This window comes from Pelomonas candidula, from assembly GCF_043555985.1.
GTDB classification, from domain to species: domain Bacteria; phylum Pseudomonadota; class Gammaproteobacteria; order Burkholderiales; family Burkholderiaceae_C; genus Pelomonas; species Pelomonas candidula.
In genome coordinates this window covers 170607-227312 of sequence record NZ_JBIGIC010000010.1, presented here as the reverse complement: position 1 = coordinate 227312, position 56706 = coordinate 170607, and the positions used below count along the sequence as shown (strand labels likewise).

Below are 56706 nucleotides of genomic sequence, written 5' to 3'. Positions count from 1 at the left end.
CCCCGCCAAAGTCGAAGACGATCTTCATGCCGTTCTCATGCCGCCGTCAGGCGGGTCAGCAGGCCGGCAGTGGAGCCGTCCAGGCCCGACGTGTCGCCGCTGTCCAGGCGCGGCAGCAGCTGGTTGCACAGCGCCTTGCCGAGTTCCACACCCCACTGGTCGAAGCTGTTGATACCCCACAGCGCGCCGGTGACGAAGACGCGATGCTCGTAGAGCGCAATCAGAGCGCCCAGCGAGCGCGGCGTCAACGCATCCAGCACCAGCGTCGTGCTCGGCCGGTTGCCGGGGAAGCTGCGGTGGCGGGACAGCACGTCGCGGTCCAGCGTGGCGGAGGCCGTCGGCGCCTTCTCGGTCAGCGCTTCGGCAGCGGTCTTGCCCTGCATCAGCGCCTGGCTCTGGGCCAGGCAGTTGGCCAGCAGCTTGCGATGCTGGTCGGCGAGCTTGGTCGCAAGTTCGCCGGTCACGCCATGGTTGGGGCGCTTCACGGCGATGAACTCGACCGGGATGACGTCCGTGCCCTGGTGCAGCATCTGGAAATAGGCGTGCTGACCATTCGTGCCGGCCTCGCCCCAGACGACCGGCGACGTGCCGAGGGCCAGCGCATTGCCGTCGAGGTCCACGCCCTTGCCATTGCTCTCCATCTCCAGCTGCTGCAGATAGGCCGGCAGACGGCGCAGTCCCTGGTGATAAGGCGCGACGCTTCGGCTCGTGAAGCCGTGGAAATTGCGGTACCAGACATCGATCAGGCCCAGCAGCACGGGCAGATTCCGGGCCAGCGGCGTGGACGCGAAGTGCTGGTCCATCGCATGCGCACCGGCCAGCAGCGCACGGAAGTTGTCGACGCCAACGGCGATGGCGATGGGCAGGCCGATCACCGACCACAGCGAGTAGCGTCCGCCGACCCAGTCCCAGAAGCCGAAGGCGGTATCGATGCCGAAGGCCGCGGCGGCAGCGGTGTTGCTGCTGGTGGCGACGAAGTGACGCGCCACGTCCGTGCCGCCCTGGCTCAGGAACCAGGCCTTGGCGGCTTGCGCGTTGGCCAGCGTTTCCTGCGTGGTGAAGGTCTTGGACGCGATGACGAACAGCGTGTGCTTCACGTCGAGGCCAGCAAGCACGGGTGCCAGGTCATGGCCGTCGACGTTGGAGACGAAGTGCAGCTTCAGGTCGCGGCGACCGAAGGCCTGCAGCGCCTGCACGACCATGGCGGGGCCGAGGTCGCTGCCGCCGATACCGATGTGGACGACGTCTGTGATCTCACCGCGCTCGCCGCGACGTACGCTCTCGGCGAAGGCCAGCATCGCATCCAGCGACGCCTGCACGTCGGTGTTGAACGGCGCATCGCTGCCAGCCGGCGCGCGCAGCGCCGTGTGCAGCACGGCGCGGCCTTCGGTGTGGTTGACCGGGTCGCCGCGCAGCAATGCATCGCGTCGTGCCTCCAGACCGCAGTCGGCCGCCAGCTTCAGCAGCAGCGTCAGCGTCGGCGCGTCGATACGGTTCTTGGACAGGTCGGCAAAGACCTCGGGCGCCTCGAAAGACAGCGCGCCGAAGCGACCTGCATCGGCCTTGAAGGCGTTGCGGATGTCGAAGCCGCGACCGCTCGCGGCGTAGTGGGCTTGCAGTTCGGCCCAGACGGGAGAGAGGTCGCAGCGTGCCGTCATGTCAGGCTGCCTCGATGAGCTTGTCGAGCTTGCCGGCGTCGACGGCGAACAGGCGGATGCCTTCGGCCAGCTTCTCGGTGGCCATCGCGTCCTCGTTCAGCGCAAAGCGGAAGGCGGCTTCGTCCAGATGGATGGCAGGCATCGCGGCCGACTTGGCCGGGTCCAGCGCACGCTCCAGCTTGGCATCCGTCGCCTGCAGTTGCGCGAGCAGGTCGGGGCTGATGGTCAGCAGGTCGCAGCCGGCCAGCGCCTGGATCTGCCCGATGTTGCGGAAGCTCGCGCCCATGACCTCGGTCTTGATGCCATGCTGCTTGAAGTAGCCGTAGATCTGCGTCACGGACTTCACGCCGGGATCGTTGACGCCGGCCATCGCGGCCTCGTCCCAGGCCGGGCCGGCGGCCTTCTTGTACCAGTCGTAGATACGGCCCACGAACGGCGAGATCAGCTGCACCTTGGCCTCACCGCAGGCCACAGCCTGCGCGAACGCGAACAGCAGGGTCAGGTTGCAGCGGATGCCTTCACGCTCCAGCTCGGCGGCGGCCTGGATGCCTTCCCACGTCGACGCCAGCTTGATCAGCACACGCTCGCGCGAAATGCCGGCGGCTTCGTAGAGGCCGATGATGCGGCGCGCACGGAACAGGCTGGCGGTCTTGTCGAACGACAGGCGCGCGTCGACCTCGGTGGACACGCGGCCCGGCACGACCTTGAGGATCTCCAGGCCGAAGCGCACGAGCACGTGGTCGACGATCTCGTCCAGCGGCTTGCCCCGGTGGGCCTCGACCGTTTCCTTCAGCAACGGCGCGTAGTCGGGCGACTGCACGGCCTTCAGGATCAGCGAAGGATTGGTCGTCGCGTCACGCGGCGCGAACTGCGCGAGCTGCAGGAAGTTGCCGGTGTCGGCAACGACGGTGGTGAGGGCTTTGAGCTGATCGAGCTGGTTCATGGACTGCCTTTGTTCGGATCACCTGGATTGACCCGGCGAAGAAACTGCTGCATAGTATTTCACGAAACTTAGTTACACAACGGTTAGCGCCCCCTGCGTGGGCGTCGACCTGGAGACGCTTCCGATGTCCTTCGATCTCGTGTTCTTTGGTGGTACCGGCGACCTGACGTGGCGCAAGCTGATGCCCGCACTGTTCCAGGCCTTCCGGCACGGCAAGCTGCCCGAGGGCGGCCGCATTCTCGCCGTCGCTCGTGACGAACAGACCGACGAGCGCTACCGTGAGTGGCTGAAGGAGCGCTTCCGCGAGGTGGACGCCGGCAAGCGCCCGAGCGACGAGGAATTCGAGCGTTTCGCCGCGCTGGTGCACTACCGCCGCATGGACCTCTCCCAGCCGGACCATTACGCCGGGCTGAAGGACTGGCTGGATGCCCGCAACGCCGACACCGTCGTGCTGTACCTGGCGACCAGCCCGCACCTGTTCACCGGCATCTGCCAGCAGCTGGGCGCCGTGGGCCTGAACCATCCCAAGGTGCGCGTCGTGCTGGAGAAGCCGCTGGGCCATGATCTGGCCAGCGCGCAGGAGATCAACCGCGCGGTGCGCTGCGTGTTCGCCGAAAGCCAGGCTTTCCGCATCGACCACTACCTCGGCAAGCCGTCGGTGCAGAACCTGATGGCGCTGCGCTTCGGCAATGCGCTGTTCGAACCGCTGTGGCGCCGCGAGAGCATCGCCAACATCCAGATCACGCTGGCGGAGCGCCTGGGCGTGGGCACGCGCGGCGCCTTCTACGACGGCACCGGCGCGCTGCGCGACATGATCCAGAACCATGCGCTGCAGCTGCTGACGATGATCGCGATGGAGCCGCCGTCCACCAACGACGCCGACGCCATCCGCGACGAGAAGCTCAAGGTGCTGCGCTCGCTGAAGCCCTTCACGACCGAGAGCGTCGCCCGCGACGTCGTGCGTGGCCAGTACCGCGCCGGCAGCATCGAAGGCAAGGCCGTGCCGGGCTATCTGGAAGAGGTCAAGGTGCCGCCGGACAGCCAGTGCGAAACCTTCGTCGCGCTGCGCACCGAGGTCAACAACTGGCGCTGGGCCGGCGTGCCCTTCTACCTGCGCACCGGCAAGCGCCTGGCGGAGCGCGACGCAGAGATCGTCGTCAACTTCCGCCCCGTGCCGCACAAGATCTTCCCCGGCGCCAGCCAGCCGAACCGCCTCGTCATCAAGCTGCAGCCCGACGACGGCCTGGAGCTGCAACTGCTGGCCCAGAAGGGCACGGGCCACGGCGAACAGCTGACGCCGGTGTCACTGGACCTGGACTTCGACAAGGCCTTCGCGACGCAGCGCGTCGGCGCCTACGAGCGCCTGCTGCTGGACGCCATCGCCGGCCGCCTGAACCTGTTCGTGCGCAGCGACGAGCAGGAGCAGGCCTGGCGCTGGGTCGAACCCATCCTGGACGCCTGGGAAGCCGACACCAGCGGCCCGCGCCCCTACTCGGCCGGTTCGTGGGGCCCGGCCGCCGCGAGCGCACTGGTGGCTCGCGACGGGTTCAGCTGGGCGGAAGAGCAATGACGGCCGCCGCGCTGGGCCGCCCCGAGCAAGGCCGCCCCCTCTTTGAGGGGCGCGCAACGTACCCATTGAGCGGGGAGCTGACATGAGCATCCTGGAGCGGGTCAAGGCCGCCCTCCCCGCCTTGCCGCCAGCCGAGCAGCGCGTCGCCAAGCTGCTGCTGGCCGACGCGCGCAGCTTCGCCAGCCTGCCCGTCAGCGAGCTGGCCGACCGCTCGCACGTGTCCAAGCCGACCGTCGTGCGCTTCTGCCGCAGCGTGGGCTACGACGGCCTGGCCGACTTCAAGCTCAAGCTGGCCGGCAGCGTCAACGAGGGCGTGCCCTTCGTGCACCGCGCGGTGGACGAGGACGACAAGCCGGGCGACATCATCGTCAAGGTGGTCGACAACGCCGTCGCGGCGCTGCTTCACTACCGCAACGATGCCGCCAGCCATGCCTTCGAGCGCGCCATCGAGGCGCTGGCCGACTCGGCCCGCCACAACAAGCGCATCGAGTTCTACGGCGTCGGCAACTCGGGCATCGTGGCCCAGGACGCGCAGCACAAGTTCTTCCGCCTCGGCGTGAACACCGTTGCGACGAGTGACGGCCACGTGCAGCTGATGAGCGCCACCATGCTGCAGCCCGGCGACTGCGCCGTCATCATCAGCAACTCGGGCCGCAGCCGCGACCTGCTGGATGCGGCCGACATCGCGCGCAAGAAGGGCGCGACCATCATCATCATCACGGCCAGCGCCTCGCCGCTGGCGCAGCTGGCACTGGGGCCCAACCAGATCCTGCTGGCGGTGGACCACCCCGAGGATTTCGACCGCTACAGCCCGATGGTGTCGCGGCTGCTGCACCTGATCGCCGTGGACATCCTGACGACGGGTGTGGCGCTGAAGCTGGGCCAGCACCTCCGACCCGTGCTGCAGGAGATCAAGAAGAACCTGCGCGCCAAGCGGTACGCAGGCTAACTGGACAGCCCCTTGTCCGGTCTCGCCCCGCTGAACGCGGGCGTGCCCAACCGGTCCCCCGAGGGGACGGCGATGCTCGCCGCTTCGAGCAGCAAGCACATCGCCAGACGGGCCGGCTTGGGGCGGCCCGGCGCTCGGCCCGCAAACGTCAGACGCTTTGGGCGCTCGTCGGCCAGAGCAACTCGGCCACGCCGTAGACGCGGGCCAGTTCGAGCAGTTTCTCGGGCGCGTCGTCGAGCTTGAGCGTCGCGCCCTGCTCGGTGCACTGGCGGCCCGCGGACAGCAGCAGGCTGAGCGCGGACGAATCGAAATCCGTCAGCGCCGATGCCGACAGCCGCACCTCGCGGCCGGCCGCAGCCAGCACCTGGGCCGCCTCGGCCCGCAGCGCAGGCGACATCTGGGCCCAGGCGGCGCGGGCGCCGTCCATGCGCAGCCGCGCGGGCAGCTTCAACCCGCTCAAGATCAGCTCTTGGCCGCCGGCGCGCCGGCGGCCTTGGCGTTCTTGTCGGCCAGGCTCTTGATCAGGCCATCGATGCCGTTGGCGCCAATCTCCTGGGCGAAGCTGTTGCGGTACTGGTCCGCCAGCCAGATGCCCAGCACGTTGACGTCGTAGATCTTCCACTCGGCGCCGGTCTTCTCCAGGCGGTAGTCGAGCTGGATGGCGTCGCCCTTGCCGCGGATCTCGGTACGCACGACGACCTCGGTGTCGCTCGGCTGGGCCCGCAGCGGCTTCATGCCGATCTGCTGGTCCTTCACCTGCGTCAGAGCGCCGGCATACGTGCGCACCAGCAGCGTCTTGAACTCGGCCTGCAGCCTGGTTTGCTGCTCGGGCGTGGCCTGGCGCCAGAAGCGACCGACGGCGGACGCCGTCATGCGCTGGAAGTTGACGTGGGGCATCACCTTGGCATCGACCAGGGAGATGATCTTGTTGATGTTGCCGGCCTGGATGTCCTTGTCGGACTTGACCGTCTCGAGCACGTCGATCGACAGCCCGCGGATGAGCTGGTCGGGTGCGCTGGCGTCGGCAGCATGCGCGGCATGCACGAAACCCAGGCTCAGCGTGGCGAGGGTGGCCACGGCGAACAGGCGGCGGCGCAGGGAAGTCAGCAGGGTCATGATGTGGCTTTCTCTGAACAGGGACAGTCGCTCAACGCGCCAGCCCCGGATTTGGTTCACCGCGAGGCGGCCGAAGCCGGTTCGGCAGGCTTCTGCACAGCTTCAGGTGCGGACGCAGCCGATGCAGCAGTCGCAGGCGCCGATGCAGCGCTGCCGGGCACCAGTACCTCGACCTCTTCATCATCGTCGAAGCTGCCCCGACGCTGCAGGTAGGCGTCGCGGTAGAAGGTGTACTTGTCCAACGCGATGCCCTCCAGCATCTCGCCGGCACGCAGGAAATTGGCCCGCGTGTTGACGAGGCTCAGCGCCGTGATGCCAACCTTCTTGCGGCCGTCGTCGAAGATGACGCCGGGCGAGGCCTGCCAGTCGACCGGCAGCGCGAGCGAGTCCCGCACAGACGACGGGCCGAACAGCGGCCAGACGACGTAGGCACCGGTGCCCATGCCCCACTTGCCCAGCGTCTTGCCGAAGTCCTGGCTGTTCTTCTCCAGCCCCGCCTCGGTAGCGATATCCAACACGCCGGCGAGACCCAGCGTCGAGTTGACCGCGAAGCGCATGCCCTGCTCGACACCGGCCTTGAAGCGGCCCTGCAGCATCAGGTTCACGGCCGACCAAGCGTCGCCGATGTTGCCGAAGAAGTGGTCAATGCCGGTGCGGATGGGCGACGGCACCAGCTCCGAATAGGCGGTCGCGACCGGCTTCAGCACGTTCTCGTCCAGCTTCTCGTTGAAGGCGAAGACCTTGCGGTTCCACTCCTCCCACGGGTCCAGGCGCTGGCCCTTGGAGCCCATGACCTTGTCCAGCGCGCGGTCGATGCGCGTGCCCATGCCCTTGACCGTCTGGCAGCCAGCCAGGCCCAGCGCCAGCGCCAGCAGCGCGAACCAGCGAACCCAGCGGCTCACGGCTTGCCCCCGGAAGCCGTCGGCGCGGCGGCAGGGGCGCTGCCCATGTCGGACGCCTTGCTGTTGATGAACTGGCCGATCAGGTTCTCCAGCACGACGGCGCTCTGCGTCTGCTTGATGAGGTCGCCGGCGACGAGGTTCTTCTCATCGGCACCGGGCTCGAGGCCGATGTACTGCTCGCCGAGCAGGCCCGAGGTCAGGATCTTGGCCGAGCTGTCCTTGGGAAATTGCGTGGCCTTGTTCAGGTTGATGACCACCTTGGCCTGGAAGGTCTTGTCGTCGAAGGCAATGGACTCGACACGGCCGACGACGACACCGGCGCTCTTGACCGCCGCGTTGGGCTTCAAGCCGCCGATGTTGTCGAAACGGGCCGACACCTCGTAGGTGGCGTCGAAGTTGAGGCTGAGCAGATTGCCGGCCTTCAGCGCGAGGAAGAGCAACGCCGCGCCGCCCAGCAGCACGAAGAGGCCCACCCAGGCGTCATGTCGAGAGGCTTGCATGTGGTGTCCCTGACTCCAATCAAATCGAAAACATCATCGCGGTCAGCATGAAGTCCAGCGCCAGCACGGCGAGAGACGACAGCACGACGGTGCGTGTGGTAGCAGCCGACACCCCCTCAGGCGTGGGCCGGCAGGCATAGCCCTGCAGCAGCGAAACGAAGGTGACGGTCACGCCGAACACCAGGCTCTTGACGACGCCGTTGCCGACATCCTTGAACACATCCACGCCGCCCTGCATCTGCGACCAGAACGCACCGGCATCGATGCCGATCAACGGCACCGCCACCAGCCAGCCGCCGATGATGCCGACGGCCGAGAAGACTGCCGCAAGTAAGGGCATGGCAATAAAACCGGCCCAGAAGCGTGGCGCCAGCACGCGCTGCACGGGGTCGACAGCCATCATCTCCATGGCCGTCAGTTGCTCACCCGCCTTCATGAGGCCGATCTCGGCGGTCAGCGACGTGCCGGCACGACCGGCGAACAGCAGCGCCGTGACGACCGGACCCAGCTCGCGCACGAGGCTCAGCGCGACCAGCAGGCCCACGGCCTCGGCCGAGCCGTAGCGCTGCAGCGTGTAGTAGCCCTGCAGCGCCAGCACGAAGCCGACGAACAGGCCCGACACGCCGATGATGGACAGCGACTTGTTGCCCAGGTGGAAGACCTGCTCGCGCACCAGGACGAAACGCGCCAGCGCCTTGGGTGAGCGCCCCAGCAGGCTGAAGAACAAACGCGCCGACACACCGACGTCGACCAGCTTGAGGCGCACGCCGGCGCCAATGCGGGTGGCCAGGGCCATCATCTTGCGGTCATCCCGAAGTCTTCGGCCACAGGTTTGGCCGGCTGATGGAAGCGCACCGGCCCGTCGGCCTCGGCGCCGACGAATTGACGCACAAGCGGGTCATCGCTGTGGCGCAGCTCGTCTGGCGTGCCCTGGGCCACGACACGGCCGTTGGCGACCATGGCCACCTGGTCGGCGATGCCGAAGGTCTCGTGCAGATCGTGCGAGACGATGATGCTGGTCAGGCCCAGCGCGTCGTTCAGGTCACGGATGAGGCGCGCGGCGACACCCAGCGAGATCGGGTCCAGCCCGGCGAAGGGCTCGTCGTACAGCACGAGATCGGGGTCGAGCGAGATCGCCCGCGCCAGCGCCACCCGGCGGGCCATGCCGCCGGAGATCTCGCTGGGCAGCAGATCGCGCGCACCGCGCAGGCCCACGGCGTTGAGCTTCATCAGCACGAGGTCGCGGATCATGGCCTCGGGCAGGTCCGTGTGCTCGCGCAGCGGGAAGGCGACGTTCTCGAACACGCTGAGGTCGGTGAACAGCGCGCCGAACTGGAACAGCATGCCCATGCGCCGGCGCACGGCGTAAAGCTGATCCAGGTTGAGCGGCGCCAGGTCCTGGCCGTCGAACAGCACCTGGCCCGAGAGCGGGCGCAATTGCCGGCCCAGCAGGCGCAGCACGGTGGTCTTGCCGCCGCCCGAGGTGCCAATCAGCGCCAACACCTTGCCCCGTTCGAGCTTGAGGTTGACGCCGTCCAGGATCACGCGGTCGCCATAGCCGACGCTGACGTTGCGCAGTTCGATCAGGGGAGCGGTTGCCAAGGGAGTCACGCGGTCGGGCCGGAGCCAGGCGGGGTAAAGGGCGCCATGATAGGGGAAACACCAAGGGGGTCTGGATTGCTGTCGAGCAAAGCCACAAGATGCCTGCGTCTGCCGCTTTGCAGCCCGTCGGCGTTACGTCTGCTTGCGTTCGTCAACCCCGCGGTCACCGGTCGCAGACCGAGAAAACGTGTGTCAGTTCACAAATCGCGTCCGGCCAGCGACCAGCGTTCGTCGCGCCGCGACGAGCGGTAGGCTGCAATGGCGGCCCGATACCAAAATGGATGCCACCGCCATGAAAGCCTTCTCCATGCACTGCCACCGCCGCTCCGCTTTCAACCGTGGCTTCACGCTGATTGAAGTGCTGATCACGGTGGCCATCGTCGCCATCCTGGCGGCGGTGGCGATCCCGCAGTACAGCAGCTACGTGCGCCGTGGCCAGCAGCCGGAGGCATTCAACTCGCTGTCCGACTTCCGGACCAAGATGGAGCAGTACTACCAGGACAACCGCAACTACGGCAGCTCGGGCTGCGCCGATGCCACGTCGGCGGGCAGCTGGAGCAGCTTTGCGTCCACCAAATACTTCTCCTTTGCCTGCACGCTGAACAACTCGGGGCAGGGCTACTCGATCACCGCCACCGGCATCGCCGGCTCGGTCTCGGGCGATAAATACCTCATCAACCAGAACGGCGACCGCACCACTACGGTCTTCAAGGGCGCCTCCGTCAACGCCGCCTGCTGGCTGACCTCCAGCACCACCTGCTGAGCGGAACGGAGCTCCCCATGCAAGGTGCGACCCAACAGCGCGGCTTCGGTCTGATCGAACTGATCGTCACGCTCGTCGTCCTGGCGCTGATGATGGCCGCCGCCATGCCCAGCATCGGAAACTGGATGGACAACACCCGCATCCGTAACGCGGCCGAGTCGCTCTCCACCGGCATCCAGACGGCGCGCGCCGAGGCGGTGAAGCGCAACGAGCGCGTGTCGTTCTGGCTCGTGCAGCTCACCGACCCGGCCGTGCTCGGCAACAGCTGTTCGCAGTCCGCCACCTCGGGCTCGTGGATCGTCAGCGTCAGCGGCCCGGACGGTCACTGCGCGGACGACCCCACGGCCTCCGGCGACGACAACAGCGCGGGCATCATCACCGGCCGGGCCATCGGCAGCGGCGGCACACACGTCAATGTCAGCGCGGACAGTACCTACATCACCTTCAACGGTTTCGGCCGCGTCGCCGATAGCGGCAGCATCAGCACGATCAAGATCAAAGGCAACGGCACCGACACCCGGGAGCTGCACGTCGTCGTCTCGACGACCGGCGCGGTGCGCATGTGCGACGCTGCCGTCACCGACAGCGGCGACCCGCGCAAATGCTGACGAGGCCTCCCATGAAGCACTCCGCTCACCCCCGCCACGCCCGCGGCTTCGTGCTGATCGAAGTCATGGTCGCATTGCTGATCTTCATGCTCGGTGTACTGGGCATGATCGGCCTGCAGGCCGCACTGACGCGGGCCGCCAGTGACTCCAAGGTGCGCGCCGACGCTTCTTATCTCGCCAGCGAGATGGTCGGCCGCCTCTGGTCGGACATGAAGAATCTGTCCGCCTACAACAGCTGCGCCTCGACCGCGCTGTGCAAGGAATGGCAGTCCAAGGTCGCCGCCAGCCTGCCCAACGGCACGGGCGATGTCAGCGTCACGATCAACGGCAGCGATGCCGCCGTCACCATCACCATCGGCTGGACCGGGCCGGACCAGCAGCCCCACCAGTACGTCACCAGCACGAACATCGTGCCCAATTCATGAGGCTGCCGATGAAGCCCCGGATGCAAGACCCGCGCAGGCGGGCGAACCTGCAGGCAGGTTTCACGCTGATCGAGCTGATGGTCGGCATGGTCGTGGGCCTGCTCGCGGTGCTGGTCATCACCCAGGTGCTGGCACTGGCCGAAGGCAAGAAGCGCACCGTCAGCATGGGCAGCGATGCGCAGATCAACGGCGCTCTGGCGCTGTTCACGTTGCAGCGCGATATCGCTCAGGCCGGCTATGGCGCCGCCGCCATCCCCGAAGCGCTCGGCTGCACGGCCAAATACCAGGCGGGCACCTCCGGCACGTTCACGCTGGCGCCGGTCATCATCAACCAGAACGGCCAAGCCAACGGATCGGACACGCTCACCATCCTGCAAGCCAACACCACCAACTTCTCGGCACCGATGGCCCTGACGGAGGACACCGCCAACCCTCCAACGAGCGCCACCCCCTTCAAGGTGACGTCCTCGCTCGGTGCGGCGGCGGGCAACCTCATGGTGCTCGTGCCGCTGACCCGCGTGCCCAACAGCGCCCAGGGCGTGCTCACGCCTGCCTGGACGATGGACGGCACCGTGCCGTGCAGCGTCTTCAGCGTCACCGACGACGCGGCGGTCACCACCACCGCGCTGACCGCCACCCAGGTGCCGCATGTGAACGGCGCCGGCATGCGCGCGTGGAACCAGGACAGTGTCTTCCCCGCCATCAAGGTCGAGGGCAACCCCAGCGTGCTCAAGAGCGTGCTGCTAAACATGGGCTCGATGGTGCTGCGCACCTACTCCGTCAGCGCCGCAGGCAACCTGCAGGGCACGGACCTTTCTCTGACCGACGGCAGCATGCTCCCCGCCGCTGACCTCTACCCGCAGATCGTCAAGATGCAGGCCTTCTATGGCAAGGACACCGACGGCGATGGCAAGGTCGATGCCTACAACAAGACGGCTCCCACCAGCAACGCCGAGTGGAAGCAGGTGAAGACGCTGCGCATCGCCATCGTGGCGCGCAGCGGGCAGTTCGAGAAAGAGGAAGTGACGGCCACCGCGCCGCAGTGGGACCTCGGTTCCACCATCGCCGTGACCGGCACGGCGACCTGCAACGGCAGCAGCGCGTGCCTGTCGCTGGATGTGAGCGCATTGGCCGACTGGAAGCACTACCGCTACAAGGTCTACGACACCATCGTGCCGCTGCGCAACGTGTTGTGGCACAGCTGAGCCGACGCGCATGACCATGACGACGCCCGCCCTCCCCCACCACCCACGACGCCTTCGCCATGCGGTGCGCCGCCAGGCGCAGCGCGGCGTCACGCTGCTGTTCGCGCTCATCGCGCTGGTCGTGCTGCTGCTCGCCACGCTGGCGCTCATCCGCTCGGTGGACACCAGCACCCTGCTGATGGGCAACCTCGGCTTCAAGCAGGACGCCACCGTCAGCGCCGACCAGGCCACCAAGGTTGCGCTGGCCTGGATATCCAGCCACGGCACCGTGCTCAACAGCGATTCGCTGACGACCGGCCAGGGCCAGGGTTACTACGCCAGCACCAAGGAATACAAGACGGACAACACCCTCCTCGGCAAGCCCGTGGACGCCACCGGCCAGCAGGTCAGCGACACCTTGAACCGCCAGCTCGTGGACTGGACGGCAGACGACTGCGACAGCGGCACCGACTACCCCGCCAAGCTGTGCAGCCGCAAGGTGGACGCCGCCAACATCACCGGCCCGAACAGCGCCCGCTACATCATCTTCCGACTGTGCTCGCAGCCGGGCGACTACGCCGGCAGCGGCTACACCGGCACCTGCGCCAAGTGGACCGCCAGCGGCAGCACCGTGGATGGCGGCAAGGGCGCTGCGAACTACGCCAACGGCGGTGGCTCGGCGATGGCCTCTGCCAGCCCGTACTACCGCATCGTGGTCCGTGTGCAAGGCGCACGCAACACCACGAGCTTCACCGAAACCATCGTCCACTATTGACGGAGCTTCGTCATGGCCGCCTTCTTCTCCCCCAGGGTCTCGCGCCTGCCGTGGCTCGCAGCGCTGCTGTCGATTGCTTCTGCCGCCTGGGCCGGCACCACGAACATCTCGAACCAGCCGCTGGCCTCGCTGCCCAGCGTCTCGGCGTCACCCAATCTGCTGCTGCTGCTGGACTCGTCGGGCTCGATGAACTGGAGCTACATGCCCGATGACCTGGGCACCAGCACCAGCACCACCGACGTACCCAACATCACCTGGTATGGCTACTACTCGCCGCAGTGCAACGGCGTGGCCTACGACCCGAACAACACCTACAAGCCACCAGTGAAGGCCGACGGGACTTCCTACAGCGACGCCAGCTTCACGGCGGCCTGGAAGGACGGCTACAGCCAGGGCTCCACCACCGATCTGAGCACCAAGTTCTACGCCGTCTACAACAGCAGCGGCACACAGCCGGCGATGGGCTGGATCTACACCTCCGCCGGGGTGACCAAGAACACCTTCTACAACGAATGTGCCAGCACGGTCCGCGCCACGACCACGACGACGCGGACCTGCAGCACCAACCGGTTCGGCACGACGACCTGCTCCAACTCGACGTCGACAGTGCCTGACTTCACCACGGCGCTCGGCACGACCAACGCGAGCTGCCTCACCGGGACCACCAGCTGCACGTCCACGACCACGACGGACGCGACCTCCCCCGGCTCCAGCGTGTTCACGCTGGTGCAGACGAGCAGCCTGACCGCGGCGCAGAAGACCAACTACGCCAACTGGTATTCCTATTACAGCCATCGCTACCTGCTGATGCGCACGGCGATGGGTCAGGCCATGCAGACGCTCAACCCCGGGGGCGCCAGCACCAACCCGGGCTACCGTGTCGGTTTCAGCAACATTTACGACACTGCCGCCACGGACGGCACCAACAACTTCGTCAGCGTCAACGATTTCACGGCGGCTCAGATGACGAAGTTCTACAGCAGCCTCTACACGGTCGCGCCCAACGGCGGCACCCCCTTGCCGGATGCGCTGTCCCAGGCCGGACGCTACTTCGCCAACAAGATTACCGGGCAAAGCGCCGACCCGATGCAGTACGCCTGCCAGCGCAACTACACGCTGCTGACGACGGACGGCTACTGGAACAGCAACAGCAAGGCCTACCAGCTGAATGGCACGTCGACAGTCGACAACCAGGACGGTAGCGAAGTCACCCCCATGTGGGACGGCACCACCACCACCGTGACCACGACCACCGTCTGGAGTGCGCCGGCGACACGAACCTCGACGGCGGCGGGACAGACCGCAACGAAGACATGGACGGTGAATGGAACGAAAACCGTGGTGTCGAACGCGACCGTGACCACGTACACGCGCTCAAGCAGCAAACCTTACGTCTACACGAAAAAGGTGCAGCCGGTCCTGGTGACGACGACGACGCCGACGACGCAAACCTACGTGGAAACGCTGACCCAGTCGACGACGACACCGCAGACCGGGACGGCGAAATACACCGAGACCGTGATCGCCGTGAACGGCGTGCAGCAATCCGACACCAACGGGGCGACTTCATATTCGACGTGGCAGAGCGGGCCCCCCACGTCAACGCAAACCGGGGATACCGGCGCGCCGTCATCATTGCCGTCCGCGAGCACGACCTACGCCACCCAGTGGGTGGGCTCGGGCACGGGGTGGACACCGGACGGCTCGGCGACGAATTCGACTTCAACAAGCAACACCAGCAACAACGGCACCGCCGTCACGACGACTTCGTCGACGGCGCCATCAGGGACCTGCACCTACACGAACTCCCCTTCAGATCCTTCTTGTACCGTTGCTGGATCGACTGTGTCCACGAAGTGGACGTATGCGGTGTCGGGGCCTTCCCAAAGCAGTTGGTCCGCCGGGACGACCACCACGTCGGACCCTGCGGTGGGCACCTACGCCGCAGGCTCGCCGAGCTCGGCCACGACGGTCACGGGCGGCTCGTCCAACACGCTGTCCGACGTCGCCGAGTACTACTACAAGACCGACCTGCGCAACACGGCGCAGGGCAACTGCTCGTCCACCAGCTCTGGCGGCACGCAGGATGTCTGCGCCGACATCGTGCCCACGACCTCTGACGACCCGGCCAAGTATCAGCACATGAACACCTTCACCATCGGCCTGGGGGTGAACGGAACCTTGCCGAAGACGGCCGACACGCTGGCAGGCCTCAAGGCCGGCACGATCACCTGGCCCACGCCTGCGACCAGCGGCAACGCCACCAACATCGACGACCTCTGGCACGCCGCCCTGAACGGCCGCGGCCAGTACTACTCGGCGCTCAGCGCCGCCCAGCTGAGCAGCGCCATCTCCAGCGTCGTCAACAGCATCACGGCGGTCAAGGGCGCCGGTTCGGGCTCCTCGACAAGCTCCCTGGCCCTGGTCAAGGGCGACAACAACCAGATCTACACGGCCAGCTACACCACCAGCGAATGGACGGGCGAACTGCTCGCCCAGACGCTGAACGGCGATGGCACGATCAAGGGTACGGTCTGGTCTGCGCAGAGCCTGCTCGACAGCCAGGCGGCCTCTTCGCGCACGATCTACTTCAACAACAGTGGCGCGCTGGCGGCGTTCACCTACGCCAACCTCTCGGCCGGCCTGAAGGCGAACTTCGACAGCCTGTGCTCGAAGACCGTGGTGGCCTCGCAGTGCGCCACGCTCACTTCGGCCAACCTGACGATCGCCAACAGCGGCACCAACCTCGTGAACTATCTGCGCGGCGATCGCACCAACGAAGGCACGGCGTACCGCACCAGGAAACACGTGCTGGGCGACATCATCAACGGCGCGCCGGTCTATGTCGGCAAGCCGCCGTTCAACTACGCGGACTCCGGCTACAGCGATTTCGTGACCAACCACGCCAGCCGCACGCCGGTGGTCTATACCGCCGGCAACGACGGCATGCTGCACGCCTTCAACGCGACCACCGGTGCCGAGATGTGGGCCTATGTGCCGACTGCAGTGATGCCCAACCTCTACCAGCTCGCCAACAACAACTACTCCGTCAACCACCAGTTCTTCGTCGACGGCGCACCGGTGGAGGCCGACGTGATGTGGGGCGGCACCTGGAAGACCATCCTGGTGGGTGGCTTCAACGCAGGTGGCAAGGGCTATTACGCACTGGACATCACCAACCCCAGCAGCCCGGCGCTGCTGTGGGAGTTCACCGACGCGAATCTGGGCCTGAGCTACGGCAACCCGGTCATCACGAAGAACAAGGCCGGCACGTGGGTGGTGGCGTTCGGCTCGGGCTACAACAACACCGACGGCGACGGCAACGGCCACCTGTTCGTCGTCAATGCGCAGACGGGCGCCAAGATCCTGGACATCCCCACCAACACCAGCGGCACGACCGCTGCCGGCAGCACGACGACACCGAGCGGTCTGGCCAAGATCAATGCCTGGATCGACACCTCTACCGACAACACCTCGCTGCGCTTCTACGGCGGTGACTTGCTGGGCAATGTGTGGCGCTTCGACACCGACAACCTGGTGTCGCCCAACCAGAAGGCGCTGCTGCTCGCCACGCTCAAGGACAAGAGCGGCAACGCTCAGCCCATCACGACGCGGCCCGAAACCGTGTCCATCAAGGGGCGCCCGGCCGTGGCCATCGCCACCGGGCGCTACCTGGGTTCCACCGACATCTCGGACACGACCCAACAGACCCTGTACGTGATTGCCGACAACCTGGACACGGTCAGCGGCTGGGCCGGCTGGAACTCGCCGAACCCACGCACCAACACGACAGCGTTCGTGGAAGGCGTCGCAACGCTCAGCGGCTCCACCTATACCGTCACCCCGAAGAGCAGCACGACGGCGATCGACTTCACCAACACCGCCTTCGGCGGGTGGTATATGGATCTGCCGCATTCGGGCGAACGCGTGTTCACCGACATGGTGCTGCACGGCCTGACGCTGACGATGACGACGGCCGTTCCCAGCGGCGACGCCTGCAAGTCGGGCGGATCGAGCTGGATTTACTACATCAACCTGGGCACCCTCACCGGCAATGCGACCCTGTGGAGCCTGACCTCCTTGGTCGTCGGCGTGAGTGAGATCACGAATGCGAACGGCGACGTGATGGACATCTTCAACGGCAGCGACGGCACGGTCGGGGTACAGACCCCGCCGATTTCGCCGAACACGCTTTCGGGTGTCACGACCCGCACCTCCTGGCGCGAGTTGAGCAACTGAAGAGGCCCGGAATGCTGCCCTGGTGTGCGGCCCTGGCGGTGGCGGGGCATGCGCTGCTGCTGGCAGCGCTGACCTCGCCCTCGCCCCGGCTGGCAGGCGCTCAACACGCCACGGGCGCGGAACCCGTGATCACCGCCCGCGTGCGCTGGGTCGCACCGACAACCCCGCCGGCAGCGGACGCGGACGAGGCCCTGCCTGCCGAGACGGCAGCAGCCCCTGTGGAAGAAGCCACGGCCGCCAGCGCGCCTCAGGTCGCCGCGTCGGCTGCGCCGCCGACAGCGGTAGCGGCAAGCGTGGGCGGAGAAGCTGGCGAGGCATCCGCCGAGGGCTACCTGCCAAGGCCGCTGCTGACCATCGCGCCGCAACCGCTGCACCCCGTCGTCGTCGCGCCACCGCCCACGCCCTCCAACGCGAGCCGACTCATCGGCCGCTACGTTGGCGTGCTGGCGCTCTACATCGATGAGCAGGGCATCGTGCGCAGCATCGAAGCCGAGCAGCCGGCCCTGCCCGAAGCAATGGAGCGCGCCGCCCGCGAGGCGTTCCAGGGCGCGCGCTTCACGCCGGGTCAGGTGGACGGACGCGCGGTCAAATCCCGCATCCGGGTGGAGGTGGCCTTCGATGACGGGCCGGCGCCGGCGGCAGCCGCCGCGTCAGCGGCCTCCGCCACGAGCCAAGGTGAGCCAGCCGCTTCGGATACGCAGCCTGGGCGGCTGCGCCGGTAAATTCGGCGCCCGCATCAACCGGACGCCGAGTACCAGCACCCTTCAGTCGCCACCGGCTCGTGCATCCAAGTTCAGCAGAACCGCCACGCGCGATGGCAACGCCACGACAGCAGCCGGATCGCCTTGTTGACGGCCTGATCCAGGCGACGGATACGCCTGGTGTCTGCCGGGCCCGGCACCGTTGCGGCCACCGGGCACGGCAGGCGTGAACCTCAACGCGGCAGCGTCGTTGCCCCCATCAGGAACTCATCCACGGCACGAGCCGCCTGCCGGCCTTCACGGATGGCCCAGACCACCAGGCTCTGGCCGCGGCGCATGTCGCCGGCGGAGAAGACCTTGTCGACGTTGGTCTTGTAGGCATTGGCGCCTTCGGTCGATGCCTTGCCGTTGCCGCGCGCATCCTTGTCGACACCGAAGGCCTCGAGGATGGTCGCGACAGGCGACACGAAGCCCATCGCGAGGAAGGCCAGGTCGGCCTTCAGGATCTGCTCGCTGCCTTCGACCTCGGTCATCTTGCCGCCCTGCCACTGCAGGCGCACGGTCTTGACGCCGGTCAGCTTGCCCTTCTCGCCGATGAATTCCTTCGTGGCGATCGCGAACTCGCGCTCGCAGCCTTCCTCATGGCTGGACGAGGTGCGCAGCTTGATCGGCCAGTAGGGCCAGGTCAGCGGGCCGTCTTCCTTCTCGGGCGGCTGGGGAAGCAGCTCGAACTGGGTGACGCTCTTGGCGCCGTGACGGTTGCTGGTGCCGACACAGTCGGAACCGGTGTCGCCGCCACCGATCACGATGACGTGCTTGCCGTCGGCGCGGATCTGGTTCTTCAGCTTGTCGCCTGCGTTGACCTTGTTCTGCTGCGGCAGGAACTCCATCGCGAAATGCACGCCGGCCAGGTCACGGCCCGGCACGGGCAGGTCCCGCGACTGCTCGGCGCCGCCGGTCAGCAGCACGGCGTCGAACTGGCTCTTCAGGTCGTCGGCCGAGATGGTTTCCTTGGCCCAGTTGGTGACCTTGGACCCTTCGGGCAGCGAGGCGACCATCACGCCAGTGCGGAACTCGACGCCTTCGGCCTTCATCTGCTCGACGCGGCGGTCGATGTGGGACTTCTCCATCTTGAAGTCCGGGATGCCGTAGCGCAGCAGGCCGCCGACACGGTCGTTCTTCTCGAACACCGTGACGCTGTGACCCGCACGAGCCAGCTGCTGGGCCGCCGCCAGGCCGGCAGGGCCGGCACCGACGATGGCAACCTTCTTGCCGGTCTTGACCTTGGGCAACTGCGGCTGCACCCAGCCCTCGGCCCAGGCGCGATCGATGATGGCGTGCTCGATGGACTTGATGCCCACCGCGTCGTCATTGACGTTCAGCGTGCAGGCCGCCTCGCAGGGCGCGGGGCAGATGCGACCGGTGAACTCAGGGAAGTTGTTGGTGCTGTGCAGCACCGTGATCGCGTGCTTCCAGTCTTCAGGACGGCCCTTGTAGACCAGGTCGTTGAAGTCCGGGATGACGTTGTTGACCGGGCAGCCGCTGTTGCAGAACGGCGTGCCGCAGTCCATGCAGCGGGCACCCTGCTGCTTGGCCTGGTCAACGTTCAACGCGATGACGAATTCCTTGTAATTCTTGACTCGAGCGGTGACGGGCTCATAGCCCTCTTCCAGACGCTCGTACTCCATGAAGCCGGTGACTTTTCCCACGATTTTTCCTTAATCAGTTGGGGACAGAGCTACTCGCTGCGCTCGATCGGTCTGTCCCGCAAATTCATCGACTTCAGACCTTGGCTGCTGCAGGCGCCTTGGCCTGAGCGATGGTGGTGGCGGCTTCCTTGGCGGCGTTCAGCTCGCCCAGGGCGCGGCGGTATTCGTTCGGGAACACCTTGACGAACTTGGTGCGCGCCTCGGCCCAATGGTCGAGGATGTCGCGCGCACGCTGGCTGCCGGTCCAGCGGTGGTGATCTTCCAGCAGCTTGCGCAGGATGGCCTCGTCGGTCTGGGCCTCGCGGTCCACGCCGTCGACACCCTTGGTGCGGTGCCAGATGGCCTTGTCGACGCCGGCTTCCTGCTCCTGTGCCGTCATCAGCTTCTCGAGCGTGACCATGCTGGTGTTGCAGCGCTTGGCGAAGTGGCCATCCTCGTCGTAGACGTAGGCGATGCCGCCGCTCATGCCGGCGGCGAAGTTGCGGCCGGTCTTGCCCAGCACGGCGACGGTGCCGCCGGTCATGTACTCGCAGCCGTGGTCACCCGTGCCTTCGACGACCGCCGTGGCGCCCGACAGGCGCACCGCGAAGCGCTCGCCCGCCACGCCGCGGAAGAAGGCCTCGCCGCGCGTCGCACCGATGAGCGCGGTGTTGCCGACGATGATGTTCTTCGTCGCGTCACCGCGGAAGTCGATGCTGGGGCGCACGACGACGCGGCCGCCGGACAGGCCCTTGCCGGTGTAGTCGTTGGCGTCACCGATCAGGTAGAAGCTGATGCCCTGTGCCAGGAAGGCGCCAAAGCTCTGTCCGCCCGTGCCTTCCATCTGGATGAAGATGGTGTGGTCGGGCAGGCCTTCGGGCTTGCGGCGGATCAGCTCGCCGGACAGGCGCGCACCGACCGAGCGGCGCACGTTGGTCACCTCCTGCATGAACTGCACCTTCTCGCCCTTCTCGAAGGCGGGCAGGCACTTCTCGATGAGCTTCACGTCGAGCGCGCGGTCCAGGCCGTGGTCCTGCACGTCGTTGTGGATGCGGGCCACGTCGGCCGGCACGTTCGGGCGGTGGAAGATGCGGGCGAAATCCAGGCCCTTGGCCTTCCAGTGCGAGATGGCCTTCTTGGTGTCCAGCCAGTCGCTGCGACCGATCAGCTCGTCGAACTTGCGCACGCCGAGCTGGGCCATGATCTGGCGCGCCTCTTCGGCGACGAAGAAGAAGTAGTTGACGACGTGCTCGGGGCGGCCGGTGAACTTCTTGCGCAGCACAGGGTCCTGTGTGGCCACGCCCACCGGGCAGGTGTTCAGGTGGCACTTGCGCATCATGATGCAGCCCTCGGCCACCAGCGGCGCGGTGGCGAAGCCGAACTCGTCGGCACCCAGCAGCGCGCCGATGACGACGTCCCGGCCGGTCTTCATCTGGCCGTCGGCCTGCACACGCACGCGGCCACGCAGGCGGTTCACGACCAGCGTCTGCTGCGTCTCGGCCAGCCCCAGCTCCCACGGTGTGCCGCAGTGCTTGATGGACGACCAGGGCGACGCGCCCGTGCCGCCGTCGTGGCCGGCGATGACGATGTGGTCCGCCTTGCACTTGGCCACGCCGGTGGCGATGGTGCCCACGCCGACTTCCGACACCAGCTTGACCGACACGTCCGCCTTCGGGTTGACGTTCTTCAGGTCGTGGATGAGCTGCGCCAGGTCTTCGATCGAGTAGATGTCGTGGTGCGGCGGCGGGCTGATGAGGCCCACGCCCGGCACCGAGTGGCGCAGGAAGCCGATGTACTCGGACACCTTGCCGCCGGGCAACTGGCCGCCCTCGCCGGGCTTGGCGCCCTGGGCCATCTTGATCTGGATCTGATCGGCGCTAACGAGGTATTCGGTCGTGACACCGAAGCGGCCCGACGCGACCTGCTTGATCTTGGAACGCAGCGAGTCGCCCTCTTGCAGCTCGTAGTCGGCCTCCATGATCTTGTGGCCGAGCACGTCGCCGATCTTGGCGCCACCGACGATCTTGATGCCCTTGAGTTCGTTGCGGTAGCGGGCCGGGTCTTCGCCGCCCTCGCCCGTGTTGCTCTTGCCGCCGATGCGGTTCATCGCGACGGCCAGCGTGGCGTGGGCTTCGGTGGAGATGGAGCCCAGCGACATCGCGCCGGTCGCGAAGCGCTTGACGATGTCGGCGGCCGATTCGACCTCTTCCAGCGGCACGGCCTTGGACGGATCGAACTTGAACTCGAACAGACCACGCAACGTCATGTGGCGCTTGCTCTGGTCGTTGACGATCTGCGCGTATTCCTTGTACGTCTCGAACTTGCCGCTGCGAGCGCTGTGCTGCAGCTTGGCGATGGCGTCGGGCGTCCACATGTGCTCTTCGCCGCGGCTGCGCCAAGCGTACTCGCCGCCGGTCTCCAGCATCGTCTCGAGCAGCGGGTCGTCGCCGAAAGCGCCTTCGTGCATGCGGATGGCTTCTTCAGCCACCTCGAACACGCCGATGCCGCCCACCTGCGTGGCCGTGCCCCGGAAGTACTTCTCGACGAAGTCCGCCTTCAGGCCGATGGCCTCGAAGATCTGCGCGCCGCAGTAGGACATGTAGGTCGAGATGCCCATCTTGGACATGATCTTGGACAGACCCTTGCCCACGGCCTTGATGTAGTTGTAGCGGGCTTGCTCGGCGGTCAGCTTGGGCGGCAGTTCGTCCTTCATCGCCTCGAGCGTCTCCAGCGCGAGGTAGGGGTGGACGGCTTCGGCGCCATAGCCGGCCAGCACGGCGAAGTGGTGCACTTCACGGGCGGTGCCAGTCTCGACGACCAGGCCGGCCGTCGTGCGCAGGCCTTCACGCACCAGGTGGTGGTGCACGGCGGACAGGGCCAGCAGCGCGGGAATCGCGATGCGGTCGGCGCTGACGTTGCGGTCCGTGATGATGAGGATGTTGTGGCCGGTCTTGATGGCGTCCACGGCCGACGCGCACAGCGAGGCCAGTTGCGCTTCGACACCGGCACGGCCCCAGCCCACCGGGTAGGTGATGTCCAGCTCGCAGGACTTGAATTTGCCGTTGGTCGGACCTTCGATGTGACGCAGGCGGGCCATGTCGTCGAAGTCCAGCACGGGCTGGCTGACCTCGAGGCGCATCGGCGGGTTGATCGCGTTGATGTCCAGCAGGTTCGGCTTGGGGCCGATGAAGCTGTTCAGCGACATCACGATGTTTTCGCGGATCGGGTCGATCGGCGGATTCGTGACCTGGGCGAACAGCTGCTTGAAATAGTTGTACAGCGGCTTGTTCTTGCCCGACAGCACCGCCAGCGGCGAGTCGTTGCCCATGGAGCCGATGCCTTCTTCGCCGTTGGCGGCCATCGGGGCGAGCAGGAACTTGATGTCTTCCTGCGTCGTGCCGAAGGCCTGCTGGCGGTTCAGCAGCGACGTCGCAAACTCGGGGCGGGCGCCTTCCGGCACGGCGATGTCGTCCAGCTTGACGCGGACGTTCTCGATCCACTGGCGGTAAGGGCGGGCGTTGGCGTACTGGTTCTTCAGCTCCTCGTCATCGACGATGCGGCCCTGTTCCAGGTCGATGAGGAACATCTTGCCGGGCTGCAGGCGCCACTTCTTGACGATCTTGCTCTCGGGAATGGGCAGCACGCCGCTCTCCGAGGCCATGACGACGAGGTCGTCGTCGGTGATGCAGTAGCGGGCCGGGCGCAGGCCGTTGCGGTCCAGCGCGGCGCAGACCTGGCGGCCGTCGGTGAAGGCCATCGCAGCGGGGCCGTCCCACGGCTCCATCATGGCGGCGTGGTACTCGTAGAACGCGCGACGGCGCTCGTCCATGCCTTCGTGCTGCTCCCAGGCTTCCGGGATCATCATCATGGCGGCGTGCGCGAGCGGGTAGCCGGCCATCGTCAGCAACTCGATGGCGTTGTCGAACGTGGCCGTGTCGGACTGGTGCTCGAAGCTGATCGGGTAGAGCTTCTTCAGGTCATCGCCCAGCACCGGCGACTTCATGACGCCTTCACGGGCACGCATCCAGTTGAAGTTGCCCTTGACCGTGTTGATCTCGCCGTTGTGGCAGACCATGCGGTACGGGTGGGCCAGCGGCCACTCGGGGAAGGTGTTGGTCGAGAAGCGCTGGTGCACCAGCGCGATGGCGGACACGACGCGCGGGTCGGCCAGGTCCTGGTAGTACTTGCCGACTTGGTCGGCCAGCAGCAGGCCCTTGTAGATGACCGTGCGGCAGCTCATGCTGGGCACGTAGTACTCGCGGCTGTGCGTCAGCTGCAGCGCCTGGATGGCGCTGGAGGCGGTCTTGCGGATGACGTAGAGCTTCCGCTCCAGCGCGTCGGGCACGATGATGTCCGGGCCGCGGCCGATGAAGATCTGGCGGATCACCGGCTCCTTCTCGCGCACGGTAGGCGACATGGGCATGTCACGGTCCACCGGCACGTCGCGCCAGCCGATCAGCACCTGGCCTTCGGCCTTGATGGCGCGGGCCAGTTCCTGCTCACAGGCCAGGCGCGAGGCGGCTTCCTTGGGCAGGAAGATCATGCCGACGCCGTACTCACCGGGGGGCGGCAGGTCGATGCCCTGCTTGGCCATTTCTTCGCGGTAATACTCGTCCGGGATCTGGATCAGGATGCCCGCGCCATCGCCCATCAGCGCGTCCGCGCCCACGGCGCCACGGTGATCCAGGTTCTCGAGGATCTTCAGACCCTGCTGGACGATGTTGTGCGCCTTCTGGCCCTTGATGTGGGCCACGAAGCCCAAACCGCAGGCGTCCTTTTCATTGGCCGGACGGTAGAGCCCGTGTTCGGTGAGGTCTTGAATTTCAGACTGAATCTGCGCGGCGTGGCTCATGGCGGCCCTCCTGGATCACAACAGGGCGGAAGCGTAATGCAGCACAGCCAATGCGGCAACTCAATTAAAATGGGGTCAGAGTAGATTTATTAGAAATTCCGCTGCCGATATAAATTAAATGGGGTCATAGTAAATAAGCGCCTTTGGCGTGCGAGGGAAGCTACGCATTCGTCTTTCGCGGCCTACCCCGAGGCCTGCGGGTGACGACAGCGGCGTGTTCGGTGGCCAGAGGCTTCAGGAACGCGTCACTCCCCACGGGCCGCCCACGCAGCACCGCTTCGGTGAACTGCGCCTGCTCGGATGCCCCAACACCCTGCGCCATGAACTCCCTATAGGCGTGCTCGCGCTCAAAAGGGGTGTTGCCCAATTGCCAGTACATCTCGTGCTCGGAGACGAGCACGTTGCGCGCCAGGCCCAGATGATGGGCCGCGCTGGACCAGGGCCATTGCGCCGCCTCGGCACACAGCCCTGCCCGTACCGGGTTGAGTTCGATGTAGCGCATGCAGGCCAGCAGATGCCGCTCGCCCTCGATCAATCCAGCTCGGAACCGCCCCTCCCACAATGTGCCGCTGCGCTGGTGCCGTGCGTTGAACCAACCCACATAACGCCGACCCAGCGACTGCATCATCCGGCTGAGGGCATCCGCACTGGGCGGCGTCAGCAGCAGGTGCAGGTGGTTGTCCATCAGCACGTACGCGTGAACGGCGACGCGGTACTGGGAGGCAGCCTCTGCCAGCGTCGCGAGCATGTGCTCGCGGTCAAGGTCGCTGAAGAAGATCGCCTGGCGGTTGTTGCCGCGCAGGATGACGTGGTGAGGCTTATCCGGCAGGATGAGTCGCGGGAGGCGGGCCATGCTTGTCCTTGCTGCCCCGGGGTGGAGCCGCAGTCAGCATAATCGACTCCGACCCCATTTTCAGAAGAGACTCTTGCCCGTCAACCTCTGGTGATCGCGAATGGCGAAACGATCGGTCATGCCGGCGATGTAGTCGGCGCAGGCCCGTTCGCGGTCGGGGCGCTCGGCGAAGTCGGGCGGCAGTTGCGTCACGTCCCCGGCGTAGACCGAGAACAGCTCCCGCAGTACTTCCTCGGCCCGGGCTCGCGTGGACTGGACCTGCGGGTGCCGGTACAGGTTGGCGAACAGGAAGCGCTTCAGTGCCGTGCTCCTGGCGCGCATGTCTGCGCTGAATCGCACCAGCGGCTTGTCGCAGCGACGTACCGCGTCAGCCTCGGCGGGTGTAGCTGCGGCCAACGCCGCCCGGGTCGCATCGATGATGTCGTAGACCTGGGCAGACAGCATGCGGCGGATGGTCTCGAACAGCAGCCGCTTGCCGGCCAGCTGCGGATGAGCATCAAGCGCCGAGCGCCAGTGCTCACGCACCAGGTCGACCTCCAGCAACTGCTCCAGCTCGATGAGGCCGGAGCGCACGCCGTCGTCCACATCGTGGGCGTTGTAGGCCACCTCGTCGGCGAGGTTGCAGAGCTGCGCCTCCAGGCTGGGCTGGCCGCCGTGAAGGAAGCGCATGGCGATGCCGCCCGGTTCGACTGCCTCGATGAGTTCAGCATTGCGCCGCGAGCAATGCTTGAGGATGCCCTCGCGCGTCTCGAAGCAGAGATTCAAGCCATCGAAGTCCGGGTAGCGCTGCTCCAGCTGGTCGACGACCCGCAGCGACTGCAGGTTGTGCTCGAAGCCGCCATGCCCTTGCATGCAGGCGTCGAGCACGTCCTGCCCGGCATGGCCGAACGGCGTGTGGCCCAGGTCATGGGCCAGCGCAACGGCTTCGACGAGGTCTTCGTCCAGGCCCAAGCTGCGCGCGATGGAGCGCCCCAGCTGCGCGACCTCCAGCGAGTGCGTCAGCCGCGTGCGGAACAGGTCGCCCTCGTGGTTCAGGAAGACCTGCGTCTTGTAGACGAGACGGCGGAAGGCCGTGCTGTGGATGATGCGGTCGCGGTCGCGCTGGAACTCGCTGCGCGTCGGCGCGGCCGGCTCGGCGAGGCGACGGCCGCGGCTGCGCGCCGGGTCGGCGGCATAGGCCGGGCGCATCGCCGCGGTCATCAGGCCGCTCCGTGCGCCGCCAGCGTCTCGACGATGAGCGCGTCGGGCACCGAATGCAATCCGGCCTGGCCCAGAGCCTCGATGAGCACGAAGCGGATCGCGCCCGCCTCGGCTTTCTTGTCGACGCGCATCAGCTGCAGATAGCGATCGGCCCCGAGCCTGGGCGGCTTCACTGGCAGGCCAGCTCGCTCGATCAACGTCTGCAGCCGCTCGACAAAGTCGGCCGGCATCAGCCCCATGCGCTGCGACAGGTCCGCCGCCAGCACCATGCCGCAAGCCACCGCCTCGCCGTGCAGCCATTCGCCATAGCCCAACCCGGACTCGATCGCGTGGCCGATGGTGTGGCCGAAGTTCAGGATCGCGCGCAGTCCCTGCTCCTTCTCGTCCTGGCCGACGACGTCCGCCTTGATCTCGCAGCTGCGCCGCACTGCGTAGCCCAGCACCGCCTTGTCGCGGCTCAGCAGCGCGTCGAGGTTGTCCTCGATCCAGCATAGAAAGGCGGCGTCGGCGATGGGACCGTACTTGATGACCTCGGCTAGGCCGGCCCGCAGTTCCCGGTCTGGCAGTGTGTCCAGCGTGTCGAGGTCCGCGATGACGCGTTCGGGCTGATAGAACGCGCCCAGCATGTTCTTGCCCAGCGGATGATTGATGGCCGTTTTGCCGCCCACCGAGGAATCGACCTGCGCCAGCAGCGTCGTCGGCACCTGCACGAAGGGCACACCCCGCATGTAGATGGCCGCGGCAAAACCGGTCATGTCGCCGATGACGCCGCCGCCCAGCGCGAACAGCACGGTCTTGCGATCCAGCGCCTCACCCAGCAGGTGATCGCAGATACGGTTCAGGCTTTCCCAACCCTTGTGCTGCTCGCCGTCCGGTAGAACGACGAGGTCGACACGCTTGTAGACAGCCAGCAGGCGCTCGCGCAAACGTTCTGCATACAACGGCGCCACGGTTTCGTTGCTGACGATGACCGCCGCCGCCGCCTTGGGCAGACCCTGCCAGCTGGCGGGCTCATTCAGCAGGCCGGAGCCGATACGGATCTCGTAGTTACGGTCGTCGGAGAGATGGATGTGAACGGTATCGGTGGCAGGCATGCGGCAGAGTGTAAGAGCCGCCCTCTTCCCACCACGTCGAACTGCTGTTACTGCGGCTCGGCGCCAACCGTGGCTGCCACCCGCGCCGGGTCGAGCAGACCCGCCAGTTCCAGCTGCATCAAGGCCATGTTGACCAGCGCGTGCACGGATGGGCGGGCGCTTTCCAGCACGAAATGCGCGCAACGTCGGTAGAGCGGATCGCGCAGGTGGTGCAGTTCGCGCAGTTTGGCGAGCGGGTCCTTCACCTGCAGCAATGGCCGGGTCGTGTCATGGCGAAGGCGGCGGTACAAGTCCTCGGGCGTGGACCGCAGGTAGAGCACCGTGGCGCCGTCGTGCAACAGCCCGCGGTTGCGATCACGCAGCACGGCGCCACCTCCCGTGGCCAGCACGCAGTCGCCAGGCCGGGCGATCAGGTCGGCGATGGTCTCCGTCTCGAGATCACGGAAGGCGTCCTCGCCATGCTGCTCGAAGAACTGCTTGACGCTGCCCCCGACGCGCAGCTCGATTTCCTGGTCCGAATCGACAAAAGGCACGCCGATCTGGCGTGCCAATTGTTTGCCGACGGTGGACTTGCCACCGCCGGGCATGCCGACGAGCGCAATCTTCAGTTGGAGCACGCCGCGGGCGCGGCGCCGGTGGCGACATTGACAGGAACTGCCGTCACGGTACCGCCAGGCGAGGTGATGTTGATCGTGATCGTGCCGCTGCTGGCTGTGCCGAACTTGTAGCCGATGGACAGGCCCGTCGGGCTCAGCGTGCTGGGCACCGGCGTGCCACCAAGAACCGATGCAGTGATCCCGTCGGTAGCGGAGACGCTGATCGTCGTGCCCGCGGGCATGGGATTGAAGGCCGTCGCATTGGAGTCGGCAACGAACATGGAGAACGATCCGCTGACGTTCGAGCCGAAATAGAGACTCGAGCCTGCCACCGGGTAGTAGCTCGCCGTATTGGCCACGTTATTGGTGTAGTTCTTGATCAGCGACACCGCCGTCGAGCAGATCCGATTGGTGGCGGACGGCGGACCCTCGTTGACATTCCGAGCAATGCCCCAGACCGGGTTCGCCGTCGAGCGCGAGAAGATCGTCTGCACCGCGCGCCGCACGTAGGCCTGTCCCCAGGTCTGGTTGCAGGTGTTGGGGCGCACTGGGATGCTGACGTCCGTCGCGAGCAGGGGAGATGTTGCCGCCACGCAGGCCAGGCTGCCAACGCCTGTGCTCAGCGAGATGTACTGGTCGTCGGCTGCGTTGTAGTAGTTGTCGAACTTGCGGTCGATGAAGATGTCGCCCAGATCCTGGAAGTCCTCGCCGGCGTCATAGACGTTGTTGCCGTTGACGTCGAGGAAAGACTTCTCGCCCAAGGCATAGGCCACCACGGTCACGCGGCCGTCGACCGGCACCGGCGACGCGGAAGCGAAATTAGCAGTGGCCGTCGCGATGCCGTTGGCGTTGACCGCAGTCTGCTTGGAAGCATTGATCTGGCCGGCGGTCGTCACGAAGTTGATGGCCGTGCCATCGGGCACCGGGTTGCCCAGGCGGTCGGACGCAATGACCGTGTAGGTATTCGTCGTCCCCTGGATGTCATAGCCCTCGATGTTCTGCGTGCCCTGAGCCAACGAGAAGTTCAGCTGCGACGGCAGGCCCACCGCAATGGACAGTGCACTGGAGACCGTGGAGATATTGCTGCCTTGCAGCGTCGCCTTGACACGCACCGGCGTCGGCACCGTGCCGGAATTGATGCGAACGATGACGTTGCCACTGCTGTCGGTGGTCTTGGTGACCGAGCCCGTCTGATCGTCCAGGGTCAGCCCGCCCACCAGCACGTTGGGCGTGAGCACGACCGTCTGACCAGGAAGGCCGTTATTGGACGCATCCTTCACCTGGAAGGTGACAAGAGAACTCTCGGTCAGGCCGGAGCCCTTCAGGTAGATGTTGGTCGGCGAAGCCGACACGAATCCGATGCTGGCGGCCGTGGGCGAGCTGACGGGCAGGCTCAGCGACTGAGTCAGCGTCGTCCCCGTCACGGCGAGGGTCAGATTGTCCGAGCTCTGCACAGCGCCGCAGCCCTGGTCACGCAGCGTGAAGGTCGCCTTGCCGGTCGCCGTGTTGACGCTGGCCGGCGTCAGCGTGGCCTTGCCGACCGTCACGCAGGATGACGTCATCGTCAGGCTGACCGACGACGTCGCCGACGTGCCGCCCAACGTGACCGACAGCGTCGATGTGCCATAAGCCGACAGCGTGCTCACGTCGGACGTGAACGAGCTGATCGTCACGTTCGTGGCGTTCAGCTGGAAGCCGGTCGACGCGGAGTAATCGGTCCCCAGGTAGCTGACCGTCGCGGTCAGCGTATCGGCACCGGTGGTGGCCGCCGTCGCCGGCGACAACACGACAGACGCTTTGCCGCTTGCATCGGTCAACGCAGAAGTGGCGCTCAGGCTGCCGAGTCCGGAGGCCGTCGCAAACTTCACGACCAAGCCTGGCAGCACGGCGCCGCTCTTGTTGACGACCGTCACCGAGACGGTCGCCGGTGCGCCGGCAGTGACCGTCGTCGACGACAGCGCAACCGACACCTTGGCCGTGTCTGTGGTCCCGCCGGAACCCGTGCCGCTACCGCCACCGACAACAGGGTCACCCGCGCTGCCGCCACCGCCGCCACAGGCCGACAGCAGGGCCGCCATTCCCAGTCCCAACGCTGCCTGGGCAAGGCGACGCCAGCCCTGCGTGACGATGGTTTGCAACATGCTCGAACTCCTGGATATCTCTGAATGTCTTGGTGCGTCAGTGCACGACGGACCGCTCGCTGACCACCTTGGGCGTCAGGAAGATCAAGAGCTCGGTCTTGGACGACGTGCGTGTCTTGTTCCTGAACAGGGCGCCGAGGTAGGGAACATCTCCCAGCACCGGCACCTTGTTGACGGTCTCGCCTTCGTCCTGCGTGTAGATGCCGCCGATAACGACCGTGCCGCCGTTCTCCACCAGCACCTGAGTCTGCGCGTGCTTGGTGTTGATGGCATAGCCCTGGGACGTCAGCGTACCGCGGCTGTCCTTGTTGACGTCCACGTTCAGGATGACGCTGCCCTCGGGCGTGATCTGCGGCGTCACCTCGAGCTTGAGGTTGGCCTTGCGGAAGGCGATGGACGTCGCACCGCTGGACGTGGCGACCTGGTAGGGCAGTTCCTCGCCCTGCTCGATGACAGCCTTGACCTGGTCCGCGGTGATGATGCGCGGGCTGGACACCACCTTACCCTTGCCATCGGATTCCAGCGCCGACAGTTCCAGATTCAGGAACCGGTTGGCCGTCGCGCTGAAGAGCGACAGGGCCACCGTCGCCGCCGAGGCGCCACTGAAGGCGTCAGAGGACGTGTTGGCAGCCAGGTTGACGAACTGCGTGTTGCTGTAGGCCGCCGTCGCGCCCTGGTTCGTCTGCGAGCCCACACCGTTGTAGTTGCCACCGATCGTCACGTAGTTGCTGCCACCGACGTTGTAGCCGGGGATGCCGCCTTGCGTGCCGCGCAGGTCGTTCGCGCCCAGCTTGACGCCGAGGGAACGGCCGAACTTGTCGTCAGCCTCGACGATGCGCGCCTCGATCAGCACCTGACGCACCGGCACGTCGATCTTGGCGATCATGGCCTGGATCTCTTCGAGCTTGCTCGGGATGTCCGACACGAAGAGCTGGTTGGTGCGCGACTCGGAGATGACGCTGCCGCGCGGCGACAGGATGCGCATCCCGGTGTTGGAACCGCCACTGCTGCTGGAACTGGAGCTGCCACTGCCACCGCCACTACTGGTGCCGATGCTCTGGCCGCTGATGCCCTTGGCAACTTCCTCGGCCTTCACATAGTTGAGCTGGAAGGACTGGGTGCGCACCGGCTCCAGTTGGGCGATGGCCGCCTTGGCTTCGAGGTCGAGTTTTTCCTTCGTGGCCAGTTCGTCCTTGGGTGCGATCCACAGCACGTTGCCGGACTTCTTGAGACCCAGGCCCTTGGCCTGCATGATGATGTCCAGCGCCTGGTCCCAGGGCACGTCCTTCAGGCGCAGCGTGACGTTGCCGGTCACGGTGTCGCTGGTGACGACGTTGAAGTTCGTGAAGTCGGCGATGACTTGCAACAGTGCGCGGACTTCGATGTTCTGGAAGTTCAGCGACAGCTTGTCACCCGCGTAGCCCGGGCCCTGAGTCAGCTTGTTCGGGTCGATCTTCTGCGAGCGAACCTCGAGCACGAACTGGTTGTCGCTCTGGTAGGCACTGTGCTCCCAGTTGCCTTTGGGGTCGACGACCATGCGCACGCGATCACCCACCTGCGTCGTCGTGATCAGTTGCACCGGCGTGCCGAAGTCCGTCACGTCGATCTTGCGACGCAGGTTCTCCGGCAGGCTGGAGCGCAGGAACTCGACCACGAGGCTTTGGCCCTGCTGCTGGATGTCGACACCGACCTGGCTGCTCGGCAGATTGACGATGACGCGGCCGGCGCCGTCGGCACCGCGACGGAAGTCGATGTCGCGCAGCGCCTGCGGCGCAGCGTTCTGGCTCTGCGCGAAGTGCACCGGCTCGCTGGGCGACTGGGGCGCCGCCTGCATCGTGTTGCCGAGCACCAGCACGAGGGCGTTGCCCTCCAGCTTGGCGCTGTAGCTGGATGCCTGGCGCAGGTTCAACACGATGCGCGAGCGCTCGCCGGCCTGGGCCACATTGGCCGAGCGCAGATTGCCCTGGTTGATGTCGACGACGTTGCGGCCGATGCCGTTGACGACGCCGGGCAGGTCGATCGCGATGCGCGGCGGCGTCTGGACCGTGAAGCCCGTCGGCACGGCGGCCAGTGGCTCGCTCAGTTCGATGCGCACGACGTCCACACCGGCCTGCTGGCTGGTATTGATCGCCCGGATCTGGGTCTGCGCCCAGGCCGCAGGCGCGCTCAACAGCGCGATGGCGACCCCCAACAACCAGCTACGGCCCATCGACTTGTTCTCCTGGAGTGTCTTCATCGTCCCTTCTCCTGTAGCTGGAGGGTACTGGTGCGTTCGATGTATTCGCCCGCAGCGTCCTGGACGATCTCTCGCAACGTGATCTCGGTTTCGGTGATCTTGGTGATGCTGCCGAAGTTCTGGCCCAGGTGTTCCCCGACCTTGACCTGATAAAGCAGGTTGTCGACGCGGAGCAGCGCATAGCGCTGGTTGTCACGCGTGAGGCTGCCAACCATGGCCATGTTGTCCAGCGGATAGGCTTCCAGTGGCTCCTTGCGCCGCTTGATCTCGGCCGTCAGCAGCGAATTGGGCTGCGCGGCCTCCTGGCGGATGGCGACAGTCAGCTTCTGCGTGCTGAAGGGGTCCACGCCGGCGGCGGATTCGTAGGGCTGGGGCAGGAACTTCTTGGGCGGCAGCAGCGGCGTGACGGAAGGCTTGGCCTCCTTGCGCTGCTGCTCCATCCACTGGCGCAGTTCGTCGATGTCACCGCTGCAGCCTGCCAGGGCCATCAGCAAGGCGACGCACATCAGCTGGCGCCTCATTTCTTGCCCCCCGTTGCCTTGGTCGCGGCCTTCTTCTGCTCGGCCACTTCCGCCGGGTCCAGATAGCGATAGGTGCGCGCCGTCGCCTCCATGCTGAGCAAGCCGTTCGAACCCGCCTGCGCACCGGTGGGAGCGACGACGACGAGGTTGTGCAGCGTGACGATGCGCGACAGGTTGGACACATCGGCTGCAAAGGCACCGATGTCGTGATAGCGGCCGGACACACGCACGGCGATCGGCAGCTCGGCGTAGTAGTCCTTGACCAGCACCTGTCCCGGACGGAACAACTCGAACTGCAGGCCACGGCCGACACCGGCGCTGCTGATGTCGGACAGCAGCGAGTCGATCTCGGCCTTGCCGGGCAACTGCTTCTCGAGCTGGGTCACGTACTCCTCGACCTGGCTTTTCTGCTTGCGCAGTTCAGGCAGGTTGACGGCCTGGGCGAGCTTGTTGTGGAAGTCGTCGCGCAGCTGGGGCTCACGATTACGCTCGGCTTCGAGGCCCGACTGCACATCGGACAGCCAGAAGAAGTAGCCGGCGCCGATGACGGCCACCATCACGGCGAACCCAGCAGCCAGCTTGGGCGCGAGCGGCCACTGGCCGGGCTCCTTGGGATTGAGGCCCTGGAACTGGGCGGAAACGTCCGCAAACCAGGCGTTCAGGTCGATCTTGGGCATAGAGGCAGCCATATCGATCAGCCCTTCTTGGGGGCGGATGCACCCGACGCAGGATCGCGCGGGGGCGCCTTGATCGAAACCTTCATCGAGAAGTCGAGCAACCGGCGCGGATCGCGCGAGTTGGCGGCACTGACGTTGGCGAGCTTCACCTCGATGAGATCGGGCTTCTCCAGCCACTCCGATCCACGCGACACATTGCGCAGGAATTCGGAGACGCGCTCATTGGTCTGAGCGATGCCGTTGATCGTGACCACCTTGTCGGCCTGGCGAATGGCCGTCAGGTAGATCCCCTCAGGCGCCAGCCGAGCGACGTCATTCAACAACTGCACCGGCGTGTTTCGGTCGGTCTGCAAGTCCTCGACGGCGCGCTGGCGCGACTTCAGCGACTCGATCTCGGCTTTCAGGTTGGCGATGTCCTTGATCTGCGTCTCAAGCTGCGTGATCTGGCCCTGGATGTACTGGTTGCGCGACTGCTGCTCCTGCGTCAGCACCTGCAACAACAGGAAGACCGCAACAACAATGCCGGCCCCGACGAGACCGGCCAGCCCCATGCCGGCGAAGAACGCGGCCTTGCGCCGCTTGCGCCTTTCCTCGCGGTAAGGCAGCAGGTTGATCAGGATCACTGGAAGAACCTCCGCATCGCGAGGCCGCAGGCGGTCAGGTAAGACGGCGCCTCACGCTGCAGCTTGGATTCGCGCACCGTCGACGCCAGGCCCATGTTCTCGAACGGGTTGACCACCATGCAGGCAAAGCCCGTCAGGTCGGTCACGCGCTCCTTGAGCCCGGGCAGCGTTGCGGTGCCACCGGCCAGCATCACGTAATGCACCTTGTGGTGCGGCGTGCTGGTGAAGAAATACTGCAGCGCGCGGCCGATTTCCTGCGACAGACTGTCGACAAAGGGGTTGAGCACGCTGGTCTCGTAGTCATCGGGCAGGTCGTTGGACAGCTTCTTCTGCTCGGCCTCCTCAAAGGAGAATCCGTACTGGCGCGAAATGAGTTGCGTCAGCTGCGAACCGCCGAAGGATTGATCGCGGTCGTAGAGCAGTTCGTCGTCGCGCAGCACCTTGAGGCTGGTCGTATCGGCACCGATCTCGAACAGCGCTACCAGCGCATCCTTGCCCTCGTTGGGCAGCGCGGCGACGAGCCGCCCCATGGCCATGCGCGACGCGTGCGACTCGATGTCCAGCACGACCGGGCGAAGGCCCGCTGCTTCCGCCAAGCCCTGACGGTCCTGCACACGGTCCTTGCGAGAGGCGGCGATCAGCACCTCGACGTCACCCACCGATGTCGGGCTCGGGCCGATGACGCAGAAATCCAGGCTCACCTCGTCCAGCGAGAAAGGGATGTACTGGTTGGCCTCGGCCTCGACCTGCAGCTCGAGCTCTTCCTCGCGCAGGCCGGCCGGCAGCATGATCTTCTTCGTGATGACGGCCGATTGCGGCATGGCCAAGGCGGCGTCGCGGGTCTTGCTGCCACTGCGTGCCACGACGCGACGCACGGCGTCCGCCACTTCGTCGAATTTCTCGATCTGACCGTCAGCGATCCAGCCCTTCTCGAAGGGCTCGCTGGCAAAACGCTCCAGCACGAATTCGCCGCTCTTGGTCTGACTCAGCTCCACCAGCTTGACGCTGGAAGAACTGATATCCAGGCCAATCAGGGGGGGGTGCTTGCGACCCAACAGTGCGTCAAGTATTCCCATGCCCTTTTGTCGCCGATGCGCAGAGTTACGTATCGGACTATTAATAAGTTACTTGAATGCTAGCAGCAAAGCCTTTGACACCGAACGCAAATCCGGCGCGAGCTGGTAACGCCACGTTGCTAAACATACACGATTGGCCGAGCTTGCAAGCTCCTGCAAAACACCTGGGAAGCGGTCGTTTGCCACACGATTTTGGGGGTAGGACTGGTATGCCGGGCGGGCGGATGCCGCTTCCTATAATCATTCGCCTCCTCCTCACGCGCCTGCGGGCGTGCTTCGCCGGCACATGAACGACAAGTCTCGACCCGCTGCGCCCAATCCGTCTACCGCAGCCGCCGGCTCCCCTCCCGCTTCACGTCGATCCGCCACGCTCGGCGCCCGCGTTGGCCGTCTGGCGCTGTGGGCCTTCGGCCTGCTGGCCGGCGGCGCCACCGCGGTAGCACTGCTGTTGGGCCTGGGGCTGGCGCTGGCCTACCCCAACCTGCCCGACATCAGCGGCCTGACCGACTACCGCCCCAAGCTGCCGATGCGCGTGCTGTCCAGCGATGGCGTGCTGCTGGGCGAGTTCGGCGAGGAGCGGCGCAGCTACCTGCCGATCCAGCAGATCCCCAAGGTCATGCAGGACGCCGTGCTGGCCATCGAGGACGCGCGCTTCTACCAGCACGGCGGCGTGGACTACCTGGGCATCATCCGCGCGGGGCTGGCCAACGTCGGCGAGTCGCGCAGCCAGGGCGCGTCGACGATCACGATGCAGGTGGCTCGCAACTTCTACCTGTCCACCGAGAAGACCTTCACGCGCAAGATCTATGAGATCCTGCTCGCCCTGAAGATCGAATCGGCGCTGTCCAAGGAGAAGATCCTCGAGATCTACATGAACCAGATCTTCCTGGGCCACCGCGCGCATGGCTTCGCGGCGGCCAGCGAGGTCTATTTCGGCAAGACCCTGGACAAGATCAGCGTGGCCGAGGCCGCGATGCTGGCCGGCCTGCCCAAGGCACCGTCGGCCTACAACCCAATCAACAACCCCAAGCGCGCCACCATCCGCCAGCAGTACATCATCGAGCGGATGTACGAGACGGGCTACATCACCGAGGAAGAGCGCGATGCCGCCAAGGCCGAGAAGCTGCGCGTCCGCCCCATCCAGGAATCGGTCTCGCACGCCGAGTTCGTCGCCGAAGCCGCCCGCCAGCTGATCTTCAACCAGTACGGCGACGAGTCCTACTCGCGCGGCCTCAACGTCTACCTGACGCTGAACAGCGCCGAGCAGAACACGGCCTACCGCGCACTGCGCCGCGGCATCCTCGACTACGAGAAGCGCCAGGTCTACCGCGGCCCCGAGGCCTACGCCGACCTGCCAAGCGACGCCAAGGCGCTGGACGCGCGCATTGCCGAGGCGCTGGCGGACCACCCGGCCAACGACGAGTTGCTGGCCGCCGTCGTGCTGGACGCCGACCCGAAGAAGGTCAGCGCCGTGCTGCAGAGCGGCGACGCGATCACGATCACGGGCGACGGCCTCAAGCCCGCCACGTCCGGGCTGTCCGACAAGGGCAACCCCAAGACCCGCATCCGCCGCGGCGCCGTCATCCGCGTCGTCAAGGGACCGAAGCAGAAGGACGGCAACGAGTGGGTCATCACTCAGTTGCCCGAGGTCGAAGGGGCCTTCATCTCGCTGGACCCGCACAACGGCCAGGTGCGCGCGATGGTGGGCGGCTTCGACTACAACAAGAACAAGTTCAACCACGTGACCCAGGCTTGGCGCCAGCCGGGCTCCAGCTTCAAGCCTTTCATCTACTCGGCGGCGCTGGAGAAGGGTTTCACGCCCGCCACGATCGTCAATGACGCGCCGCTGTTCTTCGACGCCGGCACGACCGGCAGCCAGCCGTGGGAGCCGAAGAACTACGACGGCAAGTTCGAGGGCCCGATGCCGCTGCGCACCGCGCTGGCCAAGTCCAAGAACATGGTGTCCATCCGCGTGCTGCACTCCATCGGCGTGAAGTACGCGCAGGACTGGATCACGCGCTTCGGCTTCGACGCCGAGAAGCACCCGGCCTACCTGACGATGGCGCTGGGCGCCGGCTCCGTCACGCCGATGCAGATGGCGCAGGCGTACGCGGTGTTCGCCAACGGCGGCTTCCGCGTCAACCCGCAACTCATCGCCCGCATCACCGACAGCCAGGGCCGCTCGCTCTACGAGGCCCTGCCCGTCACGCTGGCCGACGACGCCCGCGCCATCGAGCCGCGCAACGCCTTCATGATGAGCAGCCTGCTGCAGGAGGTCACACGCAGCGGCACGGCGGCGCGCGCGCAGGCCACGTTGAAGCGCCCCGACATCTACGGCAAGACCGGCACGACCAACGACTCCATGGACGCCTGGTTCGCCGGCTACCAGAAGGATCTCGTCGCCATCGTCTGGATCGGCTACGACCAGCCGCGCAAGCTGGGCGACCGCGAGACCGGTGGCGGTCTGAGCCTGCCGGTCTGGATCGAGTACATGCAGTTCGCGCTGAAGAACAAGCCGGTGGACGAAATGACGCCGCCCGAAGGCGTCATCAACGTGAACGGCGAGTGGTTCTACGAGGAGTATTCCGGCACCACCGGCGTACGCGAACTGGCCAACGAGCCGAACGCGCCGCCAGCGGCGACCGAGGACGAGAAGAAGTCCATCCTGGACCTCTTCAAGCGCTGATGCAGATCAGGCGCTGAACGCCAGCGACTGGCCGGCCTGCTCGCTGGCGCTACGCGACAGCCGCGCGAGAAGCTCCTGGCCTTCGCGGTCCACCCACTGCGAGCCGTTCCACTTGAAGTGGTAGCCACCCGAGCGCGCTGCCAGCCAGATCTCCTGCAGCGGCGGCTGCGTGTTCAGCACGATCTTGCTGCCGCCGGGCATGGTCAGCTCCAGCAGGCCGCCAGTGCGGTGGGTGTCGATGTCGACCACGTCGTCCTCGAGCCAGGCGTCGACCTGCGCCTCGATGCGGGCGAGCAGCACGTGGGCCTTGGTGTGGTATTCGGCGTCGGACAGGGACATAAACTGCGGCAATGAAGAGAACTGCCGTCAGTGTAGGTGGGCGCCTCGTCGCTCTCGCGATCACCCTTACCGCGCTTGCGGGTTGCGGCCAGAAGGGCCCGCTGACGCTGCCCCAGCCGGCCACGACGGCGTCCGCGCCGGCCTCGGCGCCCGCACGCTAGTCCCGCCCCTCCTCCACCGCGTGGCAGGCCACGCGCACGCCCTGGATCTCCAGCAGCGCCGGCCGCTCGGCCTTGCAGCGCTCGCTGGCCAGCGGGCAGCGCGGGTGGAAGCTGCAGCCGCTGGGCGGATTCAGCGGGTTGGGTACCTCACCCTGCACCGGCGTGCGCGCGCGACCGGTCATGCGGATATCGGGAATCGCGTCCAGCAGCATGCGCGTGTACGGATGCCGCGGGCGTGCGAACAGCTCCGCCTTGGGCGCCACTTCAACGAGACGACCCAGGTACATGACGCCGACCTGATCGGCCACGTGGCGCACGACGGCAAGGTTGTGCGAGATGAACAGATACGTCAGCCCTTGCTGGCGCTGCAGGTCCTTCATGATGTTGAGAACCTGGGCCTGCACGGACACGTCCAGCGCCGAGGTTGGCTCGTCGCAGACGAGGAACTCCGGATGGGTCGCCAACGCGCGTGCGATGGAGATCCGCTGCCGCTGGCCTCCGGAGAACTGGTGCGGGAATTTCTCGGCGTCAGCCGAGTTCAGACCCACCGAACTCAGCAATTCACCGACTCGCTGGCGCGCCTGAGCGTCGCCCTTCACGAGTCCGTGCTCGCGCAGCGGCTCGGCGACGATGTCCAGCACCTTCCAGCGCGGGTTCAGCGACGCGTACGGGTCCTGGAAGATCATCTGCATGCGCCGGCGCAGCGTGGCCGCACCACTGCCAGCCAGCGTCTTGGCGATGTCCTGGCCATCGAAGCTCACCGCGCCCCGCGTCGCGCCGTGCAAGCCCACGAGCAGCCGCGCGACCGTGCTCTTGCCGCAGCCGCTTTCGCCCACCAGCGCCAGCGTCGTGCCGCGCTCGATGGTGAACGACACGCCGTCCACGGCATGCACGAAGGCCCTGGGCTTGCGCTCGACGACGCGGTTCAGCCACGGCGGTGACACATCGAATATCTTGGCGAGGTCGTGCACCTCGACGAGCGGCCGGCTCATGGCTGCACCCTTCGGCCTACGGCCTGTCCCGCCAGGCGGGAGCAAGCTTGCTTGGGGCGGCCCTGCGTTGCGCTCATCGCGCCACCTCCACCGGCCGCCAGCAGGCCGCATTCGTCGCACCGACTTCGACCAACTCGGGCCGGTCGATGCGGCACCGGTCCACCACTCGCGGGCAGCGCGGGTTGAACGCACAACCGGGAGGGATGGCGTTCAGCCGCGGCATCGCACCGTCGATCTGCAGCAGCCGCTCGCGGTCCTCGTCCATGGCCGGTATGGAGCCCATCAAACCGACCGTGTAGGGATGGGCCGGGCGGTGGATGACGTCGGCCACCGGGCCGATCTCGGCGATGCGTCCGGCGTACATGACGGCGACGCGGTCGCAGGTCTCGGCGATGACGCCCATGTCGTGCGTGACCAGCATGACGGCCGCCCCCTGCTCCCGGCAGACCTTCTTCAGCAGCGCAATGATCTGCGCCTGGATGGACACGTCCAGCGCCGTGGTCGGTTCGTCGGCGACGATGAGCTTCGGGCTGGCCGCCAGCGCCAGCGCGATGACAACGCGCTGGCGCATGCCGCCGGAGAACTGGTGCGGGTACTGGTCCACGCGCGCCTCGGGCGCCGGGATGCCGGTGGATGCCAGCAGCTCGATGGCCCGGGCGCGCGCCTGCGCGGCCGTCAGGTCGAGGTGCGTCACGATGGTCTCGACCAACTGCTGGCCCACCGTGTACAGCGGGTTCAGCGACGTCAGCGGGTCCTGGAACACGGCGCCGATCTCGCGGCCACGCACGCGGCGCATCTGTTCGTAAGGCAGGTTGTCGATGCGCCGGCCCGCCAGCCTGATCTCGCCGGCGGCGATGCGGCCCGGCGGGTCCAGCAGGCCGATGATGGCCGCGCCCGTCAGCGACTTGCCGGCACCGGACTCGCCGACGACGCCGAGGATCTCCCCCGGCGCGATGGAGAAGGAGATGTCGTCCAGCGCCAGCAGCGTGCCGCGGCGGGTCGGGAACTCCACCCGCAGGTGGCTGACTTCGAGCAACGGTGCAGTCATCTCAGGCGAGGGTTGAGCGCGTCGCGCAGCCAGTCACCCAGCAGGTTCACGCTCAGCGTGATGAGCACCAGCGTCAGACTGGGCCAGGCGAAGATCCACCACTCGCCAGAGAACAGATAGTCACCGCCGTTGCGCACCAACGTGCCCAATGAGGGGTTCGTCGGCGGCACGCCGACCCCAAGGAAAGAAAGCGTTGCCTCGGCAATGATCGCCGCAGCGATCTGAATGGTCGCCAACACCAGCACAGGCCCCAGAACATTGGGAAGCACGTGACGGCGCAGGATGCGCTGCGAACCGACGCCAATGACACGTGCAGCCTGCACGTATTCCTTGTTGCGCTCCACCAGTGTCGAACCTCGCACCGTGCGCGCGTACTGCACCCAACCCGTCAGCGCAATTGCCAATACGAGCACGGCGAAGGTCAGCATTTCAGGCGCGTTGGGAAAGAGGCTGCGCCCCACGCCACTGATCATCAACGCGACGAGGATGGAAGGAAAAGAAAGCATCACGTCGCAAATCCGCATGATGAGCGCATCCGTGCGTCCCCCGACAAAGCCTGCAAGCAGACCGAGGCCAACGCCGATGACGAGTGACAACAGCACCGACACGATGCCGACCAGCAGCGAAATTCGCGTGCCATACATCAGCGCGGACAGGATGTCGCGCCCCTGGCCGTCGGTGCCCAGAAGGTACTTCGACTCGCCGCCACCCAGCCAGACCGGAGGCTTCAGGGAATCCATCAGTTCCAGGGTCGCAAGGTCGAAAGGGTTGTGCGGCGCCAAAGATTCCGCAAACAACGCACAGACGACGAAAACCAGCGCGACGATGGCCGCCCCGACCGCAGCCGGCGAGGCGATGAATGAGTGCCACACATCGCTGTCGAAGAACGCGCGCAGCGTGGAAGGTTTGCCTTCTACAGACATCGTTCAATGCGCCTTGCCTTCAACGCGCAGGCGCGGGTCGACGGCGAAATAGAGCAGGTCAACGCCGAGGTTGATGACGACGAAGATCAGCGAGATCAGGCACAGGTAGGCCGCCATGACGGGAATGTCGGCGAACTGCACGGCCTGGATGAAGAGCAGGCCCATGCCGGGCCACTGGAACACCTGCTCCGTGATGATCGCGAAGGCGATCAGCGAGCCGAGTTGCAAGCCGGTGATCGTGATGACCGGCACCAGCGTGTTCTTCAGCGCGTGGCCGAAGTAGACGCTGCGATCCGTCAACCCGCGGGCCCGGGCGAATCGGATGTAGTCGGTGCGCAGCACCTCCAGCATCTCTGCGCGCACGAGGCGCATGATCAGCGTCAGTTGAAAAGCCGACAACGTGATGGCGGGCAGTACCAGATGCAACAGCCCGTCGCGCGTCAGCAGGCCCGACGTCCACGCACCCAAAGCCACGACATCGCCACGACCAAAGCTGGGCAGCCACTTGAACTCGACGGCGAATATCCAGATCAGCGCCTGGCCAATGACAAAGTTGGGCAGGCTCACGCCGAATAGCGTTCCTGTCATCAACAACTGCGCGCTCGCCCTGCCGCGCCGCAATGCTGCGTAGACCCCCAGCGGGATACCGAACACCAGCGCGATGAAACCGGCCACCAGGGCCAGTTCCAACGTGGCGGGGAAGCGCTCGACGATGAGGGTAGACACCTTGCGCCCTTGGCGCAGGCTGATGCCGAACTCGCCCCGCATCGCGTTGGCTGCAAAGCGCGCGAACTGCACCGGGAAGGGTTGGTCCAGACCGAGATCCTTGCGCAGCGCGACGCGCTGCTCCTCCGTCGCATCCTGGCCGAGCAGGTTATTGACCGGATCACCGACGTACTGGAACAGCATGAAGGCGATGAACGCCACCGACAGCATGACCACGACCGCCTGGACCAATCGGCGAAGGATGAAAACCAGCATGAAGATTCAGAAGGCTTTGCCCGATGCAGCACCGAGGGAAGGCGCGATCATGGCGAAGGCCAAGGGTTGGAGACTCCCGGAGAAGCCCCTAGACCAGCAAGAGCGGTGCCCGAAATGAAAACGGGCCGCTGAGCGGCCCGTCTGGGGTGAGAGGATGGACCGGAGGCCCACCCTGTCGATCAGAAGCGGTGACGCAGGCCAACCATCGTACCGGCGCGCTTGGTCGCGCCGTTCAGGAATGCCACGGCACCGTCGGTCTTGGTGTAGTCGACTTCCAGGTAGGCATCGGTACGCTTGGAGAACGCGTAGTCCGCCACGGCAGCGTAGAAATCGGCCTTGGACGAAGAACCAGGGGTCGTGGAGAAACCGGGCACACCTGTCAGACCGAAGTGCGTCTGCTTCGTCAGCCAGGCATTCGCACCGATATTGAACTGCGGCGTCAGCTGGTAGGTCGCACCGAACATGTACATCGTGCGCTTGTTGATGTCGGCCGAATTGTTGTTGAAGATGCTCGCGCCCAGCAGACCGCTCGTATAGGCACCGCGAGTGGTCAGTGCGATAGCGAACGGGCTCGTGGCCGAGGTCCCAGACGAAAGCAAGTCGGTAACGGCGTCGTACTTGTTCTGACCCCAGGAGGCGTGGACATACAGCGGACCGTCCGTGTACGACACACCCAGCACGGTCGCCTTGATCTTCTTGCCAGTCTGCTCGGTGGCCTGCAGGAACGCGCCGCCGGCACCAAAGGTGCCATCGTTGTAGCGAACCAGGAGACCCGCCGTCTTGTTGGGCAGCGCGGCAGCGGCACCAGATTGGCCTTCACCCGCGCTGACCTGCACTTCGGCGTAGATGTTGCCGAACTGAGCCAGGTACTTGACCATATTGTCCTGACGGGCCGCCATCGCCATGCCGATTTCGGGCTTGTAGGCCTCGATATAGGGCGAATAGCGGAACGACGCGAAGGTCGACGTGTAGACGTCGAACAGGATGTTGTACTGACGGCCCAGACGAACCTGGCCGAAATCGTTGGACTGCAGGCCAACCCAGGCCTGGCGCCAGAAGTCGGTCGCCGACGCGACGGCACCGGTATCGGACGCGAAGCGATGCTCCATATTCACGAGCGCCTTGAGCCCGCCACCCATGTCCTCGGTGACGTTCACACCCAGACGGCTCTGCGACATGCCGCCCGGAACCATCGTCTTGGTAGACGTACCCGGGTTGGCATTCGAGGTGTAACGCACAGCGGCATCGACGATGCCATACAGGGTCACACTGGACTGAGCCCAGGCAGCAGAGGTGCTGGCGGCCAGAACGGCAACGGCCAATGACGCTTTTTTCATCAAGGTTGTCTCCTGCGAATAAGAGTTAGCCGAGTGATTCTCAACGAAGCATTGCGCCAATACGCATGATCTGTTGTTCGCCATCCACAGCGATTCCCCTGTCTCAAAGGCGACCCGCACAAAGAAAAAGCCGCCCGAAGGCGGCTTTGGCTGACAGGGGCGCGACCCGGAGGGTCGCGCCGCCAAGATCAGAAGTTGTGGCGGATACCGACGTCGAAGCCGCTGGACTTCTGGCCGTTGGCAGCGGCAGGCGCGCCAGCGACAACGAATCGGCCCAGGCCATTGTTCTCAATCTGAGCGTAGGTCGTGTACAGAGCCGTGCGCTTGGACAGGTTGTAGACGTAGCCGACGGCGAACAGCTTTGCGTCGCCCACGCCGCTGATGGCGTCAGCAGCCGTGTTGGCCTTCGAGTCCGTGTAGGAAGCCTGAACTTGACCCTGGCCCAGCGGAGCAACGACGGCAGCCGTCCAGATGCTTTGCTTGGCGGCGCCGTACTTGCCTTCCGTGTAGACGAACGACGGCTTGGCGACGCCCAAATCGTACGACACGCCAACAGAGGCCAGCTTGTACTTATCGGTGGCCGAATAAGCGTTGGCGTAAGTGGCGGACACGTGCAGAGGACCGTCCTTGTAGCCAACGCGCACGGACTGGTGCTTGTTGGAGGTCGTGCCTTCGCCGGCGGCGACATCCACGCCGCCGTAGAAGCCACCCAGACCTTCCGTCGGCAGGGAGTACGAAACCAGGTTGTCAGCACGGTCGAAAGCCGTGTTGTTGCCGCTACCGAGGTTGTTGTACACAGCCTTGACGCTGCCCAGACCCGTGAAGGCCGTCGGGTCGAAGTCTTCCAAGTGCAGACGCGAAGCGGTCTTGTTGCGACCCAGGCGGACTTCACCGAAGTCACCCGACAGGCTCACCGTGGCGCGACGGGCCCAGAAAGCACCGCCGGAGGCAGCGCCCGCAACACCGGTGTCGGTGTTGATTTCCGATTCCAGCCAGAAACCGGCCTTCAGACCACCGCCCAGGTCTTCCGTGCCACGCACGCCGAGACGGCTGGTGTTCAGGCCGCTGGAGTCCAGCTTCTTCAGCGTGGTGTCGCCAGTCTTGACATACTTCACGTCCGCGTCGATGACGCCGAACAGCGTGACGGAGGATTGCGCAACAGCAGCGCCGCCGGTCAGACCGAGGACGGCCAGGGCAATCAGAGCTTTCTTCATTCGATACTCCTAGGTATTCATCCGAGCCACCGGCCGAGACGGCGGGGCGGCTCACCTCCTGTGAGGAAGTGCGCGTATTCCACTACAGGTTTGGGCGCCTCGGGAATTCACGGATATGAAATTGTGTGTTCCCGTTGCCGTTCCACAACGACAACCGCTTTGTCACGATTTCCTCACATCAGCACGTGTTAATTGAATGCATTCGCCCACACGCCAGAACCGTTCCCGCCCGCTGAGCTTTGGCGACCGCCTGTTGGGTGCGCTGGATTCGGGGCTGCGCACAGTGTTCGCGCCTGCGCGGGCAGCACGCACATCCCCGTCGGCAGCACTGGATTCGAGCAACTTGAGCGCCGCCAGGATGCGCGAGGCCGGCGCGCTGATGCGGGTCAATCACGTCGGAGAAATATGCGCCCAGGCGCTATACCAGTCCCAGGCCCTGTTCAGTCGCAGCGATGAACTGCGCCGTCATTTCGAACACGCGGCGGAGGATGAGCTGGATCACCTGGCCTGGACCGCCGAGCGCGTGGCCGAACTGGGCACCCACACCAGCCATCTTGCACCGCTATGGTGGGCCGGCGCCTTCGCCTGGGGCAGCGTGGCGGGACTGGCGGGCGACCGCTGGAGCCTGGGCTTCGTCGTCGAGACGGAACGCCAGGTCGAGGCCCACCTGGCCTCGCACCTGGACCGCCTGCCAGAGGGAGACGCCGCCTCGCGGGCCATCGTGGATCAGATGAAGCGCGAGGAGGCCGAGCACGCTGATGCGGCGCTCGCTGCGGGCGCCCTGCCCTTGCCCGGCCCGGTTCGCGGGTTGATGCGCGTGGCGGCCAAAGTCATGACAACCGTGGCACACCACGTCTGATCAGCCCCGGCTCAGACTTCCACGACCTCGAACGACGTGCTGATCGCCGAGGTCTTGGCCAGCATGGCCGTCGCCGAGCAGTACTTCTCGTGCGAGAGCGTGACCGCGCGCTCAACGATCTCAGGCTTCAACCCCTTGCCGCTGACGACGAAGTGGAAGTGGATGGCCGTGAAGACCTTGGGATCGCTGGTGGCGCGCTCCGCCTTCAGCACGACCTTGCAACCGCGCACGTCGTGACGGCCTCGCTTCAAGATGAGGACGACGTCGTAGGCCGTGCAGCCACCTGTGCCGGCCAGCACGGTCTCCATGGGGCGCGGCGCCAGGTTGCGGCCGCCGCCGTCAGGCGCGCCATCCATGGCCATAACGTGGCCGCTGCCGGTCTCGGCCACGAAGGTCATGCCGCTCGGGCCTTCAGGCCCCATCCAACTGACAGTGCATTCCATGCTCATTTAGAGGTAGCGCCCAATTTGTCACACAAAAATATATTGCAGCGCAGCATAACTCGGCGTTAAACTGCAAGCACGCGAAAACGCTTTCGCACCGATTGTCTCCTCCACCGCCTCCATGGTGGATTCAACCCGAGCTTGCAAGAGCTCGGGTTTTTTTTCGCCGAAGGCGGAAGGCGGCGCCGCATGAAGGGGCTCCCCTATCATGCGGCGCCGCAACAAGACTCCATGGAGACCCGATGAGCGCCCCTTCGCGCCGCCGCCCGCCCGCCTCGTCGAAGGCGACGTCCCAGGTGCCTGCGATGCTGCCGCCCGGCAGCAGCTACCTGCAGCGCATCCTGAACGCCCGGGTCTACGAAGTCGCCCGTGAGACCGACCTCACGGCGGCCACCAAACTGTCCAAGCGCCTGGCCAACAAGGTCTGGCTCAAGCGTGAGGACGAGCAGGACGTGTTCAGCTTCAAGCTGCGTGGCGCCTACAACAAGATGGCGCATCTCACGCCCGAGCAGCGCGCCGCCGGTGTCATCTGCGCGTCGGCAGGCAACCATGCCCAGGGCGTCGCGCTTTCGGCCAGAAAGCTGGGCTGCCGCGCCGTCATCGTGATGCCGCTGACGACGCCGCAGGTCAAGGTCGACGCCGTCAAGGCGCTGGGCGGCGAAGCGGTGCTGTTCGGTGAAAGTTTCACCGATGCCTACGGCCACGCGAAGGAGCTGGAACAGGCCCAGGGCCTCACCTTCGTCCATCCCTTCGACGACCCGGACGTCATCGCCGGCCAGGGCACCATCGCGATGGAGCTGCTGCGCCAGCATCCTGGCCCCATCGACGCGATCTTCGTCGCCATCGGCGGGGGCGGTTTGATCTCCGGCGTCGCGGCTTATGTCAAGGCGCTGCGGCCCGAGATCAAGATCATCGGCGTGCAGACGACCGACTCCGACGCCATGCTGCGCTCGGTCAAGGCCGGCAAGCGCGTCACGCTCAACGACGTGGGCCTCTTTGCCGACGGCACCGCCGTCAAGCTTGTGGGCGAGGAGACCTTCCGCATCGCCCGCGAGCTGGTGGACGACTACATCGTCGTCGACACCGACGCCGTCTGCGCCGCCATCAAGGACGTCTTCGAGGACACGCGCTCCATCCTCGAGCCGTCCGGCGCGATGAGCGTCGCCGCCGTCAAGCAGTACGCCGCCAGGACCGGCGCCAAAGGCCAGACGCTGATCGCCATCACCTGCGGCGCGAACATGAACTTCGACCGCCTGCGCTTCGTCGCCGAGCGCGCCGAGGTCGGCGAGCACCGCGAGGCCCTGTTCGCCGTCACCATCCCCGAGGCACGCGGCAGCTTCAAGCGCTTCTGCGAGCTGCTGGGCCCACGCAGCGTCACCGAATTCAACTACCGCATCGCCGACGCCAACGTGGCGCACATCTTCGTCGGCATCGGCATCTCCAAGCCGGACGAAGCCGCCAAGCTGGCGCGCACCTTCACCAAGGCCGGCTTCCAGACACTGGACCTGACCAATGACGAGCTCGCCAAGCAGCACGTGCGCCACATGGTGGGCGGCCGCAGCGAGCTGGCCAAGAATGAGCGCCTGTACCGCTTCGTCTTCCCCGAGCGGCCCGGCGCGCTGATGAAGTTCCTGTCCACCATGCACCCGGACTGGAACATCAGCCTCTTCCACTACCGCAACCAGGGCGCGGACTACGGCCGCATCCTCGTCGGCATCCAGGTGCCCAAGGGCGACTCGGCGGCACTGCGCGAGTTCCTCGGAGGGTTGAATTACCCATTCGAGGACGAAACAACGAACCCGGTCTACCGCTTGTTCCTGGGTTGAGTTGAAATCCGGGTTCTGACAACGCCCGCGCCATGACCGTCGCCCAACAGTCGCTGATCTCCCCCACCGCCAATCCCGAGCTGGAAAAGGCCTTGCGTGACCGCGTTGACCGCCGCTCGGCGATCGCTGGCGGCCTCGGCGAACTGGAACCGCTGGCCGTGCGCCTCGGACTCGTGCAGAACAGCCTGACGCCGCGCTTCCGCGACCCCGTGCTGGCGCTGTTCGCGTCGGACCACGGCATCGTCGTCGACGGCGTCGGTGCGCAGTGGGGCCGCGCGACGCGGGACCAGGTGCAGATGGCACTGCACGCGCAGCTGCCGGTGTCGGTGTTCGCGCGGCTGCAAGGCCTGCACCTGACGGTGGTGGACTGCGGCGTCGCCGACAACCTGCCGCCGCACGCCCGGCTGCTGGCGCGCAAGGTCGCCCACGGCACGCGCAACGCGCGCACGGCGCTGGCCATGAGCGTCGAGCAGGCGCACGCCGGCGTGCGTGTCGGCATGGAGATCGCCGACAACCTGCCTGGAAACGTGCTGGCCTGCGCGGCCATGGGCCAGGGCTCGTCCGAATGCGCGGCGCTGATCCTGTCCCGCCTGGCCGACCAGCCGGTGCGCGACTTCGTCGTCTCCGGCCCGACGATGCGTCAGGACGATCTCACCCACCTGCTCGGCGTGCTGCACGGCGCACAGGCCCGCCACCGCGACGCCAAGGACCCGATGGACCTGCTGGCAGCCTTCGGCGGCCACGAGCTGGCCGTCATGGTGGGCGCCATGCTGGTTGCGGCCAGCAAGCGCAGCCTCATCATCGTGGACGGCATCGCTGCCTGCGCGGCGCTCAAGCTGGCGTCGCTGATCTGCGCACCGGTCACCGACTACGCGGTGTTCTGCCGCAGCCACGTGCACCGCGGCCTCGACGAAGCGCTGGCGCTGTTCCAGGCCTCGGCGCTGCTGGAACTGGGCATGGACAGCGCGGACGGCACCGGCGCCGCGCTCGCCTGGCCCATGATCCGCTCGGCCGCCGCACTGCTGACCGACCTGCACGAAGTGGCCGAGGCCCGGCTGGCGCCGCGGCCCGAGCCGGGCGCGTACGTGCCGACCTTGGGCGCCTGAGCCCTCAGCGCGGCTGCTGGCCGCCCGGCGGTGGCGGTGTTCCGGCCAGCGGCAGGCCACCATTGCCCGGCTGGGTCATCTGCGGCGGAGACGGCATCTGCGCACTCGTCCCCGGCGGATTGCCGCCCAGCACAACGGGCGACGGCGCGGCCGGCGGCAGCGAACCGGTCGCGGGCGAGGCCGGCGGGCTGATCTGCAGCGTCTGCGTGGGCGCCTGACCCAACCGGCCCAGGCCGGCGCTGCGAGCATCCACTCGCAACAGGCGCAGATCGCCATCGACGACAGCACCGACGCGCACCGTGCGGGCAATCCCGTCCACCTCGATCAACGCAACGCCCTCACCGGCTTCCGCGGCCTTGGCGCTCTTGGGCGCGACGACACCCAACAACCGCAGTCGCGTGGATGCCGCCTCCGGTTCCGGCGCGGCCTCGGGCACGCCGGAGCCGAGCAGTCGGCTCAGGTCGACCGAGCCGGCCTGCCCATCGCCGGCAGACACGACCATCGCCGGCATCGCCAGCGGCCGCGCGAACAGCTGCAGCCCCCAGTAGGCCACGGAGCCGCCGAGCAGCAGCCACACCCAGAACGACATCAATCGAGCAACCATGGCCCATTATGATGGCCCGCTCACCGCTGCCTCAGCGCTCTCTCCTGCCTGCCATGCGTCGCTCCCCCCTTTCCCGCGGCTTCACGCTGATCGAACTGCTGGTGGTGCTCGTCATCATCGGCGTGCTGGCGGCGCTGGTCGTGCCCAACGTGCTGGACCGCGCCGAGGACGCCCGCGTCACCGCAGCGCGCACCGACGTCAACAACCTGATGCAGGCGCTCAAGCTTTACAAGCTGGACAACCAGCGCTACCCCAGCGCCGAGCAAGGCCTGGACGCGCTGGTGCACAAGCCCACGGCCGGCACGCCGCCGCCGAACTGGAAGAACTATCTGGAGAAGCTGCCCAACGACCCCTGGGGCCACCCCTACCAGTACGCCAACCCCGGCGTGAAGGGCGAGGTCGATGTCTACAGCTTTGGCGCCGACGGCCGCGCCGGCGGCGAGGGCCGTGACGCGGACATCGGCTCCTGGCAGTGAGGCCGGCAGGGCCGGCGGCTTCACGCTCATCGAGCTGCTCGTCGTCGTCGCCCTGATCGCCATCGCCAGCGCAACGATCTCCCTGTCCTTGCGCGACCCGACTGAGCTGCAGCTGCAACGCGAGGCCCAGCGCCTGGCCGCGCTGCTGGAGACCGCGCGCGCCGAGAGCCGGGCTTCGGGCCTGACCGTGCGTTGGGTGCCCAAGGCCGTCAAGACGGGCGAGGACTTCCACTTCGACGGCCTGCCACGCACGCTGCAGCTGCCGTCGCGCTGGCTGGGCGACCCGGTGGCCGTGACAATCGAGAACGCCAGCGCCGTCAACCCCGGCCTGGTGCTGGGGCCCGAACCCGTCATCCCGGCGCAGCGCCTGCTGCTGCAGCTGGGCAACCAGCGCGTCATGCTTGCCACGGACGGCCTGTCCGCCTTCGACGTCGTCCAGTAAAAGATGCACACGCAACGCGGCTTCACGCTGATCGAGGTGCTGGTGGCCCTCGTCATCGTCGCCATCGCGCTGGGCGCCGGCATCAAGGCCGCCGGTGCGCTGGCCAACAACGCTGATCGCCTGGCCCAGGTCAGTGCGGCGCAGTGGTGCGCGGAGAACGTGCTGACCGAGATCCGGCTGACGCAGCAGCAGCTCAGCATCGGCGAGACCAGCTTCAGCTGCGACCAACTGGGCCGCACCTACGGCGGCAAGCTCAAGGTCACGCAGACGCCCAACCAGAACTTCAAGCGCGTCGACGCTTCCGTCGAGAACGACGAGGGCCTGCCCATGTTGACGCTGACCACCATCGTGGGTCATTAAAAGATGCGCAGCCGCGGCTTCACCCTCGTCGAAGTGCTGGTCGCCCTGGTCGTCATGGCGACGATGGCCGCCATGGCCTGGCGCGGCATCGACGCACTGGTGAAAAGCCGCGAGATCGCGCAGAGCCACCTCTCGCAGACCGCGAGGCTGCAGACCGTGATGTCGCAATGGGAGGTCGACCTGCGCGCCGTGCAGGACAGCCACAGCCCCATCCAGCCGCTGACATTCGACGGCGCCAACCTCGTGCTGACGCGGCAGGCCACCGCCGGCCTGCAGGTCGTCGTCTGGAGCCTGCGCGAGGGCAGCCTGTGGCGCTGGGAGAGCCCCAGTGTGCTGACCGTGCAGGACCTCGACAACCAGCGCCAGCTGGGCCTGCAGCAGCTGTCCCAGCGCAACCCGGCGCTGCGCGCCTTCGACGGCGTGGCCGGCTGGCAGCTCTACTGCTTCTGGGGCAACGCGTGGAGCAACTGCCAGTCCACCGGCAACACCGCCAACGGCCCGGTCAACCCCAACACCACGGTGCCGCCATCCGGGCTGCGGGTGGCGATGCAGTTTGCCGAAGGCAGCGGCCTGGTCGGCGCGGTGACGCGCGAACTGGAGGTCACCGTCCGATGACGCAACGCCGACACCACCAGCGAGGCGCCGCCCTGCTGACCGCGATGATCATCGTCACGCTGATCGCCAGTCTGGCCGGCGGCATGGTCTGGCAGCAGTACCGCGCCGTGCAGATCGAGGCCGCCGACCGCGCGCGGGCGCAGAGCGCCTGGGTGCTGCAGGGCGCGCTGGACTGGGCCCGGCTGATCCTCAAGACCGATTCGCCGGCGGTGGACGAGCTGAACGACTTCTGGGCCACGCCGCTGGCGGAGTCGCGCCTGTCCACCTTCCTCGCCGCCGACGGCAGCACTGCCGGCGACGACGACGGCCCCGAGGCCTTCCTGTCCGGCTACATCGAGGACGCCCAGAGCCACTACAACCTGCGCGCGCTGGTGGGCGGCCCCCAGGTGCCGGAAGAGGAGAAGCTCACGCTGGAGCTGCTGTGCAGCCAGGTCAACGCGCCGCCCGGCACGGCAGCCCTCATCATCACCGGCCTGCGCGCTGCCTTCCCGGCGGCCGCCAGCGCTGCCAGCGCCGCCGCCAGCAGCGCGACGGTCACCACCGTCACCAGCGGGCCTCTGCAGCCGGCCGGGCTGGACCAGCTCTCCTGGCTGGGCCTGGACGCCGACACGATCAAGCGCCTGCAGCCCTACGTCGTGCTGCTGCCCAAAGCCACACCGGTCAACCTGAACACGGCGCCACGCGAGGTCATCCGGGCCCTGCTCAACATCGACCTCGCCTCGGCCGAGCGCGTCGTGCAGGGGCGCAAGAGCAAGGCCTTCAAGACCACGGCGGACGCCCTGCCCTTCCTGCCCACCAACACGACCATCGCCACCGGCCGGGCGTCGGTCAACTCGTCCTACTTCATCGTCACCGGGCGGCTGCGGCTGGACGAGCGCCAGCTGGAGCAGCGATCGCTGGTCGAGCGCCAGAACCGCACCACCACCGTGCTGGCCCGCGAGCGCGTCAGCCAGCTGCTCGACCAGTGAAAAGAACTTTGACGCCGTCCCTGATCCGCCCGCCATCGCTACAGCCCCCTCCTAGAATGCGCCGCGCCTTTCAGCCCCTATGAGCACCCTGCTGCTGTTCCTGCCCCCCCGGACGCGCCTGCGCGCCCTGGGCAAAGCCGCGCCCGCGGCGTCCCAGCCGGCGCACGAGTACGACTGGGCGCTGACCGCCGACGGCCGCCACATCGACCGTGAAGGCCGCTCGGCCGCCACCGCACTGCCGACGGCCGACAGCGTCATCGCCATCGTCCCCGAGTCCGACATCAGCTGGCGCCGCGTGGACCTGCCGCGCGCCGGCCGCCAGATGCGCGCCGCGCTGGCCGGCAAGCTCGAGGAAGCGCTGCTCGACGAACCCGAGACACTGCACTTCGCGCTCGAGCCCGACGCCGCCGGCGGCGACGCCGCCTGGGTGGCCGTCACCTCCAAGCCCTGGCTGGCCGACCACCTCGCCCAGCTGGACGCCGCCAACGTCTTCGTCGACCGCGTCGCGCCGTTGGCCTGGCCCGACGAGCTGCCGCGCGGCCATTTCTTCGAGGCCCACAACGGCACGGCCGAAGACGGCATCTCGTTGCGTTGGAGCCATGTCGACGGCGTCGCCACGCTGCCGCTGCAAGGCGGCATGCCGCGCCAGTTCTTCCCGCCCGCCCTCGTGCAGGCGGCACAGTGGACGGCCACGCCGGGCATCGCCACCACCGCCGAGCGCTGGCTGGGCACCACCGTCAGCGTGCTGACGCCGGCGCAGCGCGCGCTGGGCGTCATCGACAACGCCTGGGACCTGCGCCAGTTCGAACTCGCGCCGCGCGCCCGCGGCGTGCGGGCCTTGCGCCTCATCAGCCGCAGCCTGATGCGCAAACCCTGGCAGCCGGTGCGCTGGGGCCTGGGCGCGCTGCTGGTCGTGCAGCTGCTGGGCCTGAACCTGTGGGCCTGGCATCAGCACCGCGAGCTGGCCGCGCGCCGTGAAGCCATCACCGCCACACTGACCGGCGCCTTCCCGCAGGTGCGCGCCATCCTTGACGCGCCGGTGCAGATGCAGAAGCAGCTGGACCTGATGCGCGTCGGCGCCGGCAGCGTCGGCCAGCAGGACCTCGAGGCCCTGCTCGGCGCCGCCGCCGCCGCCTGGCCGGCCGACCGGCCGCCCGCCGAGGCCCTGGCCTTCGAGCCCGGCCGACTCACCGTGTCGGCCCAGGGCTGGAGCCAGCCCCAGGTCGACAACTTCCGCAGCCAGCTGCAAAGCGACGGCTGGCTGCTCGACGCCAGCGAAGGCAAGCTGACCCTCAGCCGCGCCAGCGCCCAAGGACCACGCTGATGGCCCGCTTCACCTCTCCCGCCGCCAGCGGCGACTTCCAGGCCCAGTGGCGCCACCTGCGCGCCCAGGCCCTCACGCAGTGGCAGTCCCTGGGCGAACGCGAGCGCCTCGCGCTGGGCGCCGTCGCCATCGTGCTGGGCCTGTTGCTCGCCTGGAGCGTGCTGCTGGCCCCCGCGCTGCGCACGCTGAAGACCGCGCCCGCCGAACTCGAACAGCTGGAGGCCCAGCTGCAGCAGATGCAGGCCCAGGCCCAGGAGGCCCAGGCGCTGCGCAAGATCCAGCCCGTGCCGCCGGCCCAGGCGCAGGAAGCCCTGAAGGCATCGGTCGACCACCTCGGCGCCGTCGCGCGCCTGAACCTGACCGGCGACCGCGCCGTCGTCACGCTGAACGGCATCACCCCGCCGGCGCTGCAGGCCTGGCTGGGCGAAGTGCGCTCGGCCGCCCGCGCACGCCCCGTCGAGGCCCAGCTGACGCGCGGCCCCAAGGGCTACGCCGGCACCCTCGTGCTGACGCTGGGAGGGGGAGCCTGATGCGCTGGTTCAAGAAGAAGTCGGCGCCACCGCCCCTGACGACGGTGCAGGACTCCGTGTTCGGCGCCAGCACGCTGGGCTCCGGCGGCCGCTCGGTGCGCCACGACGCGTCGCGGCGCTGGGGCATCGTGGGCGCGGTGATCGGCCTCATCGGTGCCCTGGTCATCTTTGCGCCGGCCAGCTGGCTGGCGGGCACGCTGGCGTCCGCCACCGGCGAGCATCTGCTGCTCGTCGACACGCGCGGCAGCATCTGGAACGGCTCGGGCGCGCTGGTGCTGACCGGCGGCACGGGCAGCCGCGACGCAGCCTCGCTGCCAGGCCGCCTGCACTGGAAGATGGGCATCAAGGGCCTGGGCCTGCAGCTCGCCGCGCGGCAGGACTGCTGCATCAACGGCGAGCTGTTGCTGGGCATCAAGCCCGGCCTGGGTCGCATGGAGATCAGCGTCGACAACCGCGCCGACTGGCTGGCCCGGCTGCCGGCCGGCGTGCTGTCGGGCCTGGGCACGCCGTGGAACACGCTGCAGCTGGGCGGCTCGCTGCGGCTGTCGGCGCGCGAGTTCCGGCTGGAGTCCGTGCAGGGCCGCTGGCGCCAGTTCGGCGAACTGCAGTTCGACCTGCTCAACCTGTCCTCGCGCGTGTCCACGGTCGCGCCGCTGGGCAGCTACCGCTTCACGTTGAACGCCGACCCGGGCAACCCCGGCGTCAGCACGCTGCGCCTGTCCACGCTGGAGGGAGCGCTGCAGCTCAACGGCGTGGGCACGGTGATCCCGGGCGGCAAGAGCCGCTTCATCGGCGAGGCCGGTGCCGCGCCGGGCCGCGAGGAAGCGCTCAACAACCTGCTGAACATCATCGGACGCCGCCAGGGGGCGCGTTCCGTCTTGACGATCGGATGATCATGAATCTCCACCGCACCGCCACCGCCGTTGCGATCACGGCCCTGCTGCTGGGCGCCGGCAGCGCGTTCGCGCAGCCCGACAACGCCACCGTACAGCGCAGCCGCCCCGGCGCAGGCAAGGGCCCCGCCGTCAAGGCCAGCTCGCCCGTCACGCTGAACTTCGTCAACGCCGACATCGAGGCCGTCACCCGCGCCATCGGCGTCATGCTGGACCGCCAGATCATCATCGACCCGCGCGTCAAGGGCACGGTCACCGTCTACAGCGAACAGCCGGTGTCGGTGGCCGAGGCCTACCGCAACTACCTCGCCGCGCTGCGCGGCCTGGGCTTCACGGTCGTCGAGACGGCCGGGCTGCTAAAGGTGCTGCCCGAGGCCGACGCCAAGCTGCAGGCCGGCTCGGTGGCCGTCGAGACCAGCAACACGCGTGGCGACCAGATCCTGACGCAGATCTTCCGCATCCAGCACGAGAACGCGAACAACCTCGTCGCCGTGCTGCGTCCGCTGATCAGCCCCAACAACACGATCAACGCCAACCCGGGCAACAACAGCCTGGTCATCACCGACTACGCGGACAACCTGCAGCGCATCGCCAAGATCGTCGCGGCGATGGACACGCCGGGCACCAGCGACATCGAGATCGTGCCGCTGAAGCACGCCGTCGCGGCCGACCTCGCCCCGCTGGTGCAGCGCCTGGCCGACGGCGGCCAGACGGCCGGCGCTGCGGTGCCAGGCCAGAGCAGCAGCGCCGTCAGCGTGCTGGTGGACCCGCGCTCCAACGGCCTCATCCTGCGCGCCAGCAACCCCACCCGCCTGGCTGCCGTGCGCTCCATGGTCGACAAGCTGGACCAGCCCAGCACCGATGGTGGCAACAACATCCGCGTCGTCTACCTGAAGAACGCCGACGCCGTGAAGCTGGCCACCGTGCTGCGCGCGGCCTTCGCCGCGGCCGCGTCCGGCGGCACGGGCGGCAACGGCACCACCGGCACCAGCAGCGGCGGCCTGGGCAGCACGAACACCAGCTTCGGCGGCAACGCGACGACGCCCACCGCCACCAGTGGCACCACCACGTCCACGACCGGCGCGTC

53 protein-coding genes (2 of these 53 running past the window's edge) are annotated in these 56706 nt (G+C 66.7%); 23 read left to right on the top strand and 30 right to left on the bottom strand.

Translation table 11 applies throughout. From position 1 onward, the window contains the following. The 3 genes in view from ACG04R_RS19890 to tal are tightly spaced (at most 7 nt apart) and all read right to left on the bottom strand, a layout consistent with a single transcriptional unit that may run on beyond the window. A protein-coding gene (locus tag ACG04R_RS19890) for an HAD family hydrolase (protein ID WP_394414850.1) crosses the window boundary here: on the bottom strand, positions 1-28 show its 5' end (the start). It extends 593 nt beyond the left edge of the window; the window shows 28 of its 621 coding nt (coding positions 1-28); it begins with the start codon at positions 26-28; the stop codon falls past the left edge of the window. A 7-nt stretch (positions 29-35) separates the two neighbouring features. After that, positions 36-1658 carry a glucose-6-phosphate isomerase gene (pgi, locus tag ACG04R_RS19885; RefSeq protein WP_394414848.1) on the bottom strand — a complete coding sequence of 541 codons (1623 nt, stop codon included), beginning with the start codon at positions 1656-1658 and terminating at the stop codon, positions 36-38. Position 1659: 1 nt separating this feature from the next. Further along, the gene (tal, locus tag ACG04R_RS19880) at positions 1660-2601 is read right to left on the bottom strand and encodes a transaldolase (RefSeq protein WP_394414845.1); all 942 of its coding nucleotides are present in this window, start codon (positions 2599-2601) and stop codon (positions 1660-1662) included. A gap of 124 nt (positions 2602-2725) precedes the next feature. Between tal and zwf the strand changes: the two genes are divergently transcribed. Both zwf and ACG04R_RS19870 read left to right on the top strand, forming a co-directional pair. Next, entirely contained in the window at positions 2726-4171 is a 1446-nt protein-coding gene (gene zwf / locus ACG04R_RS19875; protein WP_394414842.1) for a glucose-6-phosphate dehydrogenase, read from the top strand. Positions 4172-4259: 88 nt separating this feature from the next. Continuing rightward, positions 4260-5120 carry a MurR/RpiR family transcriptional regulator gene (locus tag ACG04R_RS19870; RefSeq protein ID WP_394415012.1) on the top strand — a complete coding sequence of 287 codons (861 nt, stop codon included), beginning with the start codon at positions 4260-4262 and terminating at the stop codon, positions 5118-5120. 148 nt (positions 5121-5268) lie between these two features. Here the strand turns inward: ACG04R_RS19870 and ACG04R_RS19865 are convergent, their stop codons facing one another. The 6 genes from ACG04R_RS19865 to ACG04R_RS19840 are packed head-to-tail and all read right to left on the bottom strand — an operon-like array spanning position 5269 to position 9240. Next, complete coding sequence (locus ACG04R_RS19865; protein ID WP_394414839.1) at positions 5269-5580, bottom strand: STAS domain-containing protein; 312 nt, start codon at positions 5578-5580, stop codon at positions 5269-5271. 2 nt (positions 5581-5582) lie between these two features. Further along, positions 5583-6236, bottom strand: coding sequence for an MlaC/ttg2D family ABC transporter substrate-binding protein (locus tag ACG04R_RS19860; protein WP_394414836.1), 654 nt, complete (start codon positions 6234-6236; stop codon positions 5583-5585). A 56-nt stretch (positions 6237-6292) separates the two neighbouring features. Beyond that, positions 6293-7138 carry an MlaA family lipoprotein gene (locus ACG04R_RS19855; RefSeq protein WP_394414833.1) on the bottom strand — a complete coding sequence of 282 codons (846 nt, stop codon included), beginning with the start codon at positions 7136-7138 and terminating at the stop codon, positions 6293-6295. Further along, the gene (gene mlaD, locus ACG04R_RS19850; protein WP_394414830.1) at positions 7135-7638 is read right to left on the bottom strand and encodes an outer membrane lipid asymmetry maintenance protein MlaD; all 504 of its coding nucleotides are present in this window, start codon (positions 7636-7638) and stop codon (positions 7135-7137) included. The genes ACG04R_RS19855 and mlaD overlap by 4 nt, the downstream gene beginning before the upstream one ends. Positions 7639-7657: 19 nt before the next feature. Continuing rightward, on the bottom strand, positions 7658-8437 hold the full coding sequence (gene mlaE, locus ACG04R_RS19845; protein ID WP_394414827.1) for a lipid asymmetry maintenance ABC transporter permease subunit MlaE: 780 nt from the start codon (positions 8435-8437) through the stop codon (positions 7658-7660). Continuing rightward, positions 8434-9240, bottom strand: coding sequence for an ABC transporter ATP-binding protein (locus ACG04R_RS19840; protein ID WP_394414824.1), 807 nt, complete (start codon positions 9238-9240; stop codon positions 8434-8436). Before ACG04R_RS19840 ends, mlaE begins: the two co-directional genes overlap by 4 nt. 292 nt (positions 9241-9532) lie before the next feature. Between ACG04R_RS19840 and ACG04R_RS19835 the strand changes: the two genes are divergently transcribed. From ACG04R_RS19835 to ACG04R_RS19805, 7 genes are read left to right on the top strand one after another with little or no spacing between them, the layout of a single operon-like run. Continuing rightward, positions 9533-10003 (top strand): type IV pilin protein, encoded by a 471-nt coding sequence (locus ACG04R_RS19835; protein WP_394414821.1) that lies wholly within the window; start codon positions 9533-9535, stop codon positions 10001-10003. 17 nt (positions 10004-10020) lie between these two features. Continuing rightward, complete coding sequence (locus ACG04R_RS19830) at positions 10021-10611, top strand: GspH/FimT family pseudopilin (protein WP_394414818.1); 591 nt, start codon at positions 10021-10023, stop codon at positions 10609-10611. A gap of 11 nt (positions 10612-10622) precedes the next feature. Beyond that, entirely contained in the window at positions 10623-11036 is a 414-nt protein-coding gene (locus tag ACG04R_RS19825) for a type IV pilus modification PilV family protein (RefSeq protein WP_394414815.1), read from the top strand. Positions 11037-11056: 20 nt separating this feature from the next. Further along, positions 11057-12241, top strand: a complete 1185-nt coding sequence (locus ACG04R_RS19820; RefSeq protein WP_394414811.1) for a PilW family protein — start codon at positions 11057-11059, stop codon at positions 12239-12241. Between the two features lie 16 nt (positions 12242-12257). Continuing rightward, positions 12258-12995, top strand: coding sequence for a hypothetical protein (locus ACG04R_RS19815; protein WP_394414809.1), 738 nt, complete (start codon positions 12258-12260; stop codon positions 12993-12995). 12 nt (positions 12996-13007) lie between these two features. Next, the gene (locus ACG04R_RS19810) at positions 13008-17234 is read left to right on the top strand and encodes a PilC/PilY family type IV pilus protein (RefSeq protein ID WP_394414806.1); all 4227 of its coding nucleotides are present in this window, start codon (positions 13008-13010) and stop codon (positions 17232-17234) included. Between the two features lie 11 nt (positions 17235-17245). Then, positions 17246-17956, top strand: coding sequence for an energy transducer TonB (locus ACG04R_RS19805; RefSeq protein ID WP_394414804.1), 711 nt, complete (start codon positions 17246-17248; stop codon positions 17954-17956). A 212-nt stretch (positions 17957-18168) separates the two neighbouring features. On the opposite strand, the gene ACG04R_RS19800 is transcribed toward ACG04R_RS19805, so the two are convergent. The 12 genes from ACG04R_RS19800 to ACG04R_RS19745 all read right to left on the bottom strand — a co-directional run bounded on the left by ACG04R_RS19800 (position 18169) and on the right by ACG04R_RS19745 (position 35492). Continuing rightward, entirely contained in the window at positions 18169-19644 is a 1476-nt protein-coding gene (locus tag ACG04R_RS19800) for a glutamate synthase subunit beta (RefSeq protein ID WP_394414802.1), read from the bottom strand. Positions 19645-19717: 73 nt separating this feature from the next. Further along, complete coding sequence (locus ACG04R_RS19795) at positions 19718-24475, bottom strand: glutamate synthase-related protein (protein WP_394414800.1); 4758 nt, start codon at positions 24473-24475, stop codon at positions 19718-19720. A 160-nt stretch (positions 24476-24635) separates the two neighbouring features. Beyond that, positions 24636-25328 (bottom strand): REP-associated tyrosine transposase, encoded by a 693-nt coding sequence (locus ACG04R_RS19790; RefSeq protein WP_394414797.1) that lies wholly within the window; start codon positions 25326-25328, stop codon positions 24636-24638. Between the two features lie 60 nt (positions 25329-25388). Next, positions 25389-26528, bottom strand: a complete 1140-nt coding sequence (locus ACG04R_RS19785) for a deoxyguanosinetriphosphate triphosphohydrolase (protein WP_394414794.1) — start codon at positions 26526-26528, stop codon at positions 25389-25391. Then, positions 26528-27622 carry a 3-dehydroquinate synthase gene (gene aroB, locus ACG04R_RS19780; RefSeq protein WP_394414791.1) on the bottom strand — a complete coding sequence of 365 codons (1095 nt, stop codon included), beginning with the start codon at positions 27620-27622 and terminating at the stop codon, positions 26528-26530. Before aroB ends, ACG04R_RS19785 begins: the two co-directional genes overlap by 1 nt. A gap of 47 nt (positions 27623-27669) precedes the next feature. Beyond that, on the bottom strand, positions 27670-28230 hold the full coding sequence (locus ACG04R_RS19775; RefSeq protein WP_394415009.1) for a shikimate kinase: 561 nt from the start codon (positions 28228-28230) through the stop codon (positions 27670-27672). Next, complete coding sequence (locus tag ACG04R_RS19770; RefSeq protein ID WP_394414788.1) at positions 28227-30359, bottom strand: hypothetical protein; 2133 nt, start codon at positions 30357-30359, stop codon at positions 28227-28229. The genes ACG04R_RS19775 and ACG04R_RS19770 overlap by 4 nt, the downstream gene beginning before the upstream one ends. 37 nt (positions 30360-30396) lie before the next feature. Continuing rightward, complete coding sequence (locus ACG04R_RS19765) at positions 30397-32595, bottom strand: type IV pilus secretin PilQ (RefSeq protein WP_394414785.1); 2199 nt, start codon at positions 32593-32595, stop codon at positions 30397-30399. After that, on the bottom strand, positions 32592-33116 hold the full coding sequence (locus tag ACG04R_RS19760) for a pilus assembly protein PilP (protein ID WP_394414783.1): 525 nt from the start codon (positions 33114-33116) through the stop codon (positions 32592-32594). Before ACG04R_RS19760 ends, ACG04R_RS19765 begins: the two co-directional genes overlap by 4 nt. Beyond that, a complete protein-coding gene (locus ACG04R_RS19755; RefSeq protein WP_394414780.1) occupies positions 33113-33793 on the bottom strand; it encodes a type IV pilus inner membrane component PilO in 681 nt (226 codons plus the stop codon). The genes ACG04R_RS19760 and ACG04R_RS19755 overlap by 4 nt, the downstream gene beginning before the upstream one ends. 17 nt (positions 33794-33810) lie before the next feature. Beyond that, a complete protein-coding gene (locus ACG04R_RS19750) occupies positions 33811-34416 on the bottom strand; it encodes a PilN domain-containing protein (RefSeq protein WP_394414777.1) in 606 nt (201 codons plus the stop codon). Next, positions 34413-35492: a pilus assembly protein PilM gene (locus ACG04R_RS19745; RefSeq protein WP_394414774.1), complete on the bottom strand. Its 1080-nt coding sequence runs from the start codon at positions 35490-35492 to the stop codon at positions 34413-34415. Before ACG04R_RS19745 ends, ACG04R_RS19750 begins: the two co-directional genes overlap by 4 nt. Positions 35493-35778: 286 nt before the next feature. Between ACG04R_RS19745 and ACG04R_RS19740 the strand changes: the two genes are divergently transcribed. Next, positions 35779-38178 (top strand): penicillin-binding protein 1A, encoded by a 2400-nt coding sequence (locus ACG04R_RS19740; RefSeq protein ID WP_394414771.1) that lies wholly within the window; start codon positions 35779-35781, stop codon positions 38176-38178. 6 nt (positions 38179-38184) lie between these two features. Here ACG04R_RS19740 and cyaY read toward each other — a convergent pair whose 3' ends face one another. Continuing rightward, positions 38185-38517, bottom strand: a complete 333-nt coding sequence (gene cyaY / locus ACG04R_RS19735) for an iron donor protein CyaY (protein WP_394414768.1) — start codon at positions 38515-38517, stop codon at positions 38185-38187. 11 nt (positions 38518-38528) lie between these two features. On the opposite strand from cyaY, the gene lptM reads away from it, so the two are divergent. Then, positions 38529-38678, top strand: a complete 150-nt coding sequence (gene lptM / locus ACG04R_RS19730) for an LPS translocon maturation chaperone LptM (RefSeq protein WP_394414765.1) — start codon at positions 38529-38531, stop codon at positions 38676-38678. Here the strand turns inward: lptM and ACG04R_RS19725 are convergent. From ACG04R_RS19725 to ACG04R_RS19700, 6 genes are all read right to left on the bottom strand, one after another. Then, complete coding sequence (locus tag ACG04R_RS19725; RefSeq protein ID WP_394414762.1) at positions 38675-39670, bottom strand: ABC transporter ATP-binding protein; 996 nt, start codon at positions 39668-39670, stop codon at positions 38675-38677. The genes lptM and ACG04R_RS19725 overlap by 4 nt on opposite strands. A 73-nt stretch (positions 39671-39743) precedes the next feature. Then, a complete protein-coding gene (locus ACG04R_RS19720; RefSeq protein ID WP_394414759.1) occupies positions 39744-40718 on the bottom strand; it encodes an ABC transporter ATP-binding protein in 975 nt (324 codons plus the stop codon). Beyond that, positions 40715-41641, bottom strand: a complete 927-nt coding sequence (locus tag ACG04R_RS19715) for an ABC transporter permease (RefSeq protein WP_394414757.1) — start codon at positions 41639-41641, stop codon at positions 40715-40717. The genes ACG04R_RS19720 and ACG04R_RS19715 overlap by 4 nt, the downstream gene beginning before the upstream one ends. Positions 41642-41644: 3 nt before the next feature. Next, a complete protein-coding gene (locus ACG04R_RS19710; protein ID WP_394414755.1) occupies positions 41645-42622 on the bottom strand; it encodes an ABC transporter permease in 978 nt (325 codons plus the stop codon). A 179-nt stretch (positions 42623-42801) separates the two neighbouring features. After that, positions 42802-43959: a porin gene (locus ACG04R_RS19705; RefSeq protein ID WP_394415006.1), complete on the bottom strand. Its 1158-nt coding sequence runs from the start codon at positions 43957-43959 to the stop codon at positions 42802-42804. Between the two features lie 188 nt (positions 43960-44147). Beyond that, positions 44148-45173 (bottom strand): porin, encoded by a 1026-nt coding sequence (locus ACG04R_RS19700; protein WP_394414752.1) that lies wholly within the window; start codon positions 45171-45173, stop codon positions 44148-44150. Between the two features lie 196 nt (positions 45174-45369). Between ACG04R_RS19700 and coq7 the strand changes: the two genes are divergently transcribed. Then, a complete protein-coding gene (coq7, locus tag ACG04R_RS19695; protein ID WP_394414750.1) occupies positions 45370-46032 on the top strand; it encodes a 2-polyprenyl-3-methyl-6-methoxy-1,4-benzoquinone monooxygenase in 663 nt (220 codons plus the stop codon). A gap of 11 nt (positions 46033-46043) precedes the next feature. On the opposite strand, the gene ACG04R_RS19690 is transcribed toward coq7, so the two are convergent. Next, on the bottom strand, positions 46044-46475 hold the full coding sequence (locus ACG04R_RS19690; protein WP_394414747.1) for an OsmC family protein: 432 nt from the start codon (positions 46473-46475) through the stop codon (positions 46044-46046). Positions 46476-46780: 305 nt separating this feature from the next. On the opposite strand from ACG04R_RS19690, the gene ilvA reads away from it, so the two are divergent. Together ilvA and ACG04R_RS19680 are read left to right on the top strand one after the other, a co-directional pair. Continuing rightward, positions 46781-48301: a threonine ammonia-lyase, biosynthetic gene (gene ilvA / locus ACG04R_RS19685; RefSeq protein WP_394415003.1), complete on the top strand. Its 1521-nt coding sequence runs from the start codon at positions 46781-46783 to the stop codon at positions 48299-48301. A gap of 32 nt (positions 48302-48333) precedes the next feature. Then, positions 48334-49407 carry a nicotinate-nucleotide--dimethylbenzimidazole phosphoribosyltransferase gene (locus tag ACG04R_RS19680; protein ID WP_394414745.1) on the top strand — a complete coding sequence of 358 codons (1074 nt, stop codon included), beginning with the start codon at positions 48334-48336 and terminating at the stop codon, positions 49405-49407. 4 nt (positions 49408-49411) lie between these two features. On the opposite strand, the gene ACG04R_RS19675 is transcribed toward ACG04R_RS19680, so the two are convergent. After that, on the bottom strand, positions 49412-50011 hold the full coding sequence (locus ACG04R_RS19675; protein WP_394414743.1) for a hypothetical protein: 600 nt from the start codon (positions 50009-50011) through the stop codon (positions 49412-49414). A gap of 53 nt (positions 50012-50064) precedes the next feature. Between ACG04R_RS19675 and gspG the strand changes: the two genes are divergently transcribed. The 9 genes from gspG to gspD all read left to right on the top strand — a co-directional run. Further along, positions 50065-50487: a type II secretion system major pseudopilin GspG gene (gene gspG / locus ACG04R_RS19670; RefSeq protein ID WP_394414741.1), complete on the top strand. Its 423-nt coding sequence runs from the start codon at positions 50065-50067 to the stop codon at positions 50485-50487. Beyond that, the gene (locus ACG04R_RS19665) at positions 50459-50929 is read left to right on the top strand and encodes a pilus assembly FimT family protein (RefSeq protein WP_394414739.1); all 471 of its coding nucleotides are present in this window, start codon (positions 50459-50461) and stop codon (positions 50927-50929) included. Before gspG ends, ACG04R_RS19665 begins: the two co-directional genes overlap by 29 nt. A 3-nt stretch (positions 50930-50932) precedes the next feature. Further along, positions 50933-51289: a type II secretion system minor pseudopilin GspI gene (gene gspI / locus ACG04R_RS19660; RefSeq protein ID WP_394414736.1), complete on the top strand. Its 357-nt coding sequence runs from the start codon at positions 50933-50935 to the stop codon at positions 51287-51289. Positions 51290-51292: 3 nt separating this feature from the next. Further along, positions 51293-51904 carry a PulJ/GspJ family protein gene (locus tag ACG04R_RS19655; protein WP_394414733.1) on the top strand — a complete coding sequence of 204 codons (612 nt, stop codon included), beginning with the start codon at positions 51293-51295 and terminating at the stop codon, positions 51902-51904. Further along, on the top strand, positions 51901-52872 hold the full coding sequence (gene gspK, locus ACG04R_RS19650; protein ID WP_394414730.1) for a type II secretion system minor pseudopilin GspK: 972 nt from the start codon (positions 51901-51903) through the stop codon (positions 52870-52872). The genes ACG04R_RS19655 and gspK overlap by 4 nt, the downstream gene beginning before the upstream one ends. Positions 52873-52951: 79 nt before the next feature. Next, positions 52952-54196 (top strand): type II secretion system protein GspL, encoded by a 1245-nt coding sequence (gspL, locus tag ACG04R_RS19645; protein WP_394414727.1) that lies wholly within the window; start codon positions 52952-52954, stop codon positions 54194-54196. Then, a complete protein-coding gene (gspM, locus tag ACG04R_RS19640; RefSeq protein ID WP_394414724.1) occupies positions 54196-54726 on the top strand; it encodes a type II secretion system protein GspM in 531 nt (176 codons plus the stop codon). The genes gspL and gspM overlap by 1 nt, the downstream gene beginning before the upstream one ends. Then, complete coding sequence (gspN, locus tag ACG04R_RS19635; protein ID WP_394414721.1) at positions 54726-55619, top strand: type II secretion system protein N; 894 nt, start codon at positions 54726-54728, stop codon at positions 55617-55619. Before gspM ends, gspN begins: the two co-directional genes overlap by 1 nt. Positions 55620-55621: 2 nt before the next feature. Beyond that, on the top strand, positions 55622-56706 hold the 5' portion of the coding sequence (gene gspD / locus ACG04R_RS19630) for a type II secretion system secretin GspD (RefSeq protein WP_394414718.1). The gene runs 1120 nt beyond the window's last position; 1085 of the gene's 2205 nt are visible here — the first part of the coding sequence; it begins with the start codon at positions 55622-55624; its stop codon lies off the right edge, out of view.

Coding starts and splice junctions, on each gene's coding strand:
- pgi (WP_394414848.1), bottom strand. CDS start 1,658: ATGACGGCACGCTGCGACCTCTCTCCCGTCTGGGCCGAACTGCAAGCC.
- tal (WP_394414845.1), bottom strand. CDS start 2,601: ATGAACCAGCTCGATCAGCTCAAAGCCCTCACCACCGTCGTTGCCGAC.
- zwf (WP_394414842.1), top strand. CDS start 2,726: ATGTCCTTCGATCTCGTGTTCTTTGGTGGTACCGGCGACCTGACGTGG.
- ACG04R_RS19860 (WP_394414836.1), bottom strand. CDS start 6,236: ATGACCCTGCTGACTTCCCTGCGCCGCCGCCTGTTCGCCGTGGCCACC.
- mlaD (WP_394414830.1), bottom strand. CDS start 7,638: ATGCAAGCCTCTCGACATGACGCCTGGGTGGGCCTCTTCGTGCTGCTG.
- mlaE (WP_394414827.1), bottom strand. CDS start 8,437: ATGATGGCCCTGGCCACCCGCATTGGCGCCGGCGTGCGCCTCAAGCTG.
- ACG04R_RS19835 (WP_394414821.1), top strand. CDS start 9,533: ATGAAAGCCTTCTCCATGCACTGCCACCGCCGCTCCGCTTTCAACCGT.
- ACG04R_RS19830 (WP_394414818.1), top strand. CDS start 10,021: ATGCAAGGTGCGACCCAACAGCGCGGCTTCGGTCTGATCGAACTGATC.
- ACG04R_RS19825 (WP_394414815.1), top strand. CDS start 10,623: ATGAAGCACTCCGCTCACCCCCGCCACGCCCGCGGCTTCGTGCTGATC.
- ACG04R_RS19820 (WP_394414811.1), top strand. CDS start 11,057: ATGCAAGACCCGCGCAGGCGGGCGAACCTGCAGGCAGGTTTCACGCTG.
- ACG04R_RS19815 (WP_394414809.1), top strand. CDS start 12,258: ATGACGACGCCCGCCCTCCCCCACCACCCACGACGCCTTCGCCATGCG.
- ACG04R_RS19810 (WP_394414806.1), top strand. CDS start 13,008: ATGGCCGCCTTCTTCTCCCCCAGGGTCTCGCGCCTGCCGTGGCTCGCA.
- ACG04R_RS19805 (WP_394414804.1), top strand. CDS start 17,246: ATGCTGCCCTGGTGTGCGGCCCTGGCGGTGGCGGGGCATGCGCTGCTG.
- ACG04R_RS19795 (WP_394414800.1), bottom strand. CDS start 24,475: ATGAGCCACGCCGCGCAGATTCAGTCTGAAATTCAAGACCTCACCGAA.
- ACG04R_RS19790 (WP_394414797.1), bottom strand. CDS start 25,328: ATGGCCCGCCTCCCGCGACTCATCCTGCCGGATAAGCCTCACCACGTC.
- ACG04R_RS19785 (WP_394414794.1), bottom strand. CDS start 26,528: ATGACCGCGGCGATGCGCCCGGCCTATGCCGCCGACCCGGCGCGCAGC.
- aroB (WP_394414791.1), bottom strand. CDS start 27,622: ATGCCTGCCACCGATACCGTTCACATCCATCTCTCCGACGACCGTAAC.
- ACG04R_RS19770 (WP_394414788.1), bottom strand. CDS start 30,359: ATGTTGCAAACCATCGTCACGCAGGGCTGGCGTCGCCTTGCCCAGGCA.
- ACG04R_RS19765 (WP_394414785.1), bottom strand. CDS start 32,595: ATGAAGACACTCCAGGAGAACAAGTCGATGGGCCGTAGCTGGTTGTTG.
- ACG04R_RS19760 (WP_394414783.1), bottom strand. CDS start 33,116: ATGAGGCGCCAGCTGATGTGCGTCGCCTTGCTGATGGCCCTGGCAGGC.
- ACG04R_RS19755 (WP_394414780.1), bottom strand. CDS start 33,793: ATGCCCAAGATCGACCTGAACGCCTGGTTTGCGGACGTTTCCGCCCAG.
- ACG04R_RS19745 (WP_394414774.1), bottom strand. CDS start 35,492: ATGGGAATACTTGACGCACTGTTGGGTCGCAAGCACCCCCCCCTGATT.
- ACG04R_RS19740 (WP_394414771.1), top strand. CDS start 35,779: ATGAACGACAAGTCTCGACCCGCTGCGCCCAATCCGTCTACCGCAGCC.
- cyaY (WP_394414768.1), bottom strand. CDS start 38,517: ATGTCCCTGTCCGACGCCGAATACCACACCAAGGCCCACGTGCTGCTC.
- lptM (WP_394414765.1), top strand. CDS start 38,529: ATGAAGAGAACTGCCGTCAGTGTAGGTGGGCGCCTCGTCGCTCTCGCG.
- ACG04R_RS19725 (WP_394414762.1), bottom strand. CDS start 39,670: ATGAGCCGGCCGCTCGTCGAGGTGCACGACCTCGCCAAGATATTCGAT.
- ACG04R_RS19720 (WP_394414759.1), bottom strand. CDS start 40,718: ATGACTGCACCGTTGCTCGAAGTCAGCCACCTGCGGGTGGAGTTCCCG.
- ACG04R_RS19715 (WP_394414757.1), bottom strand. CDS start 41,641: ATGTCTGTAGAAGGCAAACCTTCCACGCTGCGCGCGTTCTTCGACAGC.
- ACG04R_RS19710 (WP_394414755.1), bottom strand. CDS start 42,622: ATGCTGGTTTTCATCCTTCGCCGATTGGTCCAGGCGGTCGTGGTCATG.
- ACG04R_RS19705 (WP_394415006.1), bottom strand. CDS start 43,959: ATGAAAAAAGCGTCATTGGCCGTTGCCGTTCTGGCCGCCAGCACCTCT.
- ACG04R_RS19700 (WP_394414752.1), bottom strand. CDS start 45,173: ATGAAGAAAGCTCTGATTGCCCTGGCCGTCCTCGGTCTGACCGGCGGC.
- coq7 (WP_394414750.1), top strand. CDS start 45,370: ATGCATTCGCCCACACGCCAGAACCGTTCCCGCCCGCTGAGCTTTGGC.
- ACG04R_RS19690 (WP_394414747.1), bottom strand. CDS start 46,475: ATGGAATGCACTGTCAGTTGGATGGGGCCTGAAGGCCCGAGCGGCATG.
- ilvA (WP_394415003.1), top strand. CDS start 46,781: ATGCTGCCGCCCGGCAGCAGCTACCTGCAGCGCATCCTGAACGCCCGG.
- ACG04R_RS19680 (WP_394414745.1), top strand. CDS start 48,334: ATGACCGTCGCCCAACAGTCGCTGATCTCCCCCACCGCCAATCCCGAG.
- ACG04R_RS19675 (WP_394414743.1), bottom strand. CDS start 50,011: ATGGTTGCTCGATTGATGTCGTTCTGGGTGTGGCTGCTGCTCGGCGGC.
- gspG (WP_394414741.1), top strand. CDS start 50,065: ATGCGTCGCTCCCCCCTTTCCCGCGGCTTCACGCTGATCGAACTGCTG.
- gspI (WP_394414736.1), top strand. CDS start 50,933: ATGCACACGCAACGCGGCTTCACGCTGATCGAGGTGCTGGTGGCCCTC.
- ACG04R_RS19655 (WP_394414733.1), top strand. CDS start 51,293: ATGCGCAGCCGCGGCTTCACCCTCGTCGAAGTGCTGGTCGCCCTGGTC.
- gspK (WP_394414730.1), top strand. CDS start 51,901: ATGACGCAACGCCGACACCACCAGCGAGGCGCCGCCCTGCTGACCGCG.
- gspL (WP_394414727.1), top strand. CDS start 52,952: ATGAGCACCCTGCTGCTGTTCCTGCCCCCCCGGACGCGCCTGCGCGCC.
- gspM (WP_394414724.1), top strand. CDS start 54,196: ATGGCCCGCTTCACCTCTCCCGCCGCCAGCGGCGACTTCCAGGCCCAG.
- gspN (WP_394414721.1), top strand. CDS start 54,726: ATGCGCTGGTTCAAGAAGAAGTCGGCGCCACCGCCCCTGACGACGGTG.